Source organism: Spongisporangium articulatum (assembly GCF_044465595.1).
GTDB classification, from domain to species: domain Bacteria; phylum Actinomycetota; class Actinomycetes; order Actinomycetales; family Kineosporiaceae; genus Spongisporangium; species Spongisporangium articulatum.
In genome coordinates, this window is sequence record NZ_JBITLV010000009.1 from 54,400 (window position 1) to 107,144 (window position 52,745).

Genomic DNA, 52,745 nt, shown 5'->3' on the forward strand with positions numbered 1-52,745 from the left:
TTGCGGCCGAAGTTGCTCCAGGCCGACGCGCCCGGGCCGCCGCCGTGCAGCAGGACGACGGGCAGATGGTCCGTCTGTTCAGGCCCGGCTTCGTGGACGTTGAGCGTCAGCCCTCGGCCCGGGCCTTCGGCCGCCGTCGTCACGAGCCGGCCCGCGCGCGTGTCCGTCGTCGGGGCGCTCATCAGAACAGCCCGTCCCGGACCTCGACGCCGAACTCGTACTTGCCGAACATCACCAGCGTGCGCTCGAGGTCGTTGGCCGCGTGCGCCCGGGCGGCGTGCGCGTCGCGCCAGTACCGCGAGATCGGGGCCGACGTGTTGATCGCCTTGCCGCCCGCGCTCTCGAACAGCTTGTCCACGGCCGCGATCACCCGGGCGCTGCCCATCACCTGGTCGCGGCGGGCCCGCAGCCGCATGGCCAGTGGGATCTTCTCACCGGCCCCGGCCAGCGCGTACTCCTCGCCCAGGTTGCGGGCCAGCTGCAGCCACGTCGCGTCGATGTCCCCGGCCGCCTCGGCGACCCGGACCTGGGCGAACTGGTCCTGGGCGGCCTTCTCCCCGACGTAGGACGCCCGGACCCGCTCGCGCGTGTAGCCGACGTAGGAGTCGTAGGCCCCGCGGGCCATCCCGATCAGCGGGGCCGTGATCGCGTAGGGATGCACGGTGCCGTAGGGCAGCCGGAACAGCGGGCCGTCGTTGATCTCCTGCCCGGGGCAGACGCACCGGGCGGTGTGCTGCATGCTCAGCGTCCGGTGCTCGGGCACGAACACGTCGTCCACCACGATGTCGTTGCTGCCGGTGCCGCGCAGCCCGACCGTGTCCCAGACGTCCTCGATCGTGTAGTCGGCCCGCGGCAGCAGGAAGGTGCGGAAGTCGACGGGCCGCCCGTCCTCGCCGAGCACCAGGCCGCCGAGCAGGTTCCAGGCCCCGTGGTCGGAGCCGGAGGAGAAGCTCCACCGGCCGCTGAACCGGAAGCCACCCTCGACGGGCGTGGCCTTGCCGACCGGGGCGTAGGACGACGAGATCACCACGTCGGGCCCCTCACCCCATACGTCGCGCTGGGCCTGCTCGGCGAACAGCCCGATGTGCCAGGGGTGCACGCCCAGGACCGACGTCACCCAGCCCGTCGAGCCGCACGCCGCGGCGATCGTGGCGACCGCCTCGTAGAACGTGACCGGGTTCGCCTCGAGGCCGCCGAACCGCACCGGCTGGAGCAGCCGCAGCACCCCGGCCTCCCGCAGCTCGTCGATCGTCTCGGCCGGCACCCGGCGCGCCGCCTCGGCCTCGGAGACCCGGGACCGGATGCCCGGCAGGAGGTCCTGGACCGCCGCGAGGACCTTGTCCTCCGCGTCCCTGTCCGTCGTGGCGCCCGTCGCGTCCACCATCACCCACGGCTCCGTCCCGGCCCTCATCGGCCCTAGAACTCGTTCTGGTCAAGACGGCTAGACTATAACTAGATTCTATATTGCACTAGCACTCGCGACGAAGGAGGGACCCGTGCCGCAGCCTCCCGCACCGACGGGTGACCGTCCGTCGTGGACCGACCGAGAGGATCAACTCCAGGCCGGTTTTCGCGAGATCGCCTGCACCGGCTGCGACACCCGCGTCCTGGTCCGCAAGATGCATCCGGCCCAGACCAGCACGCAATGGCACGGCGGGGTCGCGTGCGAGTTCCTGCAGCGGGACGCCTACGGCACTCCGGCCGAACGCTGCCCCGTGCTGACCGCCGCGATCGACGCCGCCGTGTCCGCCGGCACCCTCCCCACGGAGCCCACCGAATCGAGGGAGCAGGCGTGAGCCGCATCCGCCGGGTGCGGGTGGCCGCGGTCAAGGCCGAGACCGCCGACGCGCGCTCGGTGACCTTCGACGTGGAGCCCGGGGACGCCCGCTGGTTCCGGGCCCGGCCCGGGCAGTTCCTCACCGTCCGGGTGCCGGTCGGCGACGGCGACCGGCGGGTGGCCCGCTGCTACTCGCTGTCCAACGGCCCGGACGACGACCCCACCATCACCGTGAAACGCGCCGGGCCCGGGTCGGCCTGGATCTGCGACGAGCTGCGCCCCGGGGACGAACTCGAACTCCTTCCTCCCGCGGGCCGTTTCACACCCCGCTCCCCCGACACGGACCTGCTGCTCGTGGCGGCCGGCAGCGGCATCACCCCCGTCATGTCCATCCTGCGCTGGGTGCTCGGCACCGGCTACGGGCACGTCGCCCTGCTCTACGCCAACCGCGACGCCGAGGCGGTCATCTTCGAGCGCCAGCTGCGGCTGCTCGACGTCCGGCACCCCGGGCGGCTCAGCGTCACGCACTGGCTGGAGAGCGAGCGCGGGCTGCCCACCGCCGAGGCGCTCGCGCCGTTGCTGGGCCCGTACGCCGAGCGCGAGACCTATCTCTGCGGGCCGGAACCGTTCATGGCCGCGGTCGAAGCGGCGCAGGCGTCGCTCGGCGGTCAGCGGAACGGGCAGTTGGGTCGCCTGCACGTCGAGCGCTACGAGTCGTTGACCGAGGACCCGTTCGTGGCCGCCGCCCGGGCCGACGCCGAGGACGAACGCCACGCCGCCGAACGCGCGACGACCCCCGACGAACCCGCCGAGGTCAAGGAGGAGCCGGCGGACGACGTCCCGCCCGAGAGCACCGCCGGCGCCACCGTCGTCGAGGTCGAGTTCGACGGCGACAAGCACCGGCTCCCCTGGACGCCCGGCCGGCCGTTGCTCGAGGTGTTGGAGGCCGCCGGCATCGCGGCTCCGTTCTCGTGCCGCGAGGGCAACTGCGGCGCCTGCGCCTGCCTGGTGCTGGAGGGCCGGATGACCATGCGCCGCAACGAGACCCTCACCCCCGAGGACCTGGCCGACGGTTACGTGCTCGCCTGCCAGGCCGACCCCGACGCCCCGCTCGTGCGGGTCAGCTACGACGAGTGAGGCCGACCATGGAGCAGCGAGGACCAACGATGAACGAACCAGATGTCGTGGTGGCCGGTACGGGCGCGGCCGGGATGATGGCGGCGATCACCGCCGCCCATCACGGCCTGCGGGTCCTGCTGGTGGAGAAGGACGCCCACTTCGGCGGCTCCACGGCCCGCTCCGGCGGGGGCGTCTGGATCCCCGGGAACACCCGGCTGCGCGCGGCCGGCGCCGACACCGACGCCGAGGCGGCCCGCACGTACCTGCGGCACATCGTCGACGGGGCCAGCGCCCCCGAACTGCAGGACGCGTACCTGCGGCACGGCCCGGCCGCCCTCGACCTGCTGCTCTCGCAGACCCCGATGCGGATGAACTGGGTCCGCGGCTACAGCGACTACTACCCCGAGGCGCCCGGGGGCCGGCCCGAGGGCCGCTCGATCGAACCGGCCCCGTTCGACGGCCGGCTGCTCGGGGAGGACCGGGCCCTGCTGAACCCGCCGTACATGTCGGCCGGGCTGGGCATCGCGATCACGCAGGCCGACTACCGCTGGCTGAACCTCGTCGCCCGGCACCCACGCGGTCTGCTCACCGCGCTGCGGGTCGGGGCCCGGTCGTGGTTCGCGAAGGTGCGCGGGCGCGAACCGCTCACCCTCGGTCAGGCGCTGGCCGCGGGTATGTGGCTGGCCGTGCGCCGGGCCGGCATCGACGTCTGGCTCGACTCCCCGATCACCGGGCTGGAGGTGGACGACGCGGGCGTGCGTGTCCGGGTCGCACACGGCGGCGCCGAGGTCACCCTCCGCCCCGGACGCGGCGTCGTCCTGGCCGCCGGCGGGTTCGAGCGGAACCAGGCCATGCGCGAGGAGTTCGGGCCGACACCGATCAACGCCGAGTGGTCGGTGGGGGCCACGGCCAACACGGGTGACGCCATCGCGCTGGGCCGCGCGCTCGGCGCCGAGGTGGCGTTGATGGACGACGCCTGGTGGGCCCCGTCCCTGCCGTTGCCCCGCGGGCCGGTGTTCCTGCTGGCCGAGCGGTCGCTGCCCGGCAGCCTGCTGGTCAACGCGGCCGGCGACCGGTTCACCAACGAGGCCGCGCCGTACGTGGACGCCGTGCACGCGATGTACGCCGCGCACACCGAGGAGACCCCCGCCGTGCCGGCCTGGCTGATCTTCGACCAGCGCTACCGCGACCGGTACCTGTTCGCCGGAAAGGGCCCCCGGCAGGGCTTCTCGTCGAAGTGGTACCGCAGCGGCGCGCTGCACAAGGCCGACACCCTGGAGAAGCTGGGCGCCGGGATCGGCGTGCCCGGTGACGCACTGGCCGCCACCGTGGCCCGGTTCAACACGTTCGCCGACGCCGGGGTCGACGCCGACTACCACCGCGGCGAGTCGGCCTACGACCGCTACTACGGCGACCCGCGCAACCGGCCCAACCCGTGCCTGGCCGCGCTGGTCAAGCCGCCGTTCTACGCGGCCCGGATCGTGCCCGGCGACCTCGGCACCAAGGGCGGACTGGTCACGGACGAGCGGGCCCGGGTGCTGCGCGCCGACGGGACGGCGATCCCCGGCCTCTACGCGGCGGGCAACACGAGCGCGCTGGTGATGGGCCGCACCTATGCAGGGCCCGGTGCGACCCTCGGGCCGGCCATCACGTTCGGCTACCTGGCGGCGCTGGACCTGGCGGGCGTCACTCCCTAGCGATCGGCGGTGAGGACCAGGCCGCTGGTCGGGACGCCCGTGCCGGCGGTGACGAGAACCGTTGCGGCGTCGGCCACCTGGTTCACCGACGTGCCGCGCAGCTGCCGGACCGCCTCGGCGATCCCGTTCATCCCGTGGATGTACGCCTCGCCGAGCTGGCCGCCGTGCGGATTCACCGGCAGCGCGCCGTCGAGCCCGATCGCGCCCGAAGCGACGAACGCCGCCGCCTCGCCGCGCGCGCAGAAGCCCAGTTCCTCCAGCTGGACCAGCACGAAGGGCGTGAAGTGGTCGTACAGCACGGCCACGTCGACGTCGTCCGGGCCCAGCCCCGCGGCCGACCACAGCTGCCGGGCCACCACGCCCATCTCGGGCAGGGCCGCGAGGTCGTCGCGGTAGTAACTGGTCATCACGTACTGGTCCGGACCACTGCCCTGGGCGGCCGCCGCGACCAGCGCGGGCGGGTGCGGCAGGTCGCGAGCCCGCCCCAGCGAGGTGACGACGACCGCCACGCCGCCGTCGCTCTCCTGGCAGCAGTCGAGCAGGTGCAGCGGGTCGCAGATCCACCGCGACGCCTGGTGCTCGGCCAGCGTGATCGGCCGGCCGTGGAACCAGGCGGCGGGGTTGGTCGCGGCGTGGGCCCGCATGGTGACCGCGACGCGGCCGAAGTCCTCACTGGTGGCGCCGTACTCGTGCATGTAGCGGCGCGCGTGCATCGCCACCCAGGCCGCGGGGGTGCCCAGCCCGAACGGGTAGCTCCAGCTGCCGTCGACGCCCGACGACGTGGGTGCCCCGGCCAGACCGGGCTGCACGACCCCGAACCGCTGACCGGAGCGTTCGTTGAAGGCGCGGTAGCAGACGACCGTCGTCGCCGCGCCGGTGGCCACCGCCATCGCGGCCTGGGCGACCGTGGCGCAGGCGGCGCCGCCGCCGTAGTGCACGCGGCTGAAGAAGGTCAGTTCCGGGATGCCGAGCTCGCGGGCGACGGCGATCTCCGCGTTCGTGTCCTGGGTGAACGAGACCAGGCCGTCGACGTCCGCAGGAGCCAGCCCGGCGTCGTCCAGCGCCGCCCGCACGGCCTGGACCGCCAGGTGCAGTTCGCTGCGCCCCGAGTCCTTGGAGAAGTCGGTGGCGCCGATCCCCACGATCGCGGCTGCGGGCCCGGTGCTCACGCCGCCCCCTGCGGGACGACGACCGACACCGTGCCGGTGACGTGGTCCCCGAGCGACACCCGCCCGACCACCTTCACCCGGACGACGCCCCCCACCGTGTCCAGCACCTCGCCGCCGAGCACGAGGGTCTCGTAGGCGTAACACGGCACCCCGAGCCGGATCTCGACCGCCGTGACGCGGGCCAACGGTCCGGCCCAGGCGGCAGCCCACTCGGAGATGTAGCTCTGCACGAGACCGGTCGTGGTCAGGATGTTCACGAACACGTCCTTCGAGCCGCGGGCGAGCGCGGCGTCCCGGTCGTGGTGCACGTCCTGGAAGTCGCGGGTGGCCAGCGCCGTGCTGACCACGAACGTCGGGGTCACCTCGATCCGGCGCTCCGGCAGGACGGCGTTCACGACGCCACCTTCCACGCGGGCAGCACGACGCCGTCGCCGCCGTCCTGCCAGGTCAGTTCCACCGGCATCCCGACCGAGACCGCGCCGGGGTCGAGCGGGTCGACGCCCACGAGTTCACCGAGCATCCGGACCCCTTCGGTCAGGTCGACCAGGACGACGACGTAGGGCGGGGTGCGCCCGGGCGTCGGCGGGTGGTGGTGTACGACGTAGCTGTGCACCGTGCCGGTGCCCGCCGCGACGACGTAGCCCGGCTTCTCAGCACCACAGGCGATGCAGACCGGGCCGGGTGGGTGCCGGACCTGGCCACACGCTTCGCAGCGTTGCAGCCTCAGCTCACGCTGATGAACGCCGGACCAGAAGAACTCCGTGTCCCGGCTGAAGACCGGACGGACGACGGAGCCGGGCGCCGCCGGAGCCGGCTCGGCCGCCGGGGGCCGGAACTTCAGGATCCGGAACCGCATCTCGGCCACCGGCTCGCCGCCCGCGAACCACGTGTTGACGGTCGTGACGAACCAGCCTTCCCCGAGCGCGGTGCGCTTGGGCCCGACCACCTCGTCGAGGCGGGCGCTCACGGTCAGCGCCTCCCCCACCCGCACCTCGCGGTGGTAGGTCTGCTCGCAGTTGGTCGCGACCACGGACGTGAACCCGGCCTCGTCGAGGACGGCGGTCATCCGGCCGAGCGGGTCGTCGCTCGCGCGCACGCCGTGCAGCCCGGGCATGGTCCAGACCTGGATCATCGCGGGCGGCGCGACCCCCTCGGCCACGTAGCGCGGGTCGGTGTCGCCCAGCGCCTCCTGCCACGACCGGATCATCGGCAGGTTCACGGGGTCGCGGCCGGCCCGGGGCGCGGAATCCCCGGCCGCGCGGACCTCTTCGGCGGCGGCTTGGATGGTGGATTCATTCATCGCGCAACCCTGGGCATCCCCAGGCCGACGCTGGCGATCAGCTCGCGCTGGATCTCGTCCACGCCACCTCCGAACGTGAGCACCGTGTGCCGTTTCGCCTGGACGTCGAGCCAGCGGGCCAGCTCGTCGGCGGCGGGGTCGTCCGGGCCGGCGTGCTCGGCCAGCAGGTCACCGAGCACGCGGGCCGTGTACTGGGAGGCCGCCGCGCCGTACACCTTGGTGGTGGAGGCGTCGGCCACGGCTGTCTGGAGGGTCGCGCCCACGCGCCCGGCGACCTCCAGGTTGAGCAGATGGTTCACCCGCAACCGGGCGTACACCTCGGCCAGCGTCCGGCGGACCGACGGCACCTGGAGAAGTGACAGCCCGGAAGGCGTCTCGCGCTGCGCGGCCCAGTCCAGCACCCGGTGGTACATCGACTCGACCCGGCCGGCCGGGCCCAGCATCACCCGCTCGTGGTTCAGCTGTGCGGTGATCAGCCGCCAGCCACGGTTCTCCTCCCCTACGAGCCGCTCGACGGGTACCCGCACGTCGCTGAAGTAGGTGGCGTTCACGTGGTGCGCGCCGTCCGAGGTGATGATCGGCGTCCAGCTGTACCCCGGGTCGCGGGTGTCCACGATCAGGATCGAGATGCCCTTGTGCTTCGGGGCGTCCGGGTCGGTGCGGCAGGCCAGCCAGACGTAGTCGGCGTCGTGACCCCCCGTGGTCCAGAGCTTCTGGCCGTTCACGACGTAGTGGTCGCCGTCGCGTACGGCGCGGGTGGTCAGCGCGGCCAGGTCGGTGCCGGCTTCGGGTTCGCTGTAGCCGATCGCGAAATGCAGCTCACCGGAGAGGATCCGGGGCAGGAAGAACGCCCTCTGCTCGGCGGTGCCGTGCTCCTGCAGGACCGGCCCGACCGTCTGCAGGGTGACCGACGGCCACGGCACGTCGGCCCGGGTCACCTCGTTGACGAAGATCTGCTGCTCCACCAGGCCGAGCCCGTGACCACCGTGCTCGACGGGCCAGCCGAGCCCGAGCCAGCCGTCGCGGCCCAGCCGGCGGACGATCTCGCGGTAGACCGGCCCGTGACGCTGCACGAGCATGGCCTCGCGCTCGGCGGGGGTGACCACGTCGGCGAGGTAGGCCCGCAACCGGTCACGCAGCTCGCGCTGCTGTGGGGTCAGCACGCCAGCACCCGGGCCGCGAGGGCGTCCAGCCGGGCGCCCGGCCCGCCGAGCAGCCGGGCGAGGTCCCGCGCCGCCGCCGAGAACGCGGGCAACGGGTAGGACAGGTCGACCCCCGTGCCGCCGTGCAGGTGGTGGCACGTCGCGATGGCCGTACGGGCGGAGTCGACCGCCAGCAGCGCGGCCACCTCCGGGTCCGCGTCGCCGTCCGGGTCGTCGCCCGTGTGGTGGTCGGCCGCGCCGATCGCGGCCTCGGCCGCGAGGTGCAACGTCCGGCTCGCGACGTAGACGTCGGCCAGCTGCTGGGCGACGGCCTGCAACGTGGCCAGCGGGCGGCCGAACTGCTCGCGGGTCTCGACGTGCCGTGCGGTCAGCGCGAGCGCCCCGTCGACCAGCCCGTCGGCGTAGGCCGCCGACGCGGCCGCGGCCAGCCGGTGCAGGTCGGCCAGGGCGGCCGGACCGCCGGGCACGAGCGCCCCCTCGGTCAGCGCGACGCCGTCGAACCGCACCCCGTGCACCGGCGTCCCCGACGACGTGGGGACGAGGTGCCGGTGGACCCCGGGCCCCTGCAGGTCGAGCAGCACCAGCCCCGGCTCACCTGCCACGGCGGCGGGGACGAGCGCGTGCCGGGCCCGGTCGGCGTACGGGACGGCGACGAGCGCGCCGTCCAGCCGCAACCCGTCGGCCGTGCGGTGCACGGCGGTGCGCGGGGCCCGGGTCAGCGGACTGGACGGCTCGTGCAGGCCGACGGTCAGGATCGCCCCGTCGTGCACGACCGGGTAGAGCGCCTTGCGGTGCTGCCGGGCCGTTCCCCACCGGGCCAGGGTCAGGACGCCGAGCGCGTTCGCCAGGGCCGGCGAGTCCACCGCCCGGCGCCCGAGTTCGCGCAGCAGGACGGCACTCTCGACCAGGTCGAGCCCGGCCCCGCCCTGCGTCGACGGCACCCCCAACGCGCTCAGCCCGGCCGTGCCCAGGGCGCTCCACAGGTCGGCGGGCTGCGAGTCGAGCACGGTGAGGGTGAGCATCCGGACGTCGGCCAGCACCTCGGTGTCCACGTCCCGTCCCGCCCGGGTCGGGGCGGTCACGACGCCACCGCCGGCTCCCGGGGCAGGCCCAGGAGGCGTTCCCCGGCCACGGTCAGCAGCACCTGGGTGGTGCCGCCGGCGATCGACAGGCACCGGGTGAGCAGGAGCTCGTGCAGCACCGGACCACTGTCCGGCCCGACCGCGAGCGCAGCCTCGCCGAGCGCGTCGAACGCGGCCTGCGCGACGTCCTGCCGGTGCCGGACGCCGAGCAGCTTGACCACCGACGACTCGGGCCCGGGCGGTGCCACCTGCCCGCCGTCCTCCGCCTCGACCCGGCGGGCGGTGGCCAGCAACCCGAGCAGCGAGACGGCGCTGCCGCGCGCCACGAGCTCACCGAGCCGTTCGTCGCCCAACGCCTCCCCGTCCTTCAGGGCGAGCAGCGCCTCGAGGTGACTGCCGAGCGCCGACGCACCGCCCATCGAGACCCGTTCCTGGGCCAGCGTCGTGCGGGCCAGCCGCCAGCCGCCGTGCACCTCACCGACCACGCAGTCGTCGGGGACGAACACGTCGGTCAGGAACACCTCGTTGAACAGCGCCTCACCGGTGATCTCGCGCAGGGGCCGGGTCTCGATCCCCGGGCTGTGCATGTCGACGAGGAAGTACGTGATGCCCCGGTGCTTCGCAGCCTGGGAGTCGCTGCGGGCCAGGCAGATCGCCCAGTCGGCGGTGTGGGCCAGCGAGGTCCAGACCTTCTGTCCGGTCAGCGACCAGCCGCCGTCCACCCGCGTGGCGCGCGTGCGCAGCGAGGCCAGGTCGGACCCGGCCTCGGGTTCGGAGAACAGCTGGCACCAGGTGATCTCGCCGCGCAGGCTGGGCCGGACGAACCGTTCCCGCTGCGCGTCCGTGCCGTGCCGCACGATCGTCGGCACGGCCCAGGCGGCGATGCCCAGGTCGGGCCGCTCGACGCCCGCCCGGTCGAACTCCTCCTCGACGACCAGCTGCTCGCGGGCCGTCGCGGCCACGCCGTAGGGGGCCGGCCAGTGCGGGACCAGGTAGCCGGAGTCGGCCAGCGCGGCCCGGCGCCCGGCCGGGTCGCCGGGCAGCCGCTCGATCAGGGCCCGGACGGCGCCCCGCAGCTCCTCGAGCCCGGGCGCGGGTTGCGCGGGGGGCAGGGTGAGGGGGCGGCGGGCCCCGTGGCGGACGAGTTCGGCGGCGCGGACGCGCCAGCCGGCCGTGCCCCCCAGCCACTGCCGCAGCGCGAGGGCCCGCCGGAAGAGGCGGTGGGCGTCGTGCTCCCAGGTGAAGCCGATGCCGCCCAGGACCTGGATGGCGTCGCGGGTGTTGTCCACAGCGGCCTCGAGCGCGACCGCCGCGGCCACCGCGGAGGCCAGCGGCGCCGTCGTCGACCCGTCACGGTCGTCCTCGTCGTGGGCGCGGGCCGCGTCCCAGGCGACGGCGGCGGCCTCCTCGGCACGGCACAGCATCGTCGCGCACAGGTGCTTGACGGCCTGGAAACCGCCCACGGGGCGGCCGAACTGGACCCGGACCTTCGCGTACTCGACCGCGGTGGTCAGCGCCGCAGCGGCCAGCCCGGCGGCCTCGGCGGCGGCCAGCGTGGCGGCCAGGTCGCGCACGGCGGCCCTCGTCAGGCCGGGCAACGGGTGGGCGCCGGCGACGTCGTCCAGCCGGAGGGCGGCGACCCGTTGGCTGAGGTCGAACGGCTCGAGGTCCTCGACGGTCAGCCCGTCGGTCGTGCTGTCGAGCGCGAACCACGCCTCGGTCCCGTCGAACCGGGCCGGCAGGAGAACGACGGCCGCAGTTCCGTTCGCGACTCCGAACAGGTGGGGCACCGAACCGTCGAGGCGCCATGCGCCGGCGCCGGCGCCGGCGCCGGTGGCGGTGGCGGTGGCGGTGGCGGTGACCTCACCGTGCAGGGCGACGGCTCCGGCCACCGATCCGTCGGACAGACCGGTGGCCAGGCTTCCGGTCGTCGCGTAACCGGACAGCAGGTTCGCCGTCAGCACGGTGGACAGGGCCGGCACCAGTTCCCGGCCGCAGGCCTCGAGCGCGACGGCGGCGTCGACCAGGCTGCCACCCACGGCGCCGAACTCCTCCGGCGCCGGCCGGGTGCCGGGAGCGGTACGGGAGGCCCACTCGTGCACCGACCGCTGCAGGGCCGCCTGCTCAGCGGTGACCGCGATCCCCATGCCGACCTCCCGTCCTTGGGAATTAGAACACGTTCTAGCTTAGCAGTCGCGGGTCAGGTCCCGTAGACCGGCTCGGGGGCTTCACCTTTCGCGAGCAGCCCGTCGATCGCGGCGCCCACCTCCGGCACCGGCCACTTCTCACCGCGATCGACCCGTGGGCCGTGCCGCCAGCCCTCGACCAGCGTCACCGCGCCGCCCTCGACCTCGAACACGCGACCCGTCACGTGGCCCGACGCGGGCCCGCCCAGCCAGGCCACGACCGGTGACACGTTCTCGGCCGCCATCGCATCGAAACCGGCTGCGGGAGTGGCCATCATGTCCGCGAACACACCCTCGGTCATCCGGGTCCGGGCGACCGGGGCGATCGCGTTCACCGTCACGCCGTACCGGGCCAGCTCGGCCGCGGCCACCACGGTCAGCGTGGCGATGCCGGCCTTGGCGGCCGAGTAGTTACCCTGCCCGATGCTGCCCAGCAGCCCGGCCCCCGAGCTGGTGTTCACCACCCGCGCGGCGACGGGCTCGCCCGCCTTGGCCCGGTCCCGCCAGTAGGCGGCCGCGTGCCGCAGCGGGGCCGCATGACCCTTCAGGTGCACGCGCACCACGTCGTCCCACTCGGCCTCCGAGACCGACACCAGCATCCGGTCGCGGACGAAACCCGCGTTGTTCACGAGGGTGTCGAGCCGGCCGAAGGCCTCCACCGCGCAGGCCACCAGCCGGCGGGCGCCCTCCCAGTCGGCCACGTCGTCCCCGTTCACGACGGCCTCGCCACCGAAAGCCCGGATCTCCTCGGCCACCGCGTGCGCGGGGGCCTGCGACGTTCCGGCCCCGTCGAGCGCCGCTCCCAGGTCGTTGACCACGACCCGCGCGCCCTGCCGGGCGAACTCCAGCGCGTGCTGGCGGCCCAGGCCCCGGCCGGCGCCGGTCACGATGACGACCCGTGGCTCACTCATGACGAGACTCCTTCTGATGCTGGGCGTTCGAGGCGCCGAGGAAGGCCGGGCGTTCGCCCCCGCCGTGGACGGCGATCAGCGCGCCGCTCACGTAGGCCGCCGCCGGGGAGGCGAGGAAGACGCAGACGCCGCCGACGTCGTCCGGGTACGCGAGCCGGCCCATCGGGATGGTCCGGCCGACGGCGGCCACCCCCTCGTCGTCGCCGTAGTGCAGCGCCGACTGTTCGGTCAGCACCGGACCGACCACCAGCGCGTTGACCCGCACGCGCGGGGCCCACTCGACGGCGAGGCTGGTGGCCAGGCTGTTGAGGCCGGCCTTGGCCGCGCCGTAGGCGGCGGTGCCCGGCGAGGGGCGGGTGCCGCTGACGCTGCTGATCATCACGATCGAACCGCCGTCCGGCTGCTCCTGCATGACCGCGTTCGCGGCCTGCGAGAGGGCGAGCGGGGCCAGCAGGTTCAGGGTCACGACCGAGGCGTGGAACCGGGGCGACGCGTCGGCGGCGAGCGCGTACGGCGCTCCGCCGGCGTTGTTGACCAGGACGTCGAGCCGGCCGTGGTCCACGGCCACGCCCCTCACCAGAGCGGTGGCGGCCTCGGGGTCGCGGACGTCGACCGCGCGGAACTCGAACCCCTCCGGCAGCGCCTCGGGGCGGTTCCGGCCGCAGACCACGACGTCGGCGCCGGCGGCGTGCAGCGCCCGGGCGACACCGAGACCCACACCGCGGGTGCCGCCGGTGACCAGAGCCACCCGGCCGTAGAGGTCAGGCATGCTGACTGCTCACCGAGAGCACCTCACCCGTGAGGTAACTCGCGTACTCGCTGGCCAGGAAGACGATGGTGGTGGCCACCTCCCACGGCTCGGCGGCGCGGCCGAACGCCTCCCGGGCGGTCAGCTGCGTGAGCAGCTCGTCGTCGGTGACCTTGGCCAGGAAGGGGTGCATGGCCAGGCTCGGGGCGACCGCGTTGACCCGCACCTCCAGCTCCGCGGCCTCCATCGCCGAGCACCGGGTCAGCGCCATCACACCCGCCTTGGCCGCCGCGTAGTGCGCCTGGCCGGGCTGGGCCCGCCAGCCGAGCACCGAGGCGTTGTTGACGATCGCCCCGCCGGGGCGCCCGGCGTCCGCCTGGCCGCGGAACCGGCGCAGGGCGGCCCGGGTGCAGCGGAAGGTGCCCGTCAGGGTCACGTCGAGAACGCGCGCCCACTCGTCGTCCGTCATCGCCTCGACCGTCGCGGTGCCGCCCAGTCCGGCGTTGTTGACCAGCACGTCGAGACGGCCGTGCGCGTCCACGGCCGCGGCGACCAGCCGCTGGACCGCGTCCTCGTCGGTCACGTCGCAGACCGCCGTGGCGGGCCTGGTGCCCGTCAGGTCGGCCAGCTCCTCGGCCGTGGCCAGCAGCCGGCGCTCGTGCCAGTCGCTGATCAGGACGTCGGCGCCCTCCTCCAGGCACCGCCGCGCGGTGGCCGACCCGATGCCGGTCCCGGCGGCCGCGGTGACCACGACGGCCCGGCCCCGGAGCAGGTCGTGGGCCGGTGGGTACTCCGGAACGTTCATGCCTGCGCCCCTTTCGGCTCCCGGGGAAGGCCGAGCACGCGCTCGGCGAGGACGGTGCGCTGCACCTCGTCGGAGCCGCCGTAGAGCGTGTCGGCCCGGCTGAACAGGTAGAGGCGTTGGGCGTCGGTCAGGTCGTAGGGCGGCCCGGCGGCGACCAGCCCGCCGTCCGTCTGCACCGCCACGGCCAGCTCGCCCAGCGTCCGGTGCCACCGGGCCCACAACAGCTTGGTGACGTTGGCCTGCCCGGCCCCGTGGGCACCCCCGCCGGTGCGCAGCGCGTGCGCCCGCATGACCTCCAGCTCGGCCCACGCCCGGGCCAGCCGGTCCGCCAGCACCGGGTCGTCGAGGGCCCCCGTGCGCGCGGCCGTGGCCACCACCCGCTCGAGTTCGCGGCGGAATCCGACCTGCTGGCCGAGGGTCGCGGCGCCGCGCTCGAACGCGAGCGTGCCGAGCGCGACGGCCCAGCCGCCGCCCACCTCGCCCACCACGTCGTCGGCCCGGGCCCGCGCCCCGTCGAAGAAGACCTCGTTGAACTCGGACGTCCCGGTGAGCTGGACGATCGGGCGTACCTCGACGCCCGGCTGGTCCATGGGCACCAGCAGGTACGAGAGGCCGTGATGGCGGGTCGAGCCCGGTTCGGTGCGGCACAGCACGAAGGCCCAGCCCGCCACGTGGGCCAGCGACGTCCAGACCTTCTGACCGGTGATCACCCACTCGTCACCGTCGCGCTCGGCCCTCGTGGCGACGTTGGCCAGGTCGGAGCCGGCCCCCGGCTCGGAGTACCCCTGACACCAGAGGTGTTCCGCGGCGCGGATTCCCGGCAGGTGCCGGGCCTGCTGCTCGGGGCTGCCGTACGCGATCAGGGTGGGGCCGAGCAGCTCCTCCCCGATGTGCCCGAGCCGGACGGGGGCGTCGGCGCGCGCGTACTCCTCGTGGAAGACGACGAGCTCGGCGGGCGTCGCCCCCCGGCCGCCGTGCTCGACGGGCCAGCCGACGCACGTCCAGCCCGCGGCGGCCAGGTTCCGGTCCCAGTCGCGGCGCAGCTCGAACGCCTCGTGCTCGCGGCCCGGCCCGCCCAGCCCGCGGGCGCCGGCGAACCGGCCGGTCAGGTTCTCGGCCAGCCACGTGCGGATCTCCTGCCGGAAGTCGTCCGTCGACGCGTCGTTCACGAGCGCACCGCCGTCCGGAGCCGGTCGGCGAGCCGGGCCCGGTGCGCCGCCGGGCTCCCGGCCAGGTTCGCGGTGGCGTGCGCGTGCTTGAACCAGCGGTGGGCGGGGTGCTCCCAGGTGATCGCGATCCCCCCGTGCAACTGGACGGTCTCCGCCGCGACCGCGAGGTAGGCCTCACCGCAGACGCAGCCCGCGACGTCGGCGAGCAGCCCGGCGTCGGGAGCGCCCGCCGTCCAGGCCGCGGCGGCCGTCCAGGAGGCCGACTCGGCCGCCTCCACGAGCACGAGAAGGTCCGCCAGCCGGTGCTTCACGGCCTGGAACGAGCCGACCGGCCGGCCGAACTGCACCCGCTCGCGCAGGTAGGCGACCGTGACCTCGAGGCAGCGACGGGCACCGCCCACCTGCTCGGCGCTCAGCGCGACCACCCGCAGCGCACGCAACCGGTCGAGATCCGCCGCGGTGAGCGTGCCCAGCGGCCGGGCCGTGGCGTCGCGGGCCTCGACCCGGGCCAGGTGCAGCGACCGATCCATGGTGGGGAGCACCTCGCGGTGCACCCGGTCGAGGTCGAGCTCCGCCAGCACGGCCCCGTCGTCGGTCTCGAGCACCGCGAGCAGCACCTCGGCACGGGCGCCGTCCAGCACCCGCTCGGCCGGTGCCTCGACGAGGGCGGCGCTCCCGGCGTCCGGGACCGCCGCCCCGGCCAGCAGGGCCGCCTGCCCGGCCCGCAGCGTGGCCGGGAACGGAGTGGCCACCACCGCGCGGCCGAGCTCGACCAGGACGGCGTGCGCGTCGAGGTAGTCGCCGCCGACGCCACCCGCCGCCTCCGGTACCCCCAGCCACGGAAGACCTAGGTCCCGCAGCCGTTTCCAGAGGTCCGCGTCGTACCCACCTGGCCCGTCCTCGACCCGCTCGGGGACCGGGGCGTGCCGGGTCAGCAGGTCGCGCACGGTGGCGGCCAGTTCGGCCCGCTCCCGCGAGGCCGAGGGCGGGCCCGAGACGACGAGGCCGGTGAGCAGGCTCACCGCGCCTCCCCGCGGGCCGAGTCGCGCATGGACCGGGCGTCCTGGCCGGCCAGGGAGTCCGCGCCCACCTCGGCGTTGTGGGCGTGCGCGACGTGGTGCAGGCCGAACACCGAGTCCATCCCAGCCCGCAGGCCCATCAGGTCCTCGCTCTGGTTCACCGCGCGCTTGGTCAGGGCCAGGCCGAGCCGGGGCATGGTCGCGATGCGCGCGGCCAGGTCGAGGGTGTGCGCCTCGAGGTCCGCCCGGGGCACGACCCGGTTGACCATGCCCAGCTCGTGGGCCCGGGCGGCCGGAACCCGCTCGCCGAGGAACAGGAACTCCTTGGCGAAGCGCGGGCCCATCACCCATGGGTGGGCGAAGTACTCGACCCCGGGGATGCCCATCCGCACGACCGGGTCGGCGAAGAACGCGTCGTCGGCGGCCACCACCAGGTCGCAGCACCAGGCGAGCATCAGGCCACCCGCGACGCAGGCACCCTGCACCATGGCGATCGTCGGCTTCGGGATCTCCCGCCAACGGCGGCACATCCCCAGGTAGACCTCGGACTCGCGGGCGTAGCGGCTCTCGGCGCCGGCCTTGCCGACGTGGTCCCACCAGAGGGTGGCGCGCCGCTCGAACGAGGTGTCGACGTCGCGGCCGGGGGTGCCGATGTCGTGCCCGGCCGAGAAGTGCCTGCCCGCGCCGGTCAGCACGATGACGGCGACCTCGTCGTCGGCCACGGCCCGGTAGAAGGCGGCGTCGAGCGCGTACGTCATGGCGCTGTTCTGGGCGTTCGCGTACTCGGGCCGGTTCATCGTGACGACCGCGACCGGGCCTTCGGTGCGGTAGGTGACGATCTCGCCTGTCTCGTCGGTCTGTTCGCTCATGCGTCCTCCTCGATCAGACCCAGCGCTCGGGCGACGACCTCGCGGTGCTCGGCGCCGGTGCCCCAGGCCGCCTGGAGCGCCCAGATCCGGGTCAGCCAGCGGTGCAGCGGGTGCTCGCGGGTGTAGCCCATGGCGCCGTGGCACTGCAGCGCGGCGCGGGCGGCGAGCCCCGCGGCGGTGCCGGCGCGGGCTTTGGCCGCCGAGACGTCGCGCTCGGCGGTGGGTGCGCCGGTGGCCTGCGCCCAGGCCGCCGCGTGGACGAGCGGGCGGGCCAGTTCCACGGCCCGGTAGCCGTCGGCCAGCTGGTGCTTCACGGCCTGGAACGACCCGACCGGGACGCCGAACTGGTGCCGCTCTCGGACGTGCTCGACGGCCAGTTCCACGGCCCGGGCGCCGAGCCCCACCAGTTGCGCTGCGGTCCCGAGCACGCCCGCGCGCCACCCCTTGTCGAGAGCTCCGCGATCCACGTCGAGCCGTTCGCCGGGCGCCGTGGGCCGTCCGAGCGGGCGGTACGGGTCGACGGCGTGCACGGGGTTCAGCGCGGGGGTCCGCCGGACGGCGGTGCGGTCGCCGACCAGCGCCGTGCGGGCGAGGCCCGCCCAGGGGGCCAGGTCCGAGCCGTCCAGGACGACGGTCGCCGGCTCGCCGAGGGCGGCGGGCGTCAGCAGGTGAGGGGCGACGAGGCAGGTCTCGACGACCGGGACGGGCAGCGCCGCCCGGCCGGTCTCCTCGACGCAGAGCACGAGATCCAGCTCGTCGAGGCCCAACCCACCGTCGGCCTCGGGCACGAGGGCCACCGGCAGTCCGAGGTCGGACAGCCGGGACCAGGCGAGCGCGGCGTCCGGGGCGTCGTCGAGCCCCTTGAGCGCTTCGCGCAGGCCGTCGCGCAGGGCGAGCTGATCCGGGGTGAAGGAGAAGTCCATCACCGGCTCCGGGGCAGGCCGAGGAGGCGCTCGGCCACGATGTCGCGCTGGATCTCGTTGGTGCCCGCGTAGATCGGGCCGGACAGCGAGAACTGGAAGCCGCGGGTCCACGAGCCGTCGGTCTGGGCACCGGCGCCGAGCACGTCGAGGGCCAACTCGTGCAGCCGGACGTCGAGCTCCGACCAGTGCAGCTTGCTCAGGCTGGCCTCGGCGCCGACCGGCTCGCCCGCGACGATCCGGGTGACCACCTCGTCGGTGTGCCGGGCGTAGGCCTGCACGTCGAGCCAGCTCTCGACGAGCCGGTCGACGATCGCGGGATCGGGCCCCGCAGCCAGCGCCGCCGACCGGAGCCGCTCGAAGGCCGCCAGGAACCGGCCGGGTGAGCGCAGCGTCAGGCCGCGTTCCCCCGCCGCCGTCGCCATCGCCACCTTCCACCCGCCGTGCACCGGGCCGAGGACGTCGGCGTCGGGCACGAAGACGTCGTCGAAGAACAGGTCGGCGAACCCCTCGTCGCCGTCCAGCCGGCTGAACCCGTGCACGGTGACCCCGGGCGCGTCGAGCGGGACCAGGAAGTAGGTGAGCCCGCGGTGCCGCCGGACCTCGGGGTCGTCGCCGGCTCCGGTACGGAACAGCCCGAACACGTGGGTGCAGAACGCGCCGCGCGTGCTCCAGGTCTTCTGCCCGCTCAGCCGCCACCCGCCGCCCGCCTCGTCGCGCACCGCCCGGCTGGTCAGCGAGGCCAGGTCGCTGCCCGCACCCGGCTCCGACCAGCCCTGACACCAGAGATCCTGGGCGGCGGCCATTCTCGGCAGGATGCGGGCCTGCTGCTCGGGCGTGCCGAACCGGAAGACGGCCGGCGCGAGCAGGAAGATGCCGTTCTGCGTGACCCGTTGCGGGGCCCCGGCCCGGTAGTACTCCTCCTCGAAGACCAGCCACTGCCAGGGGTTCACGTCCCGACCGCCGTACCGCTCCGGCCACGACACGACCGACCACCGCGCCGCGTGCAGCCGGCGCTCCCAGTCCAGGTGCGCCGCGAAGCCCGCGCGGGTGTCGCCCGACGGCAGGGGGTCGGTCGGCACGTTCGCCTCGAGCCAGGCCCGGGCCTGCGCGCGGAACGCCTGGTCCTCGGCCGTCCAGGTCAGGTCCATCAGGCGTCCACGCCTGACTCGACCCCGGTGAACCGCACTCCGGCCCGCCTCGCCTCGGCGACGATCCGCTCGATCAACTCGGCCACGCCGGGCAGGTCGGTGATCGCCCCCGCGACCTGGCCGGTAGGCAGGAGCCCGCGCACGTCGTCCCCCTCCACCAGCGCCGAGCGGATCAGCAGCGGCGCCTGCGCCGCCCGGGCCGTGCGTTCCAGGCTCAGCCCCTCCCGGCGGCGCAGGCGCAGGCCCTCGCGGACGACGTCCAGCCAGCTCTGGCCCGTGATCCGCCGGACCTGCGCGGCCTGGCGCGGGGCCTCGAGCAGCCGGCGCAGGAGCGGGCGCGTGGTCAGGTCGCCGACCGCCTCGGTGCGCAGCACCCGCATCGGCATGCCGTCGAACGCGTCGGAGACCAGCGTGTCCGACAGGCCGGCGGCGAGGTACCGCCGCTTGACGGCCTCGGGCACGCGGCTCTCCCGGGTGAGCAGGAAGCGGGTGCCCATCGCCACGCCGTCGGCCCCCCAGGCCAGCGCGGCGGCCAGACCCCGGCCGTCGGCGAACCCGCCGGCGGCCAGTACGGGCACCCGCCCGGCGACGACGTCCAGGACGGCGGGCAGCAGGAGGGTGGTCGCGATGTCCCCGGTGTGGCCGCCGCCCTCGCCGCCCTGCGCGATCAGGGCATCGGCCCCGGCGTCGACCATCTTCTCGGCGTGCCGGGGCTTCCCGACGGTCACGACGCACAGCAGCCCGGCCGCGTGCACCCGCTCGATCACCGCGGCGGGCGGGCCGCCGGCGAAACTGACGACGGGCACGCGGGACTCGGCCAGGACGTCGAGCCGGCGCGGCAGGTCCGGCTGGTCCGGGCGCAGGTTCACACCGAACGGCGCGTCCGTCCGGGCCCGCACCTTGGCGACGGCCCCGACCATCGCGTCCTCGTCCAGGGTGACGGCGGCCAGGATGCCGAGCCCGCCCGCGGCGCTGGTGGCGGCGGTCAGGTGGGCGCCGGAGACCCAACCCATGCCGGTCTGGACGATCGGGTACCGGACGGCGAACCGCTCGCAGAACGGCGTTCTCAACCAGTCGCTCATGCGGGCACCTCGCTGAACCGGGCACCCTCGGGGTCGAGCCGGTCGAGCAGGTCCAGGGTGGCGTCGTCCGGCGCCGGGGTGGTGGGGACGTCGGCGCCCACGACCAGCTCGAAGCCGGTCGCCGCCACGACGTCGTCGACCGTGACCCCGGGGTGCACGCTGACCAGCCGCATGGTGCGGGTCGGGGTGGCGAAATCCAGGACGGCGAGATCGCTCACCACACGGCGGATCTCGTGGAACCGGGCGCCCTGCGGGCCCAGGGTGGCGGCCCGGTCGTAGCCGATGCCGCACACGACGTCCACACGTTCCACGAACACCCGGGGCGTGTGCCTCGGCACCCAGTAGCTGGTCGGGTGGTTGATCGTGTTCCCCGGGGCGCCGCGGAACCCGAGCAGCTGCCGGGCGGGCCGGTGCGGGTCCGCGCCGACCGCGGCCAGGTTCTGGTTACCGTACCGGTCGAGCTGCGAGGCGCCCATGACGACGTGCCGCCGCCCGCTCCACACCACGTCGAACATCCGCCGGTACGGGTTCCAGCCCTCGACGTCACCGTCGGCGGAGACGAAGAATGCGTCCCGCTCCAGGAACAGCAGGTCGGGCTCGAAGGTGGCCCGGGCCAGCCGGCCCGCCACGCGGGGCAACGCGCCGATCGGGTTGGCCACGATCTCGCCGTCCCCCCGGAAGGTCTCGGCCAGGGCGGCGACGCACACGTCGGCGCGGGTGGCGCTCATGCTGCTCCCCCTACCCGCCGCTGGTAGTCGGCCTCGTCGCCGTCCAGCCAGCGCTGCGCGTACCCGGCCCAGCCCTCGGGCGTGGCCGCGCTGCCGGCGTACTCGCGCAGGTGCCCGACGTCGCGCGGGTGCAGCGGGTCGCAGGACGTCGGGTGGCTACCGCCGGGCGCCGCCACCACCCCGTCGACCAGGTACCGCGGCACGGCCAGGGTGCGGAAGTCGCCGTCGCCCAGCAGGTCCGCCGGTTCGACCAGCTCCTCGCAGGTCAGGTACCGGTCCCGGGCCGCGCCCAGGAACAGGGTGTCGAAGTACGGGTCGTCGTCGAGCAGGCGGCCGTTGCCCCGCCGGTCGGCCCGGTGCACGTGCACGATCGCGGCGTCCAGCTCCAGGGCCGGGACGGCGACGAGTTCCTCGGGGGTGCCGTCCGGGCCCGGGTAGGGCGAGACGACCGTGCGCAGGGTCGGGTCGATCCGGAACAGGTCGGAGCCGAGCCCGACCCGGGTGGGCAGGAACGGCACCCGCCAGGCCGCCGCCTGGAGGCCGAGCAACATCATCCCCTCGTCCAGCTCGCGGGCGGCGATGGCGCCGGACTCGCGGGCCCGGCGGAAGTACGGCTCCAGGGGGATCACGTCGAGCGAGACGAACGCGAAGACGAGCTCCCGGACCTTGCCCGCGGCGCAGAGCATCCCGACGTCCGGGCCGCCGTACGAGACCAGCCGCAGGTCCTTCAGGTCGGAGCGCAGGATGGCCCGGACGATCGACATCGGCTTGCGCCGCGACCCCCACCCGCCCAGGCCGACGGTCATCCCGTCCTCGAGCCGGGCGACCACGTCGTCCTCGGTCATGAGCTTGTTCACGAGCCGCTCCCGAAGCCCGCGCGCACCTCGTCGGCCACACCGGCCAGGTTGAGCTCGAAGGTGAAACCCTGCTCGTACCGGTAGGACCGGCGCACGTCCCACAGGTCGATGCCATTCAGCGACTCCTTGGCCGCCCGGACCACCCGGGGGTGCTTGGCCGCGATCCGGGCCGCGACGTCCCGCGCGGTGGCCACCAGCTCCTCGGCCGGGACGACCGCGTAGACCGACCCGAAGCCGAGAAGCTCCTCGGCCGTGGCGGTCTCGGCCAGCAGCATCATGGCCCGCGCCTTGTGCTGCGGGACCATCCGGGACAGGTGGGTGGCCGCCCCGAGCGCGCCGCGGTCGACCTCGGGCAGCCCGAACGCCGTGCCGGCCGCGGCCACCACCAGGTCCGCGTTACCGGCCAGCCCGACGCCGCCGCCCAGGCAGTAGCCGTGCGCGGCCACGATCACCGGGACCGGACACTCGTAGACGGCCGCGAAGGCTTCGAAACACCCGCGGTTGGCGCCGATCAGGGCGTCGGGCCCCGAGCGCTGGATCTCCTTGATGTCGACGCCGGCGTTGAAGCCCCGGCCCTCGGCCCGCAGCACCACGGCCCGGGCGCTCGGGGCGGCCCCGGCCGCGCGGACCTGCTCGGCGAGCCCGAACCAGCCGGCGACCGTGAGGGCGTTGACCGGCGGTTCGGACACGACCACCTCGTGCACCCCGTCGTCCAGCACCGTCGTGGAGATCATGCGGCTCCCTCGTCGCGATTTCCCGCCAGTATGGCCCGATCCGGTCCTGAACGGAACTAGAAACCGATTCTGGTATTGAGAAGATCTCCGGACTACTCTGAGCACGTGACGACCCCGCGGACGATCCCGGCCGCGGTCCGGCGCGCCGCCGAGCGGTTCGGAGACCGGCCGGCGGTCCTCGACGGTGACTCGTGGGTCACCTACCGCGAGCTGGCCGACGGCGTCCGCGCCACCGCGGCCGCGTTCGTGGCCCATGGCGTCGGGCCGGGCGACCGGGTCTGCGTGTGGGCACCCAACAGCCTGCGGTGGATGCTGGCGGCCCTCGGCGCGCAGTACATCGGGGCGGTGCTGGTCCCGCTCAACACGCGCTACCGCGGCGAGGCGGCCGACGTCGTCCTGCGCACCCGGGCCCGGGTGCTCGTCGTCGACCAGGGTTTCCTCGGCACCGACCAGTGGGGGCTGCTGTGCGGGGGTGCCCCCGAGGGGCTGCCCGACCTGGACACGGTGGTGACGCTGGGCGACCCGGCGCCGGGAGCGCTCGACTGGACGACGTTCCTGGCCGGCGCCGCCCGCGAACACGCGCACCGGGCCGAAGTTCTCGCCGACGCCGTCACTGCCGACACGGTGGCCGACATCCTGTTCACGTCGGGGACGACGGGCCGGGCCAAGGGGGCCGTCGCCGGGCACCGTCAGGCGCTGGAGGTGGCGCAGTCGTGGGCCGAGCTGGCCGGCGTCACCGCGGACGACCGCTACCTGGTGGTGAACCCGTTCTTCCACAGCTTCGGCTCCAAGGCCGGGTACCTGGTGTGCCTCTCACGCGGGGCGGGCTGCCTGCCGGTGCCCGTGTTCGACGTGCCCCGGGTGCTCGACCTGGCCCGGCGGGAACGGGTCACGGTGATGCCCGGCCCGCCCACCCTGTTCTCGTCGCTGCTCGACGCGCCCGGGGCGGCCGACGCGCTGGCCGCGATGCGGGTCGCCGTCACCGGCGCCGCGATCGTCCCCGAGGCGCTGATCGTGCGGATGCGCGAGGAGCTGCGCATCCCCGTGGTGCTCACCGCCTACGGCCTGACCGAGGCCCCCGTCGTCACCATGTGCACGCCCGGCGACGACGCCCGCACCGTGGCCACGACCTGCGGTCGCGCCGTGCGGGACACCGAGCTGCGCACGCTGCGCGCCGACGGGAGCCACACCGCCGTCGGCGAACCCGGTGAGCTGCTGGTGCGCAGCCCGCAGGTGCTGACCGGGTACCTCGACGACCCGGAGGCGACCGCCGCCGCCGTGGACGCCGACGGCTGGCTGCACACGGGCGACGTCGCCGTCCTCGACGAGCGCGGCTACCTGCGGATCACCGACCGGAAGAAGGACATGTTCACCGTCGGCGGGTTCAACGTGTACCCGGCCGAGGTGGAACGCCTGCTGGCCGGCCACCCGGCGGTGCGCGAGTCGGCCGTGATCGGCGTCCCGGACGAGCGGCTCGGCGAGGTGCCCCGCGCCTACGTGGTGCTGCGGGCCGGGCGCAGCGCAGAACCGGACGAGCTGATCGCCTTCTGCCGTGACCGGCTGGCCCACTTCAAGGCGCCGCGCACCGTCGTCCTGCTCGGCGACCTGCCCCGCAACGCGGGCGGCAAGGTGCTCAAGACCGACCTCCGGGAGCAGCCATGAGAACCACGTTGAACTGCCCGTGCGGGACGACGATCCTCGGCGCCGACGAGGACGAGCTGGTCGAGCGGGCCCAGGCCCACCTGCGCGAGGCGCACCCCGACCGGGAGTACAGCCGCGAAGAGATCCTGATGATCGCCTGGTGAGTTCAGCCGGCTTCTTCCGCCAGGGTTCTAGCCCACCGGTAGTCGGCCTTCCCGCTCGGCGAACGCTCCAGCTCGGCGCACCGCACGACCGCCTTCGGCACCTTGAAACCCGCCACGTGCCGGGCGCACTCGGCCAGCAGCTCCTCGTCCGAGACGTCCGTCCCGGGCGCCAGCGCGACCAGCGCGACCGGTTCGCTGCCCCACCGCTCGCTGGGCCGCCCGACCACCACCACGTCGCGCACCGCGGGGTGGTGGGCCAGGGCCCGCTCGACCTCCTCGACGAAGATCTTCTCGCCGCCCGAGTTGATGGTGACGCTCCCCCGGCCGAGCAGCTCGATCCGGCCGTCCTCGCGCAGCCGGGCCCGGTCGCCGGGCACCGACCAGCGCACCCCGTCGATGACGGGAAAGGTCCGGGCCGACTTCTCGGGGTCGCCCAGGTACCCCAGCGGCACCCGGCCGCGCCGGGCCAGCCACCCCTCGCCGTCCCCCGGGCGCAGTTCCCGGGTGAAGGCGTCGTCCACCACGGACGTCTCGGGCTTGGCCGTGAACACGGCGGTCTCGGCCGGCGCGCCCTTCTGCGACGTCTGGTCGAGCTGGATGCCGGTCTCCGACGACCCGACGGCGTCGAGCACCGACACGTGCGGGACGGCGGCGAGCAGCCGTTCGCGCACCGGTGGGGTGAGCGGGGCGCTGCCGTTGACGAAGGCGGCCAGCCCGCCGAGGTCGTAGCGGCGGGCCGCGAGCTCGTCGATCAGCGGGCGGGCCATCGCGTCACCGATGAGCGGGATGGTCAGCACCCGTTCGCGGGCCGCCGTCTCCAGCGCGGCGCGGGCGTCGAAACGGGCCGCCGCGGGCGGCATCACGATCGCGCCGCCCCCGGAGATCATGTGGAAGGACGACCACTGGGCCGCGGCGTGCATGAGCGGGGTGATCAGCAGCATCCTCAGGAAGCCGGCGGTCGCGACGGCGTTCGCGGCGATCGCGTCGTACGAGGCGAACGGCGCGTCGCCGCCGTACGGGGTACCACCCATCGAGGAGACGTAGATGTCGTCCTGCCGCCACAGCACCCCCTTGGGCATCCCCGTCGTCCCACCCGTGTAGGCGATGTACAGGTCGTCCGGCGACGGCTCGGGGCGCGCGAGCGCGGCCGCCTCGCCGGCGGCGAGCGCCTGACCGTACGAGACCGCCCCGGGCAGCAGCCGGTTCCCGGTGGCGTCGGCGACCTGCACGAGCACCCGCAACCGGGGCAGGCGCGGGGCGACCGCGGCGATCCGGGGCGCGAACTCCGCGTGGTAGACCAGCGCGGTGACCCCCGCGTCGCGCAGCAGGAACTCCAGCTCCTCCTCCACGTACCGGTAGTTCACGTTCACCGGGGCGACCCGGGCCCGGTAGGCGCCGACCATCGCCTCCAGGTACTCGGGCCCGTTGCGCAGGTAGAGGCCCACGTGGTCCTGCCCCGACTCGTGCCCGGCCAGCGCCCCGCGTTCGGTGTGGCAGCCGAGGCCCCGGGCGGTGAGGAAGGCCGCGAGCCGGTCCACCCGCGCGTCCATCGCGGCGTAGGTGACGCGCCGCCCGCCCTGCACCACGACCTCCCGGTCCGGCACCGCCGCGGCGACGGTACCGAACACGGTCGACAGGTCGAAGCCCTCGCTCACGAGGTGCCCCTCAGGAGTAGGCGACCGGCAGTTCCTTGAGACCGTTGATCCAGCCCGACCGCAGCCGCCGGGGCTCGCTCAGCTTCCGGACCGCCGGCATGTGGTCGGCGATCGCGTTGAAGATCAGGTCGATCTCGAGCCGGGCCAGGTTGGCGCCCAGGCAGTAGTGCGTGCCGGTGCCACCGAAACCGACGTGCGGGTTGGGGCTGCGGGTGATGTCGAAGGTGTTCGGGTCGGTGAACACCTCCTCGTCACGGTTGGCCGAGCTGTAGAACAGGACGACGCGCTGCCCCTGGGCCACGTCCACGCCGCCCACCTGGGTGTCGGACAGCGCGGTGCGCTGGAAGGCGATGATCGGCGAGGCCCACCGCACGATCTCGTCGGGCGCCGTGCGTGGCCGCTGCGAGCGGAACAGGTCCCACTGGTCGGGGTGGTCGAAGAAGGCGTTCATCCCGTGCGAGATGGCGTTGCGGGTGGTCTCGTTGCCGGCCACCGCCAGCAGCAGGACGAAGAACGAGAACTCCTGCTCGTCCAAGGCCGTGCCGTCGATCTGCGCGTTGAGCAGCGTGGTGGCGATGTCGGGCATCGGGCAGGCCTTGCGCTCACCCGCGAGCTGCCAGGCGTAGCCGAGCATCTCGGCCGAGGCCTGCTCCGGGCTGACCTCGGCGGTGAACTCGGCGTCGTCGTAGCCGATCATCTGGTTCGACCAGGTGAAGATCTTGTGCCGGTCCTCCTGCGGGACGCCGATCAGCTCGGCGATCGCCTGCAGCGGCAGCTCGACCGCGACGTCCTGGACGAAGTCGCCCGAGCCCTCCTTCACCGCCCGGTGCACGATCCGCTCGGCCCGGTCGGCCAGGGCGTCCTTCAACGTGGCGATCGCCTTGGGGGTGAAGCCCCGGGACACGATGCGGCGGGTCGCCGAGTGCTTGGGCGGGTCCTGGTTGAGCAGGACGAACCGCTGCAGCTCGATCTTCTCGCGTTCCATGTCGGGGCCGAAGCGCGGGATCGCCGTGTTCTCCTCGGTTGAGAACTCGGGTCGCTTCGAGACGTCGAGGACGTCGGCGTGCCGGGTGACCACCCAGTAGCCGTCGTCGTCGAAGCCCATCTCGTGGAACGGGGTGCGGAACCAGGTGACCGGCGCCGTGCGGCGCAGCCGGGCGAACTCGTCCATCGGGACGCCGCGGACGTAGAGGTCCGGGTCGAGGAGGTCGAAAGCCGGCCCCTCGGTCGGCGGGACGGCGGAAAAGTCGGTCACGGCCATGGGACCCCTCCTTGGGCAACAAGTAGAACGCGTTGCAGTCTAGGTGGTAATTCACCGGGAAACCATGCCTGCTACGGAAACATGTCCTATACCTTGGGATGTGGGCCACGTCTCGCGCGCGGAAAGGTGCGCCGCACCACCCAGATGTACGCTCGCGATGAACCGGACGGACTGACCACCCGCGCGGGCGACGCGCTTTCACCCCCTGAGGAGCCGCAGCATGACCGCACCCACACCCCGCGGAAACACGGCGGGGGCGGCGGCGGTCGTCGCTCCCCGGGCTGGCTACGGCACCGGCCAGACCGGCGGCTCCCGGGCCCAGCGCGACCGGCGCGAGCGGATGCAGGAGGCGGCCACCATGCTGGCCACCCAGGGCGGGTACGACGCCGTGACGATGCGGGCGGTGGCCGAGAACGCGGACGTCGCACTGGGCACCCTCTACCGCTACTTCCCCTCGAAGAACCACCTGCTGGTCTCCAGCCTGGTGAGCGAGTTCGCGCGAGCCCAGGTCGAACTCGACCGGATCGAGATCCCCGGGGACGGCCCGACGGAGCGCATGCTCTTCGTCCTGGCCCGCGTCACCCGCATGTTCCAGCGCTACCCCAGCTACACCGAGGCGATGACCCGCGCGTTCATCTTCGCCGACGACACGGCCAAGGACGAGGTCGACAGCGTGGCCCGGCAGATGGAGCGGATGTTCGCCGGCGCGATGGACCCGGACGGCGAGATCACCGAGGAGAACGTTGCCATCGCACGGGTTCTCGGTGACGTGTGGCTGGCCAACCTGGTCTCGTGGGTGACCCAGCGGATCAGCGCCGAGGGCGTCGCCGAGCGACTCGAGCTGACCGTGCACCTGCTGCTCGACCACACGGTGCCGGCGGGTCGCTAGGTCGGCCGGGGCGTCAGGGCTTCTCGCTGCGCAGCACCCACATCGAGAAGAACTGCGACCCCCCGCCGTACGCGTGCCCGAACGCCGTGCGGGCGCCGTCCACCTGGTGCTCCCCGGCCCGGCCCATCACCTGCATGGCCGCCTCCGCGAAGCGGAGCAGGCCCGAGGCCCCGATCGGGTTGGACGACAGGACGCCGCCGGACGGGTTGACCGGCATCAGCCCCCCGAGCGCCGTGGCCCCCGACTCGGTCAGCTTCCACCCCTGCCCAGGCTCGGCGAACCCGAGGTTCTCCAGCCACATCGGCTCGAACCACGAGAACGGCACGTAGATCTCGGCCACGTCGACCTGGTGCAGCGGGTCGTCGATCCCGGCCGCGCGCCACAGCGCGGCCGCCGCCTCGCGCCCGGCGGCCGGGCTGACGTGGTCGCGGCCCGCGAACTGGGTCGGTTCCGTGCGCATCGCCGTCGCGTGGACCCAGGCCACGTCGTCCCGGCCCGCGGCCGCCGTCTCGTCGCCGATCACCATGGCGCACGCGCCGTCCGAGGACGGGCACGTCTCGTCGTAGCGGATCGGGTCCCACAGCATGGTCGAGGCCTGCACCGACTCCAGCGTGATGTCGGCCTGCCGGAGGTGCGCGTACGGGTTGAGCGCCCCGGCGCGGCGGTCCTTCACCGCCACCATGGCCCCGATGTGCTCGGGGGCGCCGGACTGCGCGATGTAGGAGCGCACGTGCGGGGCGAAGTAGCCGCCCGCCCCGGCGTGCACCGGCATCACGAACGGCGGCGCGATCGACAGCGCCCACATGGCGTTCGACTCGGACTGCTTCTCGAACGCCACCGCCAGCACCCGCCGGTGCACCCCGGCCTGCACGTGCTGGGCCGCCACGAGCGCGGTCGAACCGCCCACCGACCCGGCGGTGTGCACGCGCAGCAACGGTTTTCCCGTCGCGCCGAGCGCGTCGGCGAGGGCCAGCTCGGGCATCATGACGCCCTCGAACAGGTCGGGCGCCTTGCCCAGCACGACGGCGTCGATGTCGGGCCAGTCCAGGCCCGCGTCGTCCAGGGCCCGGTCGATCGCCTCGCGGCACAGGCCGGCCATGGACACGTCGGCCCGGCGGCTGCGGTGGTGCGTCTGGCCGGTCCCCAGGACGGCGGCGGGCAGGCTCATCGCGCCCCTCTCATCGGGCTTCCATCACGGTCACGAGGTTGTGCTGCAGCAGCGGGCCCTGCGTGGCGTGGGCCAGCACCCGGTCGGCGTCGCCGGACAGGACGTGCCGCGCCGCCTCACCGATCCGCACGAGGCCGGCGGCGAACATGGGGTTGCCGGTCAGTGCCCCGCCGGAGGGGTTGATCGCGACGTCGTCGGGCAGGCCCAGCGCCTGGCCCAGCACCAGCTCCTGGTGGGTGAACGGGGCGTGCAGCTCGGCGATCTGGACGCCGTGCACCCCACCGGCCGCCGCGGCCGCGGCCGTCGTGGACGGCGACCGGACGAGGTCGCGGACGCCGAGGTGGGCGGACTCGACCTGGTGCGCGATCCCGCGGATCCAGGCCGGGTGGGCCACCAGTTCGCGGGCCCGGTCCCCCGCCGCCAGCAGCACCGCGGCGGCCCCGTCGCCGACGGGCGCGATGTCGTGCCGGCGCAACGGGTCGGCCAGGTAGGGCTCGGCCAGCAGGTCGTCGACGTCCAGGACGCCGCCGAGCTGGGCGGCCGGGTTGGCCGCGGCGGCCGCGCGGGACCGGACGGCGACCCGCGCCATGTCCTTCTCCGTCCAGGCCCCGACGTCCAGGCCCGCCCGGGCCTGCAGCCCGGCCAGGCCGATGGAGTCCGGCCACAGCGGGGCCACGGTGTAGGGGTCGGTCTGCAGCGTGAGGACCTGCCGCAGCCGCCCGGCCGAGGACTTCCCGAACCCGTAGACCAGCGCGACCTGGGCCTCGCCCATCCGCAGTTTCAGCCAGGCCTCGTACAGCGCCCAGGCGGCGTCGGCCTCGACGTGCGACTCGACGATGGGCGGGAAGGCGCCGATCGCGTCGACCGCCGACACGAACGAGAACGCCCGGCCGGCCAGGTAGTCCGAGGAGCCCGAGCACCAGAACCCGACGTCCGCCTTGGTGATCCCGGCGCCGGAGAGCAGGCGGCTGAACACCGGGACCAGCATCTCGACGCCGTTGGTGGTGCCGTCGGTGGCGGCCACGGTGGGGGCCTGCTCGAAGCCGATCACCGCGACGTCGGCGAGCCCGCTCATGCCCGGTCTCCTTCGCTCGCGTCGGGGTCCGGTTCGAAGTGGCTGATGTTCTCCAGGGTGTGGCCCCACTCCTCGCGGGGCCGCCAGACCGCCCGGACCCGCAGGCCCATCCGCACGTCCTCGGCCGGGATGCCGAGGATCAGGTGCTGGATGGCCATGTCGGCGCCGTCGAGCAGGACGTAGGCCGTGATGTACGGCGGGGTGATCCGCTGCCCGAGGAACGGCACGTTCACGACGCAGAACGTGGTGACCACGCCGCGGTCGGCGACCTCGACCTCATCGGTCGGGGGGACGCCGTCGACCGGGCACGCGCTGCGGGGTGGCAGGTAGACCTTGCCGCAGGTCGGGCACCGCTGGCCGATCAGCCGGCCCTCGACGATGCCGCGCAGGAACCGGCTCTCCTCGGCGGAGGCGCTGTGCATGTACTGCAGGTGCACTGGGGCGATCAGCTGCTCGACGGGCTCGAGGGCCGGGACGTCGGTCGCCGGCTCCGCGGGCTCGGCCGCGGGCTGATCGGTGGGCTCGAAGCAGGCGATGTCGCGGAGGCCGCCGACCCGTTCCTCGGCCCACCGGGCCCGCACCCGCATCCCCGTGCGCATGGTCTCGGCCGGGGCGTCGACGGCGTGCAGCAGGGTCGAGTCGGCACCGTCGAGGCGGATCAGCGCCCAGGCGAACGGGCGGTCCAGCGGCTGCCCGGGCAGGGGCGCGGCGTTCCATGACCAGGTGGTCACCACGCCCGTCTCGGCGACCGGGACGAGTTCGGTCAGCGGGCGCGCCGTCTCCGGGTCGAACTCCGCCGGCGGGACGAGAACTCTCGCGGGCGAACCGTTTTCGCCGTCTCCGACGCGCACACCCAGGATCCGACGGTCGCGCAGGGCGGCCATGAAGGCCCCCAGCACCGGCCCGAGGGAACGGGTGTAGTCGAAGTCGAGATTGAGGGGCGCGCTCAGCGGTGCGCTCGACGTCGAGGTCACGCCAGGAGTAGAACACGTTCTGAAAAATGCGGCAAGATGGAGGACCGGTGGATGCGCCGGCCGACACTCAGGGAGGCGCCGTGAAACTCGGGTTGCAGCTGGGCTACTGGGGCGCCGCGCCGCCCGCCGACGCCCCCGCCCTGATCGCCGCCGCGAACGACGCGGGGTTCAGCGCGGTCAGCACCGCCGAGTCGTGGGGTTCCGACGCCTTCACCCCGCTGGCCTGGTGGGGCGCCCTGGCCCCCGACCTGCGGTTGACGACGTCCGTCGTCCAGCTCGCCGCCCGCACCCCTGCGGCCTGCGCGATGCACGCCCTCACCCTCGACCACCTCTCGGGCGGGCGGTTCACCCTGGGGCTGGGCGTCTCCGGGCCGCAGGTGGTGGAGGGCTGGTACGGCCAGCCGTTCGAGAAGCCGCTGGCCCGCACCCGGGAGTACGTCCGGATCGTGCGCGACGTGCTGGCCCGCGCGGAGCCGGTGCGCAACGAGGGCCCGCACCTGCCGCTGCCCTACCAGGGCCCGGGCAGCACGGGGCTGGGCAAGCCGTTGCGCTCGATCACCCACCCGCTGCGCGCCGACCTGCCGATCTGGCTGGGGGCCGAGGGACCGCGGAACGTGGCGCTGGCCGGTGAGATCGCCGACGGCTGGATCGCCGTGTTCCACTCGCTGCGCCTGGCCGGGCTCTACGAGGAGTGGCTCGGCGAGGGACTGGCCCGGCCCGGGGCCCGGCGCACGCGCGCGGACTTCGAGGTGGTGGCCAACTGCCAGGTGACGGTCACGGAGTCGGACGACGAGCGCCGGGCCGCCGTGGAGTTCCTGAAGCACGTGCAGGCGCACTACATCGGCGGGATGGGCGCCCGCGACGTGAACTTCCACGCGAACCTGTTCCGGCGCATGGGTTTCGACGCGGCCGTCGACGAGATCACCGCACGGTTCAGGGCCGGCGACCGGGCCGGGGCGGCCGGGGCCGTGCCCGACGAGCTGGTGGACGAGATCGCCGTCATCGGCGACGAGGCCCACGTGCGCGCGGGGATCGCCGCCCGCGAGGCGGCCGGGGTCTCGATGCTGCTGGTCGGCTGTCGCACGGTGGAGCAGATCGAGGCGCTGGGTCGGATCGTCGGCAGCGCTTCCCCCGCGACGGGCTTGTCAAGAAACTGAAACGCGTTCTACCTTGACTGCCATGCGTGCACACGGACTGTGGACCATCGCCGCCGATGAGCCCGACCGCACCGCCGTCGTGGCGCCGGACGGCTCCCGCCTCAGCTACGGGGAACTCGCCGCGCGGGCCGACCGCTACGGCCGTGGCCTGCAGGCCCTCGGCCTCGAACCCGGTGATGTGGTGGCCGTGCTGCTGCCCAACGGCACGGAGATGCTGAGCCTGTTCTTCGCCACCTGGCAGACCGGGCTCTACATCGTGCCGGTCAACTGGCACCTGATCGGGCCGGAAGTGGCCTACCTGCTGGAGAACTCGGGCGCCAAGGCGTTCGTGGCCGACGAGCGGTTCGCGGCCACGGCCGTCGCGGCCGCCGACGAGGCGGGGCTGCCCGCCACCGCCCGGTTCGCGGTCGGCGACATCGACGGGTTCGCACCGCTGGGCGAACTCGGCGCCGGGGAACCGGCCGGCCGGCCCGACGTCCTGACCACCGGCGCGCCGATGGTCTACACCTCGGGGACGACGGGCCGCCCCAAAGGCGTGAAGCGCCCGCTGACCGGAGACGACCCGAACGTGCCCCCGGCCGCCGGTGCCTGGTTCCTCGGCATCTTCGGGATCGGCCCGTTCGACGACCACGTCCACGTCTGCTGCTCGCCGCTCTACCACACGGCCGTGCTCAACTTCGCCACGCTGTCGATCCAGCTGGGGCACAAGACCGTGCTGATGGACGCGTTCGACGCCGAGGAACTGCTGCGGCTGATCGAGACCGAGCGGGTCACCTACAGCCACATGGTGCCGACCCAGTTCAAGCGCCTGCTGTCGCTGCCCGACGACGTCCGGGCCCGGTACGACGTGTCGTCGTTGCGCGCGATGATCCACGGGGCGGCCCCGTGCCCGCCCGAGGTGAAGCGCCGGATGATCGAGTGGTGGGGCCCGGTGGTCATCGACTACTACGCGGCCACCGAGGGCGGCGGCACGATGATCACCGCCCAGGAGTGGCTCGAGCGGCCCGGTTCCGTCGGCCGGCCCTGGCCCGGGTCGACCATCCGGGTCCTGGGCGACGGCGGCGCCGAGCTGCCGGTCGGCGAACAGGGTCTGATCTACATGCAGATGGGCACCTCCGACTTCGAGTACCACCACGACGCGGAGAAGACCCGTAGCGCCCGGGTGGGAAGGCTTTTCACACTCGGCGACATCGGCTACCTGGACGAGGACGGCTACCTGTACCTGTGCGACCGCAAGGCCGACATGATCATCACCGGCGGGGTGAACGTCTACCCCGCCGAGATCGAGAACGAGCTGGCCGCGCATCCCGAGGTGGCCGACGTCGCCGTGTTCGGCATCCCGCACCCGGAGTGGGGCGAGGAGATCAAGGCCGTGGTGAAGCCCGCGGCCGGTGTGGTGGCCGACGACGACCTGCGGGAGCGGCTGCTCGCGCACGTCCGGTCGCGGTTGGCCCGGTTCAAGGTGCCGCGCAGCGTCGACTTCGTCGACGAGTTGCCACGCGACGACAACGGGAAGCTCTACAAGCGCAAGCTGCGCGACCCCTACTGGGCCGACCAGGCCCGCGCCATCTGACGCTCATGCTGTCGGTATGTACATCGGAGGGGCGGTCAGGGGCCCCTTCGATGTACATACCGACAGCATGAGCGATCACTTCCCCACGAAGTCGGGACGACGCTTCTCGGCGAAGGCGCGGGGGCCCTCCTTCGCGTCCTGGCTGGTGAAGACCTCCATGCCGATGCCGGCCTCGATGCCGAAGGCCTCCTCCTCGGGCAGCCCCTCGGTGACCCGCAGCGTCCGCAGGATGGCCTGGACGGCGACCGGTCCGTTGGCGGCGATGAGCTCGGCCAGCTCCAACGCCTTCGTCAGCGCCTGGCCGTCGTCGACGACGTGGCCGACGAGGCCGATCGACAGCGCCTCCTCGGCGCTCACCTGACGCCCCGTCAGCAGCAGCTCGGCGGCCACGGTGTACGGGATCTGGCGCACCAACCGGACCGCCGACCCCCCGAGCGGGAACAAACCCCAGCGGGCCTCCGCGACCCCGAACCGGGCGCTGCGGGCCGCGACCCGGATGTCCGTGGCCTGCAGGATCTCCGTCCCGCCGGCGATGGCCGGCCCCTCGACCGCGGCGATCAGCGGCTTCGTCAGACGGCGCCCCTTCAGCAGCGCGTCGATCCGGCTCAGGTCCCAACCGCCGCCCGCGAACAAGTCGCCCGGATGCTGCGCCGTCATCGCCTTCAGGTCGGCCCCGGCGCAGAACGCGCCCCCCGCCCCGGTGAGGATCGCGACCCGGATCTGCGGATCGTCGTCCACCCGGTCCCAGGCCTCACGCATGATCTGCATCATCGGCCCGCTGAGGGCGTTGCGGGCCTGCGGGCGGTTCATCGTCACGATCAGCACGTGGCCGCGTTGCTCGACGAGGCAGTGCGGGGCTTCGGGCTGAGCTTCGGGCTGGGCTTCCGACATCGGTGACCACCTCGTCGCGAGTCAGGGACGACGGAGAACTGCTCCGCCGCAGGCATTGTCCTGGAACAGTAACATGTTCTACTTTGGCGGCATGGTCCTCAATGTGGCAGACCTCTTCGAACACGCCGTCGACACGGCGCCCGACCGCACCGCCCTGGTCTGCGGTCCGCGTCGCCTCACCTTCGCCGAACTTGAAGCGCGTTCCAACCGGCTGGCGCACCACCTCGCCGCCCAGGGCATCGGCACGGGTGACCACGTCGCGATCTACTCCACGAACTCGACGGAGGTCGTGGAGACGATGCTCGCGCTGTACAAGCTGCGGGCCGTCGCGATCAACGTGAACTTCCGCTACACCGAGAGCGAGCTGCTCTACATCCTCGACAACGCCGACGTGGTGGGGCTTCTGCACCAGCGGGGCACCTCGGCGCGCGTCGCGGCGGTGCTCCCCAAGGCGCCGAAGGTCCGGCACGTGCTGGTCGTCGAGGACGGCACCGCCGACGACGGCACGGCGGCCGGCTACGGCGCGGTCGAGTACGAGTCGGCGCTCGCAGGGCAGTCCCCGGAGCGCGATTTCGGCCCGCGCGACCCCGGCGACCGCTACCTGCTCTACACGGGCGGAACGACGGGCCGGCCCAAGGGCGTGATGTGGCGCCACGAGGACGTGTGGCGCGTGCTCGGCGGCGGCACCGACTTCGTCACGGGCGAGCCGCTGACCGACGAGTGGCAGCAGGCCCGCGACGGCAACAACGGCCCACTGGTGCGGATGTGCCCGGCCCCGCTGATGCACGGGCAGGCCCAGTGGGCGATGTTCGGCTCGCTGCTGGCCACCCACACGGTCGTCCTGATGCCCAAGTTCGACGCACGCGAGCTGTGGGAGACCGTGCAGGCCGAGAAGGTGCAGGTGATCGCCCTCATCGGTGACGCGATGGCCCGGCCGATGATCGAGGTCTACCAGGAGGGCGACTACGACGCCTCGAGCGTGGTGGCCATCTCGAACACGGCGGCCCTGATCTCCCCCGCGGTGAAGCAGGCCTTCATCGAGACCTTCCCGAACACGTTCCTCACCGACGCGATCGGCTCGTCCGAGACCGGGTTCAACGGCATCGGGATGATCGCCGACACCAGCGACGACGCCCGCGGCCCGCGGGTCAAGGGGCATGCGGCGCTGATCATCGTGGACGAGGAGAACCGGCCTCTGCAGCCGGGTTCCGGCACGATCGGGCGGCTGGCCCGGGGCGGCAACCTGCCGCTGGGCTACTACAAGGACCCGGAGAAGACCGCCCGGCTGTTCATCGAGGTCGACGGGCAGCGGTACACCGTGCCCGGCGACCTGGCGGTGTACGAGGACGACGGCACGATCACGCTCCTGGGCCGCGGCGACCAGTGCATCAACACGGCCGGCGAGAAGGTCTTTCCCGAGGAGGTCGAGGGCATCGTCAAGTCGCACCCGGGGGTGTTCGACGCCCTCGTGGTCGGCGTCCCGGACGAGCGGCTGGGCGCCCGGGTCGGCGCCCTCGTGCAGTGGCGGGAGGAGGCCGAACCCGACCTCGACTCGCTCATCGCCTTCGCCCGGGAACACCTGGCCGGGTACAAGATCCCGCGCTCCTACTGGTACGTCGACGAGATCGTGCGCACCCCGGCGGGCAAGCCCGACTACGGGACCGCACGTACGTACGCCGCCGAGCACCCGACGTCCGCCGAGGTCGCCGTCACCGCCGGCACCGTCGGCGCGAAGGGCGCCTGATGGCCACCGCGACCGGTCAGGGCGACATCCGGGACCGCCTCGGGATCGAGCACCCGATCGTCGGCTTCACGCCCTCGGAGCACGTGGCCGCGGCGATCAGCCGGGCCGGTGGGTTGGGGGTGCTGGGCTGCGTCCGGTTCAACGACGCCGAGGAGCTCGACGCCACGCTCGACTGGCTCGACGCGAACACCGACGGCAAGCCCTACGGCGTCGACGTCGTGATGCCGATGAACGCCCCCACCGAGGGGTCGGCGATCGACCTGTCGACGCTGATCCCGCAGGAGCACCGCGATTTCGTCGACCGCACCCTCGAGGAGCTCGGCGTCCCGGCGCTGCCCGGCGGGGTGGCCGAGGGTGCCGGGGTGCTCGGCTGGCTGCATTCCGTGGCCCGGGCCCAGGTCGACGTCGCGCTGCGGCACCGCCCCGCCCTGATCGCCAACGCCCTGGGCTCCCCGCCCAAGGACGTGATCGACGAGGCGCACGCGGCCGGCGTCCCGGTGGCGGCGCTCGCCGGGCGCGTCGTGCACGCGCAGCGGCAGGTCGACGACGGCGTCGACATCGTCGTCGCCCAGGGCCACGAGGCCGGTGGGCACACCGGCGAGATCACCAGCATGGTGCTGCTGCCCGAGGTCGTCGACGCGGTGGGCGACCGGGCCCTGGTGCTCGGCGCGGGTGGGATCGGCTGCGGGCGGCAGGTCGCGGCGGCGCTCGCGCTCGGGGCGAGCGGCGTCTGGATGGGCTCCGCCTGGCTGCTGGCCGAGGAGTACGGCAAGGGCTTCCCCGGCTCGGCCGCGATGCAGGACGCCCTGCTGCACGCCTCGTCGTCCGACACGGTGCGCTCACGGATCTACAGCGGCAAGCCCGCCCGTCTGCTGCGCAGCCGGTGGAGCGAGGCGTGGGCCGCCCCGGACGCGCCCGAACCGCTGCCGATGCCGTTGCAGAACCTCCTGGTCGCCGAGGCCCACCTGCGCATCTCGGCCGCCGAGGACCCGGGTGTGATCGCCATGCCCGCCGGGCAGATCATCGGCCGGTTCGACCGGATCCGGCCCGTCGCCGACATGATGGCCGACCTCGTCGAGGAGACCCGCACGGCCATCGCCCGCCTGGCCGCCTTCTGAAGTTGATCATGCAGAAACCTCGCGCTTCGGCTCGGTGAGGGCCTCACTCACCAGAACTGAAGCGCGAGGTTTCTGCATGATCAACTTCTGGTGAGGGCAGCGCCGAGGGCGCGCAGGCGCTGCGTGGCGCCGCCCAGCTCGAACTCCAGCCGCTTGGCCGTCGCGAAGTAGCGGTGTGCCGGGTGGTCCAGGTCGAGGCCGGTCCCGCCGTGCACGTGCACGCAGGTGTGCGCGACCCGGTGCCCGGCCTCGGTGGCCCAGTAGGCGGCGGTGTCCACGGCGGTCAACACCTCGGGCGTCACCGTCTCACCCGCCGCCGTGAAGACCCGGAGCGCCTCAGCCGTCGTGAGCTCCGCGGCGCGGGCGTCGATCAGCGCGTCGGCCAGCCGTTGCGACACGGCCTGGAACGCCCCGATCGGGCGGCCGAACTGCTGCCGCTCCCGCGCGTAGCCGGCCGTCGAACGCACGGCCGCGGCCAGCACCCCGACCTGCTCGGCGCAGGCCGCCAACGCCTGGCGGACCAGCACTTCCGCGAGAACGGTCGCCCCGTCGGCCTCGTCACCCACGACGTGGTCGGCGTCGACGTGCGCCCCGGCCAGCTCCACCCAGGCCGCGGGCAGCACGCCGTCCACCAGGTCCTGGGGTTCGACCCGGACGCCGGGCAGGTCGGTCGGGACGGCGAGCACGAGCGGCCCGGCCGGTCCGGTCGCCGGGACGAACAGGACGTCGGCACTCGGCCCAGCGCACACCATGGTCTTGGAACCGGTCAGCTCCCAACCGGTTCCGGCCGGCACCGCCCGGGTCACCGGGGTCGCGGGGACGGCGCCGTCGGGCTCGCGCCAGGCCGTCGCCAGCCGGAGGGCGCCGCGCAGCGCGGGTTCCAGCCACGTCCGTCGTTGCTGTGCCGTGCCGTGCCGCGCCAGGGTCTCGGCCGCGACAGCGACGGCATCCCGGTAGGGCGTCGCGACCACGTGCGCGCCCAGAACCCGCAGCACGGCCGCGTGCCCGGCGACGCCCAGCCCGCTGCCCCCGGCGTCCTCCGGCAGGGCCGCGGCCAGCACGCCGGCCGAGGCGAGCCCGGCCCACACGGCGTCCGGGCCGGACGGGGCCGAACCGTCGAGGACGACGCCGGTCAGGTCGGCGAGCTCGCTCACCTCGCTCATCGGGCACCCACCGGCAGCCGCAGCGCGGTGGCCGCGACGATGTCGCGCTGCACCTCGTTGGTGCCGCCGCCGAAGGTCAGCACCAGCGCCGTGCGGTGCGTGCGTTCGACCCGGCCCTGCAGCACTTCCCCCGGTGACCCGCGCCGCACCGGACCGGCCGCCCCGAGCACCTCCATCAGCAGCCGGCAGACCCGCGGGGCCAGCTCCGTGCCGTACACCTTGTTCATGGACGCCTCCGCCGGCCCCAGCGCCTCGCCGCGGTCGGCCCGCTGCGCCACGTCCTCGTTCAGCAGCCGCAGCACCTCGACCTCCGCGCGGGCCCGGGCCAGGTGGACCTGTACCCACTCGGCGTCGGCGACCCGTGCACCACTCGAGGTACGCGTGCCCACGGCCCACGCGCGCACGTCGTCCAGCAACTGCTCCAGCGGCGCGGAGGGGGTGAGCGCGACGCGCTCGTGGTTGAGCTGGTTGGTGATCAAGGCCCAGCCCTGGTTCTCACTCCCGACCAGGGCGGTCAGCGGGACGCGGACGTCCTGGTAGTAGGTGGCGCTGGTCGTCAGACCGGGCAGGGTGCGCACCGGCGTCCACGAGAAGCCCTGCGCGGTGGTCGGTATCACCAACATGGAGAGGCCGCGATGCTTGGCTGCGGCCTGGTCCGTGCGGCAGGCCAGCCACACGTAGTCGGCGTACTGGATGAGGCTGGTCCACATCTTCTGCCCGTTGACGACGTACTCGTCGCCGTCCCGGTCGGCCCTTGTGCGCAACGAGGCGAGGTCGGTGCCGGCGCCGGGTTCGGAGTAGCCGATCGCGAAGTGGACGCGGCCCTCGGCGATGCGGGGCAACAGTTCTCGCTGCTGCGCGTTGCCGAACCGCATGATCGTCGGCCCGATCGTGTTCAGGGTCAGGAACGGCACCGGGGCCCCGGCCCGGGCCGCCTCGTCGCTGAAGATCAGCGCCTCGACCGCGCCCTTGCCCTGCCCACCGTGCTCGACGGGCCAGTTGAGCACCAGCCAGCCGTCGGCCCCCATCTGCCGGACCGTGTCCCGGTAGGCCTCGCCGTCACCGTAGTCGCCGTCGGTGTCGGACGTCGGGCGCAGCGCCTCGCGCCGCTCCGGCGTCATCAGCCCGGCGAAGTACTCGCGCAGCTGCCGGGTCAGCTTCTCCTGCTCCGGCGTGCGGGTTGCTCCCACGGCGAGTGCCACGGCGTCCTCCAGCCCGGCCGGCGTCGTCACCGGCCCTGGTCAGCGATTCTAGAACATGTTCTACTATGCACGCGAGGGTGCGGAGCGAAGGAGCGAGATGTCTCGACTGCCGGGCAAAGTGGCCGTGGTGACCGGAGGCGCACGGGGCCAAGGCGCCGCCGCCGCGCGGCGTTTCGTCGCCGAGGGGGCCTCCGTGGTGATCGGCGACCTGCTCGCTGACGAGGGCAAGCAACTGGCCGCGGAGCTCGGTGAGGCCGCGTGGTTCCAGCCGCTGGACGTCGGCGACGAAGCTTCCTGGGCCGAACTGGCGACCGTCGTGCAGGAGCGGTTCGGCGGGCTCGACGTGCTCGTGAACAACGCCGGCATCCTGCATTTCGGCGCCCTGGAGGAGACGTCCCTGGCCGACTACGAGCGCGTGGTCCGGGTGAACCAGGTCGGCACCTTCCTGGGCATGCGCACCGCCGTGCCGCTGATGCGGGCCCGTGGGGGCGGGTCGATCGTCAACGTGTCGTCCGTCGAGGGCATCGGCGGGATGGCCATGCTGACGGCGTATTCGGCGACGAAGTTCGCCATCCGCGGGATGACCAAGGTGGCCGCGATGGAGCTGGGGCGCGACGGGATCCGGGTGAACTCCGTGCACCCCGGGATGATCGACACCCCGATGATCTCCAGCGCCCTCGGCGGCGTCGACATCGACCTGAGCCCGGGCGGTCAGCGGGTGGCCGCGGGCCGGGTGGGTACGCCGGACGACGTCGCGAACCTCGTGCTGTTCCTCGCCTCCGACGAGAGCGCCTACTGCACGGGCGCCGAGTTCGTCGTGGACGGCGGAGCCACCGCCACGCACTCACTGGCCGGGCCGGCCCACGACCCGCGGCGGGGCTAGGCCCCGACGTCGGGCAACCCGAGGTCGAGGTTCGGCTGCTGGAGGCCGCCGTCGACCTCGAGCAGCTTGCCGGTCAGGTAGCCGCCCGCCGGGGAGCTCAGGTAAGGGACGGCCGCGGCGATGTCGTCGGCCGCCCCGATCCGCCGCAACGGGGTGGCACTCTCGATCTGCGCGGACAGTTCGGGTGACTGGGCGACGACGTCCAGGGCGCTGGTCAGTACCGAGCCCACGTAGACGCCGTTGACCCGGATCTTCGGCGCGAGGTCGGCGGCGGCCAGGCGGACCCAGTGGGCCAGGGCGGCCTTGGCGGTGCCGTAGGCCGCGTAGCCCCGACCCGCCGTCCGGCCGACCGCGGAGCTGATCGCCACCACAGACTTCTGACTCGCAGGGTCGCCCTTCAGCATCAGGGGGACGGCGGCCCGGGTCAGGGCGTGCGCGGTGGAGACGTTGAAGTGGAAGGCCCGCTCCATCGCGCCGACGGACGTGTCGAGGAAGGGGCGCGGCATGGAGCCGCCGACGTTGTTGACCACCACGTCGAGGCGGCCGAACTCGTCGTAGGCCGCCTGGGCGAGACCGGCCACGGCGTCGGTGTCACTGAGGTCGGCGGGGACGACGAGCGCGCGGCGGCCCAGAGCGCGGACCTGCGCGGCGACGTCGTCCAACTGGTCCTGGGTGCGGGCACTGACCAGGACGTCGGCGCCCGCCTCGGCGAGGGCGACGGCGGTCGCGGCACCGATGCCTCGGCCGGCGCCGGTGACGATCGCGACGTGGTCGGTCAGGAGGAACGTGTCGAGGATGCTCACGACGCCACCAACCCGCGACCCGTGACCAGCGGCAGGTCGAGTGCGGTGACCAGGCCCGGCGGGGCGGCCACCACCGCGGGCACGGCGTTGACCAGGCGTTGAGCGGTCATGATCATCCCCGAGTCGTTGTGGTCACCGTGCTCGCCCCGGTGCACGAGCTCGCACTCCAGGTGCGGCTCCCCGGTGATCACCACGCGGTAGCAGCCGTCGCCCGCGGCGGGCACGGGCCAGTCGGGCTCCTGGTCCGGTGCCGTGCGGGTGACGTGTTCGAGCACGATGCGCGGCTCGCCGTCGACCAGGCCCTCGACGGTGAACCGGACCGCAGCCGTGGTGCCCGCCGCGATCGGCACCGAGGCCGTCGCGACGTCCCGGCGGGCGGGTCGCCGTTCGACCGTCTCGCGCAGCGGCTCGTCGAGGGTCACGCCGAGCCCGGCGGCCAGCTGGCGCACCACGCTCCCCCAGGCCAGCGACAGCACGCCCGGCGCCCACAAGGGCACCTCGGCGTCCAACGCCTGGCCGAACCCGAACAGCTCGCTCATCACGAAGGGCTGCACGTAGGTGGAGTAGTCGGCGATCTCGAGCACGCGCACCTGGTCGATCCGCTGCGACACGCTGGTCAGCACGAGCGGCAGGACGTCGTTGGCGAAGCCCGGATCGATGCCGTTGACGTGCAGGCTCGCCCCGCCGGCGGCCCCCGCCTCGTCGATCCGCGCGATCATCTCCGGCGGCAGGATGCCGTGCGGGTACTGAAGCAGCACCGGCCCGCTCGACAGCACGTTCACACCGTCGGCCAGGAACCCGATCAGGTCCTCGACGGCCTCGAACGGCCGGTCGTCGGTCATCGCCGCGTGCACGATCGCGTCGGGTCGGGTGGCCAGCACCTCGGCCCGGTCGGTGCTCGCGAGGACGCCCAGCGGCCGTCCCAAGCCGGCCAGCTCACCGGCGTCGCGGCCCGCCTTGGCCGGGGTCGACGTCCAGACCCCGCACAGGTCGAGGTCCGGATGGGCGTCGACCCCGGCGACGGCGTGCCGGCCGACCGTGCCGGTGGCCCAGACGGCCACGCGCAGCGCTGGTTTCACGTGTCACTCCCGGCTGGGCTGAGCACCACGACGGGGATCTCGCGGTCGGTCCAGCCCTGATAGGTGGCGAAGTCCGCGTACAGCTCGACGAGCCGGGGCCACAGCCGGGCCCGTTCCGCACCGCCCGCGACGTGCGCGACGACGTCCCGCACGTCGCGGCCGACCTGCACCGTGGTGACCGGGTCGGCGCGCAGGTTCAGGTACCACTGCGGGTCCTTCGGCAGGCCGCCCTGCGAGGCGACGACCACGAAGTCACGACCGTCCTCCAGGAAGAGCAGCGGGGTGGTGAAGACCTTCCCGCTGCGCCGGCCGCGATGGGTGAGCAGCAGCGTGGGAACGGGTTTGGACCAGCCGGCCCCCACCCGCCAGCGACCGCCGACCCGACCCCCGGTGGCCCGGTAGAGGCGGACCTGAGCGCGAGCCATCACCTTGATCAGCTTCGGCACGACGGCCGAGTCGAGCCCCGGTGGACGTTCTTCCGGCAGCAACCGGCTCACTTGAAGGTCCGCCCGTAGCGCAGCCGGATGGTCTTGCGCACCGTGTCGAACTGCTCCGGCGTGCGGGGAAAGACCTGCATGTCCGGGCCCATCCGGAACCGTTTGCGCACCACGGACCGCGCGTAGGCGAACTCGCGCAGCCCGTCGGCACCGTGGAACCGGCCGAACCCGCTGCTGCCCACACCGCCGAACGGCATCGATGACATGCCGACGAAGGTCAGCACCGAGTTCACGGTGGTGCCCCCGGCCCTCAGCGCCCGCGCGATCGCCGGGCCGCCACGCGCGGAGAACACCGAGGAGCCGAGCCCGAACTCCGTCGAGTTCGCCCGCCGGACAGCCTCGTCCACGTCGGGCACGGTGTTCACCACCACGACCGGACCGAACGTCTCCTCGCGCACGGCCGGGCGGTCCTCCGGGACGTCGACCAGCACGATCGGGTCGATGTACGGCGGCCGGATCGACTCCGGGCCGCCGACCAGGGCCTGCGCGCCCGCGGCCAGCGCGTCCGTGACGTGCCGGCGCACGATCTCGACCTGGGCCTCGGTGGTCATCGGCCCGTACGCGCTGAGCGGGCCGGTGCCCACGTCGACGCCCGTGGCCTGCTTCTTCACCGCGTCGAGGAACGCGTCGCGCACCTCCTGGACGACGTAGACCCGCTCCACGCCGACGCACGCCTGGCCGCCGTTGAACAGCCCGCCCCACATCACCGCGGCGGCCGCGGCCTCCAGGTCGGCGTCGGCCGCCACGATCGTGGCGTCCTTGCCGCCCAGCTCCAGGACGACGGGGGTCAGCGTGGGGGCGCAGGCCGCCATCACCCGGCGCCCGGTGGGCACCGAGCCGGTGAAGGCCAGCTTGTCGACGCCCGAACCGCACAGGGCGGACCCGGTCTCGCCGAATCCGGTGACCCACGAGACCAGCGCGGGCGGCGCGTCCGGGTTCGCGGTGTGGAAGGCCTCCAGGACGGCGATCGCCGACGCCGGGCTCAGCTCACTGGGTTTCACCACGACGGCGTTGCCCGCGGCCAGCGCGACCCCGGCGCCCGACAACGTCAGGTACACGGGCGCGTTCCACGGCGTGATCACGCCGACGACCCCGTACGGCTGGTACGACAGCCGCGCGTCGAAGTTGGCCATCGCCAGGCCCGGGGCGACCCGGCGCTCGCGCAGCACCTTCCGGGCGTGCACGGCCGCCCAGCGGACGTCCTCCAGCCCGGCGAACAGCTCGAACTGGACGTCGGCCCGCGGTCGCGCGGTCTCGGTGTGCCCGAGCTCGTAGATCTCGTCGCAGTGCAGGGCCAGGTACCGGACCCAGCGCTGCAGGTAAGGCCGCCGGCCCGCGAAACCCAACTCCGACCACCAGCGCTGGGCCTCCCGCGCCCGCTCGACCTGCGCGCGCACGGCCGCGTCGTCGTCCACCGGGAACGTCCCGACGACGGCTCCGGTGGCCGGGTTCCGGACGTCGAAGGTGGCGGCCCGTTCGGTGTGCTCGGCCTGCGCGGTCATCGCGACGCCTCGGCGGAGGCGCCGATCAGCGCCGCCGCGTGCTCGCCGATCATCAGCGCCGGAGCGTTCGTGTTGCCGCCGGTGATGGTCGGCATGATCGAGGCGTCGGCCACCCGCAGCCCCTCGACCCCGAGCACGCGCAACTGCGGGTCGACGACAGCGCGCTCGTCGACCCCCATCCGGCACGTGCCGACCGGGTGGTAGACGGTGGTGGCCCGCAACGGGACCTCACGGGCCAGGTCGGCCCGGGTGGCGAACCCCTTCCCGGGGTGCAGCTCGGCGATGTCGGGGGCCACCCCGCCGCTGCCGATCGCCTCGCGCAGCAGCTCCATCCCGTCGAGAAGCACTGTGGTGTCGTCGGGTTCGCGCAGGTACCCCGGATCGACCAGGGGTGCGGCCAGCGGGTCGGGCGAGGCCAGCCGCACGGTGCCCCGGCTCTTGGGGTAGATCAGCGTGGACATCACCGTCAGCGCGGGCCGCTTGTCGACGTGATGCCGGACCGGCGCATCCTGGTTGGGCGACGGGTAGGCCCACGGGAGCGCGTGGATCTGCAGGTCGGGGATGCGGGTGGCCAGCGAGCTGCGCAGGAAGCCGACCACCTCGAACACCGTCCGGGACAGGAACGTGTTCCCGCGCAGCGCCTCCTCGACCATGCCGCGGGCGAAGTACGGGGCGGTGCCCTTGTGCCGGCCCGCTCGGGTGGTGAAGGTCATGGGCACGAACATGTGGTCGTGCAGGTTGTCGCCCACCGGCAGGTCGGCGACCACCTCGATACCGTGCTCGGCCAGGTGCGCCGCGGGCCCGACCCCGGAGAGCATCAGGATCTGCGCGGAGCCGAACACCCCGGCCGACAGCACGACCTCGCGGTCGGCAGCGATCACCTCGCGCCGCCTCCCCCGCACCACCTCGACGCCCGTGGCCCGCCCGTTCTCGATCACGACCCGGGTGACGGTGGCGCCGGTGACGACGTGCAGCCGCTCGGGGGCGTCGGGCCCCAGGCACGCGACGGCCGAGCTGTACCGCAGGCCGCCGGAGACGCTCTGCTGGAAGACCGAGACGCCCTCCTGCTCGGCGGCGTTGTAGTCGTCCAGGACCTTCGCGTCGGCCGTGCGGGCCAGCGACTCCAGGAACCCCTCGGAGGCCTCGGTGCGGCCGTGCACCCGGGTCACCTTGACCGGGCCGTCCCCGCCGCGGAACTCACTCGGCCCGTCCTCGAACGCCTCGAGCCGCTTGTAGCTGGCCAGGACGTCGTCGTACGACCAGCCCGTGCAGCCCTCGGCCGCCCAGTCGTCGAAGTTCTGCCGGTTGCCGCGCACGAACAGCATGCCGTTGATGGCGCTCGACCCACCGAGGACCTTGCCACGCACCTGCGGGATGCGGCGCTGCTGGGCGGAGGCCTGGGGCGTGGAGTAGTAGCCCCAGTCGAACCGCTTCTTGATCTGGGGGACGGCGTGCATCATGCCCACCATCCCGGCCTTGCGGATGACCGGGGAGCGGTCGCCGCCACCGGCCTCCAGGAGGATCACCGACGCTCCACGGTCGGCCAACCGGCGGGCCAGGACGGCGCCGGAACTACCGGCCCCGACCACCACGTACTCGGCTCTGAGCATGCGTGTCACCATCCCGTCTCGGAACGGTCAACACCGTACAGACTCTGGTGTGAAAATGGAACACGTTCTACCGTGGCCTCCATGCGGTTCACCTACGCCGAGGCGATGACGCACGCGGCCTACTACACGCCCCTGGCCCAGGCCGCGGAGGCGGCCGGCTACACGAGCATGACGGTGGCCGACAGCGTCATCTACCCGAAGCACTCCGACGCGCGCTACCCCTACACCGACACCGGCGACCGGGAGTTCCTGCAGGGCAAGGAGTTCCTGGAGACCCTCGTGCTGTGCGCCCACCTGGCCGCGCTCACCACGACCCTGCGGTTCACACCCTTCGTGCTGAAGCTGCCGATCCGGCCGCCGGTCCTGGTGGCCAAGCAGGCCGCCTCCGTGGCCGTCCTGTCCGGAAACCGGCTCGGCCTCGGGGTGGGCCTGTCCCCCTGGCCCGAGGACTACGCGGCGCTCGGCGTCCCGTGGGAGCGACGCGGCGCGCGGATGGACGAGTGCATGGACATCCTGCGCGGACTCACCGCGGGCGGGTTCTTCGGCTACCACGGCGAGTTCTACGACGTCGAGGAGCTGGAGCAGACGCCCGCCCCCACCGAACCCATCCCACTGCTCGTCGGCGGCCACGCCGAGGCGGCGCTGCGCCGGGCCGTGGTCAAGGGCGACGGCTGGATGCACGCGGGCGGCGACCCGGCCGAGCTCGACCGGATGCTCGTCCGGCTGGCCGAGATCCGCAGGGCCGAGGGCGACACCCGCGCGGACTTCGAGGTGCACGTCATCTCCGGCGACGCCTACCACGTCGACGGCGTGCGCCGGCTCGAGGACGCCGGCGTCACCGACTGCATCGTCGGGTTCCGCTGGCCGTACGTGCGCGGCGACGACCCCGAGCCGCTGCACAAGAAGGTCGAGCACCTGGAACGTTTCGCCGAGAACGTGATCGCGAAGGTGAGCTGAATGGACGACCTGAGCAGGCCCCTGGCCGAAGCGATCACCGAGGCGGAGAAGCTCATCGCCACCGCCGACGTGATCCGCACCGAACAGGACCGGCTGGAGGGGTACGACTACCTCGCCGGGCGGATCCGCGCCGCCCTGCAGTTGGCCTTCGACCGCGACCCCGCCCGGCCCGTGCTGATCAACTCCACGCACCAGTACGCGCGGCAGGGCCTCGACAACCCGGACGCCCTCTACTTCCACGCCTACATCGACGACGAGCACGAGTGGGTGGTGCGCGGCGTGCGGGGCAGCACGGCCGACCTGTCGTTCCAGGTGATGTCGGGCGGGTACAGCGCCGACGGGACCCCCGAGTCGCTGGCCGCCTTCGACGACCGGGCCCTCGACATCGCCGCGGACGGCTCGTTCGCCCTGCACCTGGCTCCGGCCCCGGCCGGTGCCAAGACCCTCATCATCCGGGAGGTCTTCAACGACTGGGAGACCGAACGCCGTGGCACGCTGTGGATCGAACGCCCCGATCTGCTCGGGAGACCGGCGGTGCCGCCGGACGCTCGGCGCACGGCCCGCCGCTACGAGGTCGCCGCACAGCTCCTGGTCGGGTCGGTGCGCACCTGGCTGGCCTTCCCGCACTTCTTCCAGAACCGTGAGCCCGTCAACACTCTCACGACTCCCCGCTCCACCCCCGGCGGGCTGGCCTCCCAGTTCTCGTCCATCGGGCACTACGCGCTGGCCGAGGACGAGGCGCTGGTGGTGACCGTGCCGGAGTGCTCCGACTGCAGCTACCAGGGCATCCAGATCGGCTCCGACTGGTACGTCTCCACCGACTACGAGTCGCACCAGACCTCGCTGACCAAGGCCCAGGCCGTCACCGACCCCGACGGCCTGATGCGGTTCGTGGTCAGCGAACGCGACCCCGGGATCGCCAACTGGCTGGAGACCACCGGGCACCGCACCGGGCCGATGATGCTGCGCTGGCAGCGCCTCACCCGCGACCTCGGGCGGGAGGACGGGCCACAGGTGCAGGTGCTGAAGCTGGACGACGTCCGCTCGGCCCTGCCGTTCTTCGCACCGCGCGCCGAGGGCGAGTACGCGGACCGGATCGCCGCCCGGCAGCGGGCCGTCGCCCGAAGGATGCTGTCATGACCGAGATCCCGCTGCTGGCCGGCAAGGTCGTCGTGCTGTCCGGCGTCGGGCCCGGCCTCGGACGGGCCCTCGGCGAGCGGGCCGCGCTGATGGGCGCCGACCTGGTGCTCGTCAGCCGCACCGAGAAGCGGCTGGAGAAGATGGCCGAGGTGGTTCGGGCCCACGGCCGCCGCGCGCTCGTCGTCCAGGCCGACATCACCGACGAGGACTCCCGGATGCGCGTCCGGGACGCGGCGCTGGCCGAGTTCGGGCGGGTCGACGTCCTGCTGCACAACGCCTTCGGCATCCCACCGCTCGACCCGGTGACGAGCATCCCACTCGAGGCCCTGCGGGCCGCGCAGGAGACGAACGTCCATGCGCCGCTCCGGCTCTCGACGCTGTTCGCCGATGCCCTGGCCGACACGAACGGGTCGATCGTGTTCGTCAACTCGGCCGTGCTGCGCCAGTCGGCGCCGGAGTACGCCGGCTACAAGCTCTCGAAAGGGGCTCTGTCGCATCTGGCCTCGGCGCTGGCCACCGAGCTCGGGCCGCGCGGCATCCGGGTGAACAGCATCGCCCCCTCGTACATCTACGAGCGCGTGAACCGGCTGTGGTTCGACTACCTGGCCGAGCAGCAGGGCACCACGCACGAGGAGATCTACCGGCAGCGCGCCGAGCCGACCGACCTGAAGCGGCTGGCCCTGCCCGAGGAGGTCGCCCACGCCGCGCTGTTCCTGGCCAGCGACCTGGCCAGCGCCGTCACCGGTGTCGTACTGAACGTGGACTGCGGTGAGTTCCATGACCATTGACCGGACCACTGAGACCTCGCCGCGGACCCGGGCGGCGGTCGGCGACCTGGCCGACGTCACCGCGGCCGCCGTCCGGGCCACCGGTCTCGACGACTTCGGCGGCACCGAGCACGAGGAGGGGCTGCGGGTCCTGCTCGACGACCTCGCCTCCCCCGCCGCCGGGCTGACCGGGGTCGGCCGCTACCAGCTGCGGGCCCAGGTGCGCAGCGCCCTGGTCGCCCGGCTGCTCAGCCAGGCCGGTTTCGCCCGGTTCCCGCAGTACGTCGAGACCCCTGTCGAACGACCGGTGTTCGTGGTCGGGCTGCCCCGCACCGGGACGACGGCCCTGCACCGGCTGCTCACCGCCGACCCCCGGCACCAGGGGCTCGAGCTGTGGCTGACCGAGTTCCCGCAGCCCCGGCCGCCGCGGGACACCTGGGACGACGACCCGGTGTTCGGCGGCATCCAGGCCGCCTACGCCGCGCACCACGTGCTCGAGCCCGAGTTCATGGGGTTGCACTACATCGACGCCGCCTCGGTCGAGGAGTGCTGGCGGTTGCTGCGCCAGTCGGGCACCTCGGTCGGGTTCGAGTCGATGGCCTACGTGCCGGGCTACTCGGCCTGGCTCGCCCGGCAGGACTGGACCGCCGCCTACGCCCGGCACCGGGCCAACCTCCAGCTGATCGGGCTGGGTGACGAGCGGCGCTGGGTGCTGAAGAACCCGTCCCACCTGCTGGCCCTCGACGCCCTGATGGCCGCCTACCCGGACGCGCTGGTCGTCGTGACCCACCGCGACCCGCAGATCGCCGTCGCCTCGGCCTGCTCCCTGGCCGCGCGGGCCACGGACGGCTGGTCGACGGTGTTCACCGGCGAGGTCGTGGGCCGCACGCAGCTCGACTGGGTCGCCCGCTGCCACCACGAGTTCACCAGCAGCCGAACGCATTACGACGCCGCACGGTTCGTCGACGTGCAGTACGACGACTTCGTGGCCGATCCGGTCGCGACGGTGCGCCGGGTGTACGAGGCGTTCGACCTCGGCTGGAGCGACGCGGTGGCCGACGCGGTGAGCCGCGTCGACCGGGCCTCGCGCAGCGGGGCCGCGAGACCCTCGCACCGGTACCGCCTCGACGACTACGGGATCGGGGCGGACGACGTCCACCGGGCCTTCGCCGAGCCACCCACCAGCAGGAGCGCGACATGACCGAACAGACAGCCACCGCAACCGCTCTCGCCGTCTCGCACGCCTCGTGGGCGTGCGTGCGGGCTCACGACCGGGCGGGCTGGCTGGCCCTGATGGCCGACGACGTCCTGATCGAGGACCCGATCGGGGTCGCGGTCACCAACCCCGACGGTCTCGGCGTGCGCGGCAAGGAGGCCGCGGGCGCCTTCTACGACGCCAACATCGCCCCCAACTCGCTCACCTTCGACCGCGAGGAGACGTTCGAGTCCAGCGATCCGGCGGAGGTCGCGCACGTCCTGAGCATCCGCACCGACTTCGGGAACGGGACGGCGGCGCGCATCCGCGGCCTCTTCACGTACCGGGTCGACGACGCCGGGCTGCTGACCAACCTGCGCGGCTACTGGAACCTCGAGGGGATGCGGTTCGAGTCATGAGCACCCTGTCGGACCGGGAGCAGATCGAGACGCTGAAGTACCGGTACGTGCGCGCGCTCGACACCAAGGACTGGGACGCGTTCGGGGACACGCTCACCGAGGACGTGACCGCCGGCTACGGCGATCGGTTGACGTTCAGCGGGCGAGCCGCCGTCCTGTCGTTCATGACCGAGAACCTCGGCTCCGACGTCATCACGGTGCACAACGTGCACCACCCGGAGCTGCACGTCGACGGCGATTCAGCGACCGGGACCTGGTCGCTGGAGGACACCGTGATCGCCGTCCCGTACAAGTTGCTCCTGCGCGGGGCCGCGATCTACACCGACCGCTACCGCCGCTGCGAGGGCGGCGCCTGGCGGATCTGCGCGACCGGGTACCGGCGGATCTACGAGTCGACCCTGTCGCTCGACGACCTGCCGAGTTTCACGCTGACGTCACGCTGAAGGGGCGGTGAAAGCTATCGGTCCGTCGGGGTTCTCGACGGCCGAGACGGTGCCCTGGTCGACCATGTAGCGCAGGTGCGCGGCGGTCTCGGCCACGGCGGCCCGGCGCATGATGCCGCGCACGTTCTCCCAGCCCCGCGACCAGCTGATCCGCGTCGTCACGTCCCACACCGTCGAGGCTCCCCCGCGCAGCGCGGCCGAGATCTCGGCGCAGCGCTCCTCGTGGTGCCGCTGCAGGGTCCGGGCGCGGGCGGCCAGCCCGGTGAACCGGTACTCGTGCGCCGGGAGCACCTCCACGGAGTCGTACCGCTCGGCCACCAGGGCCAGCGAGCGCAGATAGGCGCTCAGCGCAGGCGGTGAGTCATGCGACTGCATCCCGATGTTCGGGCTGATCCGGGGCAGCACGTGGTCACCGGTGAGCAGGACGTCGTGCCCCTCGTGGTGCAGGCACACGTGGCCCGGCGTGTGGCCCGGCGTGTGGACCACCCGCAGCCCCGCGCCCTCGACCGGGAGCAGCTGCCCGTCGTCCAGTAGCCGGTCGGGTTCGGCCAGGTCCATGAACGGTTCCAGCGCCGCGGCGGAGACGATCAGCCGCGGGACCATGTCGTCGGGGACGCCGCACCGGTCCAGCCAGTGGCGGTCGGAGACCTCCTGCTCGTCCATCGGCACCCGGGCCGGCAGCGACCCGACCTCGGCCGCGTGCATGCCGACCCACGCCCCGGACTCCTTGCGCAGCCGGGCCGACAGCCCGTGGTGGTCGGGGTGCACGTGCGTGACGACGACCGCCAGCACGTCCTCCGGGCCCGCGCCCAGGTGGGCGAAGCCGGCCAGCAGCGCCGTCCACGCGCCGTCGGTGGCCCAGCCCGGGTCGACGACCACCAGCCCGTCGGTGGCCTCGACCACGTAGGTCAGCGTGTACCGCAGCGGGTTGTCCGGAATGGGCACCGGGACCGACCAGAGGCCCGGGCGCACGGTCTCGACCGGGGGCCGTTCCTGGGCCGACCAGGCCTGCTGCTGGAGCTCGCCGGTGACCCGGATGCCCTGAGAATCGCTGTCCGTCATCAGAAACCGGATTCTACTCCAGCAGGATCAGGTCCACCCGAGATGGGCCTCGTCCAGGGCCGCGGCCAGGCGGCGGAGGGCGATCGGGCCGACGCCGTGCAGCGCGGCCGGACGGATCATCACGGCCAGCAGCCTAGGTGTAACCGGCCATCAGGTTGGTGACACGACGCGGCTGATCGGGGGCTGGCCTCCGAGGGCGTGGTGACCTCGCTGAGTGTTGTACGTCT

The 52,745-nt window shown here is 73.4% G+C and carries 51 protein-coding genes (1 of these 51 running past the window's edge); 17 read left to right on the plus strand and 34 right to left on the minus strand.

What is annotated here, in order from left to right; translation table 11 throughout:
- A protein-coding gene (gene hsaD, locus ACIB24_RS22020; protein ID WP_398284357.1) for a 4,5:9,10-diseco-3-hydroxy-5,9,17-trioxoandrosta-1(10),2-diene-4-oate hydrolase crosses the window boundary here: on the minus strand, positions 1–182 show its 5' portion. Its footprint begins 718 nt before the window's first position; 182 of the gene's 900 nt are visible here — the first part of the coding sequence; the start codon lies at positions 180–182; its stop codon lies off the left edge, out of view.
- Entirely contained in the window at positions 182–1,384 is a 1,203-nt protein-coding gene (gene hsaA, locus ACIB24_RS22025; protein WP_398284406.1) for a 3-hydroxy-9,10-secoandrosta-1,3,5(10)-triene-9,17-dione monooxygenase oxygenase subunit, read from the minus strand. The genes hsaD and hsaA overlap by 1 nt, the downstream gene beginning before the upstream one ends.
- Before the next feature lie 112 nt (positions 1,385–1,496).
- Between hsaA and ACIB24_RS22030 the strand changes: the two genes are divergently transcribed.
- From ACIB24_RS22030 to kstD, 3 genes are read left to right on the plus strand one after another with little or no spacing between them, the layout of a single operon-like run.
- A complete protein-coding gene (locus ACIB24_RS22030; protein ID WP_398284358.1) occupies positions 1,497–1,796 on the plus strand; it encodes a hypothetical protein in 300 nt (99 codons plus the stop codon).
- A complete protein-coding gene (locus tag ACIB24_RS22035) occupies positions 1,793–2,914 on the plus strand; it encodes a 2Fe-2S iron-sulfur cluster-binding protein (protein ID WP_398284359.1) in 1,122 nt (373 codons plus the stop codon). The genes ACIB24_RS22030 and ACIB24_RS22035 overlap by 4 nt, the downstream gene beginning before the upstream one ends.
- A gap of 29 nt (positions 2,915–2,943) precedes the next feature.
- Complete coding sequence (gene kstD, locus ACIB24_RS22040) at positions 2,944–4,593, plus strand: 3-oxosteroid 1-dehydrogenase (protein WP_398284360.1); 1,650 nt, start codon at positions 2,944–2,946, stop codon at positions 4,591–4,593.
- Here kstD and ACIB24_RS22045 read toward each other — a convergent pair.
- From ACIB24_RS22045 to ACIB24_RS22130, 18 genes are read right to left on the minus strand one after another with little or no spacing between them, the layout of a single operon-like run.
- The gene (locus ACIB24_RS22045) at positions 4,590–5,762 is read right to left on the minus strand and encodes a lipid-transfer protein (RefSeq protein WP_398284361.1); all 1,173 of its coding nucleotides are present in this window, start codon (positions 5,760–5,762) and stop codon (positions 4,590–4,592) included. The two genes, kstD and ACIB24_RS22045, sit on opposite strands and share 4 nt — an antisense overlap.
- Positions 5,759–6,157 (minus strand): acyl dehydratase, encoded by a 399-nt coding sequence (locus tag ACIB24_RS22050; protein WP_398284362.1) that lies wholly within the window; start codon positions 6,155–6,157, stop codon positions 5,759–5,761. Before ACIB24_RS22050 ends, ACIB24_RS22045 begins: the two co-directional genes overlap by 4 nt.
- Entirely contained in the window at positions 6,154–7,062 is a 909-nt protein-coding gene (locus tag ACIB24_RS22055) for a bifunctional MaoC family dehydratase N-terminal/OB-fold nucleic acid binding domain-containing protein (RefSeq protein WP_398284363.1), read from the minus strand. Before ACIB24_RS22055 ends, ACIB24_RS22050 begins: the two co-directional genes overlap by 4 nt.
- Positions 7,059–8,225, minus strand: coding sequence for an acyl-CoA dehydrogenase family protein (locus ACIB24_RS22060; protein ID WP_398284364.1), 1,167 nt, complete (start codon positions 8,223–8,225; stop codon positions 7,059–7,061). Before ACIB24_RS22060 ends, ACIB24_RS22055 begins: the two co-directional genes overlap by 4 nt.
- Positions 8,219–9,307, minus strand: coding sequence for an acyl-CoA dehydrogenase family protein (locus ACIB24_RS22065; RefSeq protein WP_398284365.1), 1,089 nt, complete (start codon positions 9,305–9,307; stop codon positions 8,219–8,221). The genes ACIB24_RS22060 and ACIB24_RS22065 overlap by 7 nt, the downstream gene beginning before the upstream one ends.
- Positions 9,304–11,454, minus strand: coding sequence for an acyl-CoA dehydrogenase family protein (locus ACIB24_RS22070; RefSeq protein ID WP_398284366.1), 2,151 nt, complete (start codon positions 11,452–11,454; stop codon positions 9,304–9,306). Before ACIB24_RS22070 ends, ACIB24_RS22065 begins: the two co-directional genes overlap by 4 nt.
- A gap of 53 nt (positions 11,455–11,507) precedes the next feature.
- Positions 11,508–12,404, minus strand: a complete 897-nt coding sequence (locus tag ACIB24_RS22075) for an SDR family oxidoreductase (RefSeq protein WP_398284367.1) — start codon at positions 12,402–12,404, stop codon at positions 11,508–11,510.
- Positions 12,397–13,173, minus strand: coding sequence for an SDR family oxidoreductase (locus ACIB24_RS22080; protein WP_398284368.1), 777 nt, complete (start codon positions 13,171–13,173; stop codon positions 12,397–12,399). The genes ACIB24_RS22075 and ACIB24_RS22080 overlap by 8 nt, the downstream gene beginning before the upstream one ends.
- A complete protein-coding gene (locus tag ACIB24_RS22085; RefSeq protein WP_398284369.1) occupies positions 13,166–13,957 on the minus strand; it encodes an SDR family oxidoreductase in 792 nt (263 codons plus the stop codon). Before ACIB24_RS22085 ends, ACIB24_RS22080 begins: the two co-directional genes overlap by 8 nt.
- Positions 13,954–15,126 (minus strand): acyl-CoA dehydrogenase family protein, encoded by a 1,173-nt coding sequence (locus ACIB24_RS22090; protein ID WP_398284370.1) that lies wholly within the window; start codon positions 15,124–15,126, stop codon positions 13,954–13,956. The genes ACIB24_RS22085 and ACIB24_RS22090 overlap by 4 nt, the downstream gene beginning before the upstream one ends.
- A complete protein-coding gene (locus ACIB24_RS22095; RefSeq protein ID WP_398284371.1) occupies positions 15,123–16,148 on the minus strand; it encodes an acyl-CoA dehydrogenase family protein in 1,026 nt (341 codons plus the stop codon). The genes ACIB24_RS22090 and ACIB24_RS22095 overlap by 4 nt, the downstream gene beginning before the upstream one ends.
- Positions 16,145–17,014 carry an enoyl-CoA hydratase gene (locus ACIB24_RS22100; RefSeq protein WP_398284372.1) on the minus strand — a complete coding sequence of 290 codons (870 nt, stop codon included), beginning with the start codon at positions 17,012–17,014 and terminating at the stop codon, positions 16,145–16,147. The genes ACIB24_RS22095 and ACIB24_RS22100 overlap by 4 nt, the downstream gene beginning before the upstream one ends.
- Positions 17,011–17,937, minus strand: a complete 927-nt coding sequence (locus tag ACIB24_RS22105; protein WP_398284373.1) for an acyl-CoA dehydrogenase family protein — start codon at positions 17,935–17,937, stop codon at positions 17,011–17,013. Before ACIB24_RS22105 ends, ACIB24_RS22100 begins: the two co-directional genes overlap by 4 nt.
- Entirely contained in the window at positions 17,937–19,085 is a 1,149-nt protein-coding gene (locus tag ACIB24_RS22110) for an acyl-CoA dehydrogenase family protein (RefSeq protein WP_398284374.1), read from the minus strand. Before ACIB24_RS22110 ends, ACIB24_RS22105 begins: the two co-directional genes overlap by 1 nt.
- Entirely contained in the window at positions 19,085–20,167 is a 1,083-nt protein-coding gene (locus ACIB24_RS22115) for an NAD(P)H-dependent flavin oxidoreductase (protein ID WP_398284375.1), read from the minus strand. Before ACIB24_RS22115 ends, ACIB24_RS22110 begins: the two co-directional genes overlap by 1 nt.
- Complete coding sequence (locus tag ACIB24_RS22120; protein ID WP_398284376.1) at positions 20,164–20,895, minus strand: CoA-transferase subunit beta; 732 nt, start codon at positions 20,893–20,895, stop codon at positions 20,164–20,166. The genes ACIB24_RS22115 and ACIB24_RS22120 overlap by 4 nt, the downstream gene beginning before the upstream one ends.
- Positions 20,892–21,740 (minus strand): CoA transferase subunit A, encoded by an 849-nt coding sequence (locus ACIB24_RS22125; RefSeq protein WP_398284407.1) that lies wholly within the window; start codon positions 21,738–21,740, stop codon positions 20,892–20,894. The genes ACIB24_RS22120 and ACIB24_RS22125 overlap by 4 nt, the downstream gene beginning before the upstream one ends.
- 8 nt (positions 21,741–21,748) lie before the next feature.
- Complete coding sequence (locus ACIB24_RS22130) at positions 21,749–22,486, minus strand: enoyl-CoA hydratase family protein (RefSeq protein WP_398284377.1); 738 nt, start codon at positions 22,484–22,486, stop codon at positions 21,749–21,751.
- Positions 22,487–22,591: 105 nt separating this feature from the next.
- On the opposite strand from ACIB24_RS22130, the gene ACIB24_RS22135 reads away from it, so the two are divergent.
- Positions 22,592–24,148 carry a FadD3 family acyl-CoA ligase gene (locus tag ACIB24_RS22135; protein WP_398284378.1) on the plus strand — a complete coding sequence of 519 codons (1,557 nt, stop codon included), beginning with the start codon at positions 22,592–22,594 and terminating at the stop codon, positions 24,146–24,148.
- Positions 24,145–24,291, plus strand: a complete 147-nt coding sequence (locus ACIB24_RS22140; protein ID WP_398284379.1) for a DUF1059 domain-containing protein — start codon at positions 24,145–24,147, stop codon at positions 24,289–24,291. Before ACIB24_RS22135 ends, ACIB24_RS22140 begins: the two co-directional genes overlap by 4 nt.
- A 2-nt stretch (positions 24,292–24,293) precedes the next feature.
- On the opposite strand, the gene ACIB24_RS22145 is transcribed toward ACIB24_RS22140, so the two are convergent.
- Together ACIB24_RS22145 and ACIB24_RS22150 are read right to left on the minus strand one after the other, a co-directional pair.
- Positions 24,294–25,946 (minus strand): acyl-CoA synthetase, encoded by a 1,653-nt coding sequence (locus tag ACIB24_RS22145; RefSeq protein WP_398284380.1) that lies wholly within the window; start codon positions 25,944–25,946, stop codon positions 24,294–24,296.
- 10 nt (positions 25,947–25,956) lie between these two features.
- Positions 25,957–27,207: a cytochrome P450 gene (locus tag ACIB24_RS22150; protein ID WP_398284381.1), complete on the minus strand. Its 1,251-nt coding sequence runs from the start codon at positions 27,205–27,207 to the stop codon at positions 25,957–25,959.
- Between the two features lie 220 nt (positions 27,208–27,427).
- On the opposite strand from ACIB24_RS22150, the gene ACIB24_RS22155 reads away from it, so the two are divergent.
- Positions 27,428–28,096, plus strand: coding sequence for a TetR family transcriptional regulator (locus ACIB24_RS22155; RefSeq protein WP_398284382.1), 669 nt, complete (start codon positions 27,428–27,430; stop codon positions 28,094–28,096).
- Positions 28,097–28,109: 13 nt separating this feature from the next.
- Here ACIB24_RS22155 and ACIB24_RS22160 read toward each other — a convergent pair whose 3' ends face one another.
- From ACIB24_RS22160 to ACIB24_RS22170, 3 genes are read right to left on the minus strand one after another with little or no spacing between them, the layout of a single operon-like run.
- Positions 28,110–29,264, minus strand: coding sequence for a thiolase domain-containing protein (locus ACIB24_RS22160; RefSeq protein WP_398284383.1), 1,155 nt, complete (start codon positions 29,262–29,264; stop codon positions 28,110–28,112).
- 10 nt (positions 29,265–29,274) lie between these two features.
- Complete coding sequence (locus ACIB24_RS22165; protein WP_398284384.1) at positions 29,275–30,339, minus strand: thiolase domain-containing protein; 1,065 nt, start codon at positions 30,337–30,339, stop codon at positions 29,275–29,277.
- Complete coding sequence (locus ACIB24_RS22170; RefSeq protein ID WP_398284385.1) at positions 30,336–31,313, minus strand: Zn-ribbon domain-containing OB-fold protein; 978 nt, start codon at positions 31,311–31,313, stop codon at positions 30,336–30,338. Before ACIB24_RS22170 ends, ACIB24_RS22165 begins: the two co-directional genes overlap by 4 nt.
- Before the next feature lie 80 nt (positions 31,314–31,393).
- Between ACIB24_RS22170 and ACIB24_RS22175 the strand changes: the two genes are divergently transcribed.
- Positions 31,394–32,470 (plus strand): LLM class F420-dependent oxidoreductase, encoded by a 1,077-nt coding sequence (locus ACIB24_RS22175; protein WP_398284386.1) that lies wholly within the window; start codon positions 31,394–31,396, stop codon positions 32,468–32,470.
- Between the two features lie 22 nt (positions 32,471–32,492).
- On the plus strand, positions 32,493–34,043 hold the full coding sequence (locus ACIB24_RS22180; RefSeq protein WP_398284387.1) for an acyl-CoA synthetase: 1,551 nt from the start codon (positions 32,493–32,495) through the stop codon (positions 34,041–34,043).
- A 75-nt stretch (positions 34,044–34,118) separates the two neighbouring features.
- On the opposite strand, the gene ACIB24_RS22185 is transcribed toward ACIB24_RS22180, so the two are convergent.
- Complete coding sequence (locus ACIB24_RS22185) at positions 34,119–34,934, minus strand: crotonase/enoyl-CoA hydratase family protein (protein ID WP_398284388.1); 816 nt, start codon at positions 34,932–34,934, stop codon at positions 34,119–34,121.
- 91 nt (positions 34,935–35,025) lie between these two features.
- Between ACIB24_RS22185 and ACIB24_RS22190 the strand changes: the two genes are divergently transcribed.
- Entirely contained in the window at positions 35,026–36,678 is a 1,653-nt protein-coding gene (locus tag ACIB24_RS22190; protein WP_398284389.1) for an acyl-CoA synthetase, read from the plus strand.
- Positions 36,678–37,796 carry an NAD(P)H-dependent flavin oxidoreductase gene (locus ACIB24_RS22195; RefSeq protein ID WP_398284390.1) on the plus strand — a complete coding sequence of 373 codons (1,119 nt, stop codon included), beginning with the start codon at positions 36,678–36,680 and terminating at the stop codon, positions 37,794–37,796. Before ACIB24_RS22190 ends, ACIB24_RS22195 begins: the two co-directional genes overlap by 1 nt.
- Before the next feature lie 80 nt (positions 37,797–37,876).
- Here the strand turns inward: ACIB24_RS22195 and ACIB24_RS22200 are convergent, their stop codons facing one another.
- Positions 37,877–38,959 carry an acyl-CoA dehydrogenase family protein gene (locus ACIB24_RS22200; protein ID WP_398284391.1) on the minus strand — a complete coding sequence of 361 codons (1,083 nt, stop codon included), beginning with the start codon at positions 38,957–38,959 and terminating at the stop codon, positions 37,877–37,879.
- Entirely contained in the window at positions 38,956–40,149 is a 1,194-nt protein-coding gene (locus tag ACIB24_RS22205) for an acyl-CoA dehydrogenase family protein (RefSeq protein ID WP_398284408.1), read from the minus strand. Before ACIB24_RS22205 ends, ACIB24_RS22200 begins: the two co-directional genes overlap by 4 nt.
- Before the next feature lie 109 nt (positions 40,150–40,258).
- Here ACIB24_RS22205 and ACIB24_RS22210 point away from each other — a divergent pair, with 109 nt between their 5' ends.
- Positions 40,259–41,044, plus strand: a complete 786-nt coding sequence (locus ACIB24_RS22210; RefSeq protein ID WP_398284392.1) for a glucose 1-dehydrogenase — start codon at positions 40,259–40,261, stop codon at positions 41,042–41,044.
- On the opposite strand, the gene ACIB24_RS22215 is transcribed toward ACIB24_RS22210, so the two are convergent.
- The 5 genes from ACIB24_RS22215 to ACIB24_RS22235 form a co-directional block, all read right to left on the minus strand.
- The gene (locus ACIB24_RS22215; RefSeq protein WP_398284393.1) at positions 41,041–41,847 is read right to left on the minus strand and encodes an SDR family oxidoreductase; all 807 of its coding nucleotides are present in this window, start codon (positions 41,845–41,847) and stop codon (positions 41,041–41,043) included. The genes ACIB24_RS22210 and ACIB24_RS22215 overlap by 4 nt on opposite strands.
- Complete coding sequence (locus tag ACIB24_RS22220) at positions 41,844–42,926, minus strand: diacylglycerol kinase (RefSeq protein WP_398284394.1); 1,083 nt, start codon at positions 42,924–42,926, stop codon at positions 41,844–41,846. Before ACIB24_RS22220 ends, ACIB24_RS22215 begins: the two co-directional genes overlap by 4 nt.
- On the minus strand, positions 42,923–43,351 hold the full coding sequence (locus ACIB24_RS22225; RefSeq protein ID WP_398284409.1) for a nitroreductase family deazaflavin-dependent oxidoreductase: 429 nt from the start codon (positions 43,349–43,351) through the stop codon (positions 42,923–42,925). The genes ACIB24_RS22220 and ACIB24_RS22225 overlap by 4 nt, the downstream gene beginning before the upstream one ends.
- 68 nt (positions 43,352–43,419) lie before the next feature.
- Positions 43,420–44,925: an aldehyde dehydrogenase family protein gene (locus tag ACIB24_RS22230; RefSeq protein ID WP_398284395.1), complete on the minus strand. Its 1,506-nt coding sequence runs from the start codon at positions 44,923–44,925 to the stop codon at positions 43,420–43,422.
- Complete coding sequence (locus ACIB24_RS22235) at positions 44,922–46,535, minus strand: GMC family oxidoreductase (RefSeq protein ID WP_398284396.1); 1,614 nt, start codon at positions 46,533–46,535, stop codon at positions 44,922–44,924. Before ACIB24_RS22235 ends, ACIB24_RS22230 begins: the two co-directional genes overlap by 4 nt.
- Before the next feature lie 81 nt (positions 46,536–46,616).
- Here ACIB24_RS22235 and ACIB24_RS22240 point away from each other — a divergent pair, with 81 nt between their 5' ends.
- The 6 genes from ACIB24_RS22240 to ACIB24_RS22265 are packed head-to-tail and all read left to right on the plus strand — an operon-like array spanning position 46,617 to position 51,456.
- Complete coding sequence (locus ACIB24_RS22240; RefSeq protein ID WP_398284397.1) at positions 46,617–47,492, plus strand: TIGR03619 family F420-dependent LLM class oxidoreductase; 876 nt, start codon at positions 46,617–46,619, stop codon at positions 47,490–47,492.
- Positions 47,493–48,632, plus strand: a complete 1,140-nt coding sequence (locus ACIB24_RS22245) for a hypothetical protein (RefSeq protein WP_398284398.1) — start codon at positions 47,493–47,495, stop codon at positions 48,630–48,632.
- The gene (locus tag ACIB24_RS22250) at positions 48,629–49,420 is read left to right on the plus strand and encodes an SDR family oxidoreductase (RefSeq protein ID WP_398284399.1); all 792 of its coding nucleotides are present in this window, start codon (positions 48,629–48,631) and stop codon (positions 49,418–49,420) included. Before ACIB24_RS22245 ends, ACIB24_RS22250 begins: the two co-directional genes overlap by 4 nt.
- Positions 49,410–50,600, plus strand: coding sequence for a sulfotransferase family protein (locus ACIB24_RS22255; protein WP_398284400.1), 1,191 nt, complete (start codon positions 49,410–49,412; stop codon positions 50,598–50,600). Before ACIB24_RS22250 ends, ACIB24_RS22255 begins: the two co-directional genes overlap by 11 nt.
- The gene (locus tag ACIB24_RS22260) at positions 50,597–51,013 is read left to right on the plus strand and encodes a nuclear transport factor 2 family protein (RefSeq protein ID WP_398284401.1); all 417 of its coding nucleotides are present in this window, start codon (positions 50,597–50,599) and stop codon (positions 51,011–51,013) included. Before ACIB24_RS22255 ends, ACIB24_RS22260 begins: the two co-directional genes overlap by 4 nt.
- Positions 51,010–51,456, plus strand: a complete 447-nt coding sequence (locus ACIB24_RS22265) for a nuclear transport factor 2 family protein (protein WP_398284402.1) — start codon at positions 51,010–51,012, stop codon at positions 51,454–51,456. Before ACIB24_RS22260 ends, ACIB24_RS22265 begins: the two co-directional genes overlap by 4 nt.
- Here ACIB24_RS22265 and ACIB24_RS22270 read toward each other — a convergent pair.
- Positions 51,448–52,518 (minus strand): MBL fold metallo-hydrolase, encoded by a 1,071-nt coding sequence (locus ACIB24_RS22270; protein WP_398284403.1) that lies wholly within the window; start codon positions 52,516–52,518, stop codon positions 51,448–51,450. The genes ACIB24_RS22265 and ACIB24_RS22270 overlap by 9 nt on opposite strands.
- Positions 52,519–52,745: the final 227 nt, after the last annotated feature.

Bases quoted from the DNA above. Each gene is read 5' to 3' on its own strand.
- ACIB24_RS22155 (WP_398284382.1), top strand. From the start codon at position 27,428: ATGACCGCACCCACACCCCGCGGAAACACGGCGGGGGCGGCGGCGGTC.
- ACIB24_RS22195 (WP_398284390.1), top strand. From the start codon at position 36,678: ATGGCCACCGCGACCGGTCAGGGCGACATCCGGGACCGCCTCGGGATC.
- hsaA (WP_398284406.1), bottom strand. From the start codon at position 1,384: ATGGTGGACGCGACGGGCGCCACGACGGACAGGGACGCGGAGGACAAG.
- ACIB24_RS22110 (WP_398284374.1), bottom strand. From the start codon at position 19,085: ATGGACCTGACCTGGACGGCCGAGGACCAGGCGTTCCGCGCGCAGGCC.
- ACIB24_RS22070 (WP_398284366.1), bottom strand. From the start codon at position 11,454: ATGGGGATCGCGGTCACCGCTGAGCAGGCGGCCCTGCAGCGGTCGGTG.
- ACIB24_RS22235 (WP_398284396.1), bottom strand. From the start codon at position 46,535: ATGCTCAGAGCCGAGTACGTGGTGGTCGGGGCCGGTAGTTCCGGCGCC.
- ACIB24_RS22250 (WP_398284399.1), top strand. From the start codon at position 48,629: ATGACCGAGATCCCGCTGCTGGCCGGCAAGGTCGTCGTGCTGTCCGGC.
- ACIB24_RS22125 (WP_398284407.1), bottom strand. From the start codon at position 21,740: ATGACCGAGGACGACGTGGTCGCCCGGCTCGAGGACGGGATGACCGTC.
- ACIB24_RS22140 (WP_398284379.1), top strand. From the start codon at position 24,145: ATGAGAACCACGTTGAACTGCCCGTGCGGGACGACGATCCTCGGCGCC.
- ACIB24_RS22105 (WP_398284373.1), bottom strand. From the start codon at position 17,937: ATGGACTTCTCCTTCACCCCGGATCAGCTCGCCCTGCGCGACGGCCTG.
- kstD (WP_398284360.1), top strand. From the start codon at position 2,944: ATGAACGAACCAGATGTCGTGGTGGCCGGTACGGGCGCGGCCGGGATG.
- ACIB24_RS22165 (WP_398284384.1), bottom strand. From the start codon at position 30,339: ATGAGCGGGCTCGCCGACGTCGCGGTGATCGGCTTCGAGCAGGCCCCC.
- ACIB24_RS22085 (WP_398284369.1), bottom strand. From the start codon at position 13,957: ATGAACGTTCCGGAGTACCCACCGGCCCACGACCTGCTCCGGGGCCGG.
- ACIB24_RS22240 (WP_398284397.1), top strand. From the start codon at position 46,617: ATGCGGTTCACCTACGCCGAGGCGATGACGCACGCGGCCTACTACACG.
- ACIB24_RS22260 (WP_398284401.1), top strand. From the start codon at position 50,597: ATGACCGAACAGACAGCCACCGCAACCGCTCTCGCCGTCTCGCACGCC.
- ACIB24_RS22055 (WP_398284363.1), bottom strand. From the start codon at position 7,062: ATGAATGAATCCACCATCCAAGCCGCCGCCGAAGAGGTCCGCGCGGCC.
- ACIB24_RS22100 (WP_398284372.1), bottom strand. From the start codon at position 17,014: ATGAGCGAACAGACCGACGAGACAGGCGAGATCGTCACCTACCGCACC.
- ACIB24_RS22115 (WP_398284375.1), bottom strand. From the start codon at position 20,167: ATGAGCGACTGGTTGAGAACGCCGTTCTGCGAGCGGTTCGCCGTCCGG.
- ACIB24_RS22245 (WP_398284398.1), top strand. From the start codon at position 47,493: ATGGACGACCTGAGCAGGCCCCTGGCCGAAGCGATCACCGAGGCGGAG.
- ACIB24_RS22160 (WP_398284383.1), bottom strand. From the start codon at position 29,264: ATGAGCCTGCCCGCCGCCGTCCTGGGGACCGGCCAGACGCACCACCGC.
- ACIB24_RS22120 (WP_398284376.1), bottom strand. From the start codon at position 20,895: ATGAGCGCCACCCGCGCCGACGTGTGCGTCGCCGCCCTGGCCGAGACC.
- ACIB24_RS22225 (WP_398284409.1), bottom strand. From the start codon at position 43,351: ATGGCTCGCGCTCAGGTCCGCCTCTACCGGGCCACCGGGGGTCGGGTC.
- ACIB24_RS22185 (WP_398284388.1), bottom strand. From the start codon at position 34,934: ATGTCGGAAGCCCAGCCCGAAGCTCAGCCCGAAGCCCCGCACTGCCTC.
- ACIB24_RS22180 (WP_398284387.1), top strand. From the start codon at position 32,493: ATGCGTGCACACGGACTGTGGACCATCGCCGCCGATGAGCCCGACCGC.
- ACIB24_RS22265 (WP_398284402.1), top strand. From the start codon at position 51,010: ATGAGCACCCTGTCGGACCGGGAGCAGATCGAGACGCTGAAGTACCGG.
- ACIB24_RS22210 (WP_398284392.1), top strand. From the start codon at position 40,259: ATGTCTCGACTGCCGGGCAAAGTGGCCGTGGTGACCGGAGGCGCACGG.
- ACIB24_RS22080 (WP_398284368.1), bottom strand. From the start codon at position 13,173: ATGCCTGACCTCTACGGCCGGGTGGCTCTGGTCACCGGCGGCACCCGC.
- ACIB24_RS22200 (WP_398284391.1), bottom strand. From the start codon at position 38,959: ATGAGCGAGGTGAGCGAGCTCGCCGACCTGACCGGCGTCGTCCTCGAC.
- ACIB24_RS22075 (WP_398284367.1), bottom strand. From the start codon at position 12,404: ATGAGTGAGCCACGGGTCGTCATCGTGACCGGCGCCGGCCGGGGCCTG.
- ACIB24_RS22230 (WP_398284395.1), bottom strand. From the start codon at position 44,925: ATGACCGCGCAGGCCGAGCACACCGAACGGGCCGCCACCTTCGACGTC.
- ACIB24_RS22190 (WP_398284389.1), top strand. From the start codon at position 35,026: ATGGTCCTCAATGTGGCAGACCTCTTCGAACACGCCGTCGACACGGCG.
- ACIB24_RS22150 (WP_398284381.1), bottom strand. From the start codon at position 27,207: ATGGCCGTGACCGACTTTTCCGCCGTCCCGCCGACCGAGGGGCCGGCT.
- ACIB24_RS22270 (WP_398284403.1), bottom strand. From the start codon at position 52,518: ATGACGGACAGCGATTCTCAGGGCATCCGGGTCACCGGCGAGCTCCAG.
- ACIB24_RS22130 (WP_398284377.1), bottom strand. From the start codon at position 22,486: ATGATCTCCACGACGGTGCTGGACGACGGGGTGCACGAGGTGGTCGTG.
- ACIB24_RS22255 (WP_398284400.1), top strand. From the start codon at position 49,410: ATGACCATTGACCGGACCACTGAGACCTCGCCGCGGACCCGGGCGGCG.